Consider the following 42519-nt stretch of genomic DNA (forward strand, 5'->3'; position numbering starts at 1 on the left):
CATCAGCCTCGCCCCGGAGATCATCTCGGAACGCATCGCCGAAGCCGCGCGCATGCTGGAGATCGGCCATCTGCTCGAGCGCAAGCCCGGCCAGCTTTCCGGCGGCCAGCGTCAGCGCGTGGCGATCGGCCGTGCCATCGTCAAGGAGCCGAAGGCATTTCTGTTCGACGAGCCGCTGTCGAATCTCGATGCGGCGCTGCGCGTACGCACCCGCGTCGAGCTGGCGCAGCTGCGCAACCGCGTCAAGTCGACGATGATCTTCGTCACCCATGACCAGATCGAGGCAATGACGCTCGCCGACCGCATTGTCGTTATGAACAACCGCAAGATAGAGCAGATAGGCACGCCGATGGAGATCTACTCCCGGCCGGCTAGCCGCTTCGTCGCCACCTTTGTCGGCTCGCCGACGATGAACTTCTTATCCGTGACGCTGAAGGAGACGAACGGTTTCCTGAGCGCCAACCTGCCCGATGGCACGGAACTTCGGACCGCGATCCGCGCCGCGAGCGTCAAGCCAGGAGACCATACGCTCGGCATCCGCGCCGAGGCAGTGAAGCCCGCCAACGGCGCCGGCCCGACCACATCGGGCACCGTCGACGTGCTGGAGCGCCTCGGCGACCGTACGCTGCTATACGTCAGGCTGAAGGACGGCAGCGTCATCGTCGCAGAGGATGCCGGCAGCAGCCGCGCGGCGATCGGCGACGAGGTGGCGTTGGTCCTCGACGGACAGCGCAGCCATCTCTTCGACGCCGAGGGCCGAGCCTTCAATCCGGAGGAGGCAGAACATGGCTGAGGCGGCGCTCAACGCCCAGCGCGTGACGGCAAAGGCCGCCGAACAGCACAACGTTCAGAACGTCAGTGCCCCGCAATGGCGCAACGCGCTCTTCGTCGCCCCCTATCTCGTCGTTTTTGTCGCGCTTCTCGTGATCCCGCTTTTCTGGGGCATCTGGATCAGCCTGCACAAGGCGGATGCCTTCGGCGTCGGAAAGTTCGTCGGCCTCACCAACTACGTCCGCCTATACAACGACCACATCTTCCTGCAGTCGATCGGCAACACCTTCTATTTCGTCTTTTTGACCGTCCCGGCGCTCGCCGTCATCGGTCTGTTCCTGGCGCTGGCGCTCAACCGGCGGACCCGCACCGCGGCTGTGCTGCGCGCCTTCTATTTTTCCTCATCGGTTTTGTCGGTAACGATCGTTACCCTGATCTGGCGCATCGTCTTCATCGCCAATTTCGGTCTTCTTGCAACGATCTGCGGCTGGTTCGGCGTCACGCCACCTGCCTTCCTCTCCGATGCCAGGCTTGCCATGATCGGAATTGCAATTGCGACCGTATGGTGGTGCATTGGCCTGCCGATGATGCTCTTCCTATCCGCGCTGCAGCAGGTTCCGGGCGAGATCTACGAGGCGGCAGCGCTCGACAATGCCAGCCGCTGGCGCACGCTCAGATACATCACGCTGCCGTCGATCTGGCGCACCTTCGTGCTCGTCGTCATCATCCAGATCGTGCTGCAGTTCCAGTTGTTCGGCCAGGCGCGGCTGATGACCCAGGGCGGGCCAAACAACGTTTCCAAGCCCATCGTGCTCTACATCTACGAGGCCGCCTTCACCAAGTGGGATCTCGGACTTGGTGCCGCGGCCTCGGAAGTTTTGTTCGTGCTGATCCTGATTGCCGCAATGGCGCAATACGCCGCCTCGCGGCGCAAGGGAGACGAGGGATGAGCCGCTCTTTCTCGGGCAATATCGTTGGACGGTCTTTGGGCGACCGCATTATCCTCGGCCTTGTGGTGGCGCTGGCGCTCGTCATGGTGGCGCCGGTCGTTTGGGTGGTGGCGCTTTCGCTGAAGGACAACAAGGAACTGATGGAGGACATGAACTCCGTCTTCCACGCGCCCTTCACCATCAAGAACTACATCGACGTCGTCGGCACGTCTTCGGTGTTCCGCTGGGTGTTGAACAGCACCATCGTTTCCGGCGGACTGACGCTGGCGACGCTGATCCTTTCCTCGCTTGCCGGATATGGCTTTGCCCGGCTGAACTTCCCGTTCCGCAACACGCTCTTCATTATCGTGCTGCTCGGCCTTGCGGTGCCCGAGCAGGCGGTGCTGATCCCCCGCCACCAGATCTTCGGCTGGCTGAAGCTTCACAACACTTATCCCGGACTGATCCTGCCGGGGCTTTCTGCGCCCTTCGGCGTCTTCCTGATGACGCAATATTTCCGTGCCATTCCGAGGGAGCTCGACGAGGCGGCGCTGCTCGACAATGCGAGCCACTTCAAGATCTTCTGGAAGGTGCTCCTGCCGCTCACCGTACCGGCGCAGGCGACGCTCGGCATCTTCACGTTCTTCGGCGCCTGGAACGACTACCTCTGGCCACTGATCTCAGGCACCCGCAAGGAGATGTTCACCCTGACGGTCGGCATTGCCTCGACGCAGATCAACTTCGCGCAGTCTCAAGGCCTCGGCTTTCTGATGTCGCAGGCGGTTTTCGCCAGCGCGCCGATCCTGATCCTTTATCTGTTCTTCCAGAAATACATCGTCACGGCTGTGTCCGGCGCCGCCGTGCGTTGAGGCTCTCACGGGGGCGATCGCGCCGATTAAGTGCAACCGGCTCCCCGGGAGGGGGTCCAGACAAGGGGGTCGCAAAGACCCCAAGAGGAGGAGAAGGCATGACGCATACTTTGAGGAAATACATGCTGGCGGCGGCCTCGGTCATCGCCCTTGCGGGCGCAAGCCCGGCTTTCGCCGCGACCGAACTGTCCGTCCAGCGCTTCTTCGGCGCCTGCGATGCGGATTTCGGCACCAACACCGACGTCTCCAAGGCCGTCGGCGAGTGCGGCATCATCACCTCGATGATCAACAAGTTCAACGCCGACAATCCCGACATCCACGTCAAGGTTACGACCGTCGAATGGCCCGGCTACGACCAGTTGACGGCACAGTTCGCCGCTGGCGATCCGCCCGATATCGTCACCATCCACCAGTCGGTGCTGGCCGACTACCAGTCGAAGGACCTTTTGGTGCCGCTCGACGACGTCTTGAAATCGGCCGGCGTGTCGCCGTCGGACTTCACCGACGCCAGCCTCAACGGCGTCACCAAGGACGGCAAGATCCACGGCCTGCCGATCGACAACTGGACCATGCTGTTCCACATCAACATGGGCCTCTTCCAGAAGGCGGGCCTCGTCAATGCCGACGGCACGCCGAAGCTGCCGACGAGCGTCGACGAGCTGATGGCTCAGGCCAAGCAGTTCAAGGAAAAGACGGGAAAACCCTATTTCGTCCAGAACCTCGCCAACGAGACCGCTCTCTATACGCGCAACCTCTACACCTATCTCTTCCAGCAGGATGCCAGCTTCTTCGCCGATCCGAAGCAGGTGAAGCTGAATACGCCGGAGGCCAAGAAGGTCGTCGAAATGTACAAGGCGATCTTCGACCAGGGCCTGACGACCAAGGACCTCGACTATGCGGCCGGTATCAACGCCTTCCTCGCAGGCGAAGGCGGCGTGCACCTCAACGGAACCTGGGTGATCGGCGACTACACCGCATCATCCGAAAAGGCGGGCACGGCGCTGAACGCCGGCGGCTACGCGGTCTATCCCTATCCGCAGCTCTTCCCGGGCACGAAGGCGCAGTATGCCGACGGCCACAGCTGGGCGGTGTCGAAAAAGGACCGTTCGCCTGAAGAGACCGCTGCAATCGGCAAATTCCTGAAATTCTTCCACGACAACGACTTCGAATGGTCGCGCACCGGCCACCTGCCCGCAGTCAAGGCGGTACTGGAATCGGATAAGTTCAAGGCCCTTCCGCACCGCGACACCATCTCGGCGATCGCCACCCTCGGCAAGCCGCTGCCGTCGGCCGTCCAGCGTCAGTTCGCCATCCAGGACATCATCGGCCAGGAAATGAGCGCCGCGATCACCGGCCAGAAGGACGTCGATAGCGCGCTTAAGGACATGGAATCGCGCATCAACGACCTGCTCGCCAATATCTGAGGCCCACCTCTCCCGGGGCCAAAGCGCGAAGCCCGCCGTGACAATGTCTCTGCGGGCTTCGGCAGTCACGACCCAGTCCCTGCCAGCGACAAACGTCATCGTTTCCGCCCTCGCCTGGCCATTGGGGGATGACGAGGGCGGCCGGGGGGTGCTTGTCAGACGAATTCGCACTCGTCTCTGCCAGGGAGCGAGGGTGTCACTTACTCGGCGCAGAGGCCGCGCCACTCGGCGAGCGCGGCATCACGTTTCGACTTGAAGAGGGTGCGGGCGTAGAGCGAGCGTTCCTGATTGAAATGGTTGAAGACAGCGGCATGATCGGAAGCAAACTTCTGCAACGTTCGCATCCGCCGGAAGCGGAGCATGGCTCGCTCCCGCCTTCGGAAGGGCTGATGGGAATTCTCAATGCGATTGTTTGCCCACCGATCCGACCGCTGCCGATTGATGCCGAGCTCGCGCAACGCGGCGCCGTAGGAGCGCAGTTGTTCGGTCACGATCTCCTTGGCAGGGCCGTGCCGCTTCAATGACTTTCTGCGAAATTTCAACGCCGCCTTTTTGTTCAAGCCTTCGTGATCGACTGCTCTCCTAAGGTAATGACACTCACCGTTGATCTTCACAAAGACCTCGTCGAGATGCCACCGCCAGGGGCTCGTCCGCATTCCTTCCACGCGCCGCTTCCGGATAAGGGCGGGTTTAAGAATGCAGCTCGCCCTTCTTTTTATGACTATCAGGCTCCGCACGGAAACATCCGTTCCAATCCCTTTAGCGCCAGCGAGCCGAAATTGGCGAGATAGTCAGAGTCCTCGGCGCCGTTTTGATCGCTGTGTATCGCAAGGAAAACGACGACAACATTGATCAGGACACCCTCGGGCGGGCACCACGACCCGGTGACAACTCCGAACTTGTTCTGGGTAACCAGACCATGGATGACCGCGACGATTCCGCCGATGACGAGGACGGCCGTCAGAAGTCGTCATCCTTCTTCGCGGCCTAGGCGTGTCAGCAATCGTCCGTGATTCCGTGCAATTCGAAATTGTCCATCGCGGTCGTCGGCATCGCTGAAGAACCGTCGAAAAAAAGCGCCCGATCTCGTCGTCAACGACGATCCCCCAGTTGCTCTGCGGCCGCTGGAAGACGGTAGCGATGAAGTCGCCGCAGCCCAGAAGCACGAAATACCATTGCCCGTTTCCACCCAGTCTTCTCCATCGTGCCCTTTTCGCCTCGACAACGAAGCCCGTTCGCGAGCATCAGGTTCATCCGCAAGAAGATTGCCCCATCCCCATCCGGACCTTGCCTGCGCGCCACTGCGGAGCAAAGCGACGGCATCCGTAGACGGTCAAACTCAAGGCGCTGACGAGGTCGTCGTGCTCGCCTGGCGCCGCCTGGTAAGCGACCGATCCGCTTTGGCGTGCAATGCGTTGCATCCTGGTAAGCTCGTGTCTCAGTTCCTCCCATTCGCCCGTCTGCGCGATGCGCAGGGTTCCAGCATCCAGCTCGACGCCGATCTGCTCGATCAGCTCGCGCTTCGACAACGTGATCTTCGGAATACCCATTTTGCGATTGCCGACCTGCATGAGCAATGGCACGGCCTGCATAGCGTCGCGATATTCGTTATCGCGGCAGCGAGCAGGCGGTTCGGGCATCCTTGCCCAGTTTGGGTGCGAGTAATTGGGCGAACGCGCTGTTGTTGCTCAGATCAAGTGTGATGCGGGCATCTGCCCTGGAAGCGACCTCGGCCGCCTTCTCAGCGATTTCGATAAGGGGCATGCCAAGCGGAAATTGGTGTGCATCGATAATGCCGATGGCGCTCTCGATTTGCGGCCATGCCCCCCGAGCACGAACGCCGAGTGGTCCGAAAACTGCCCAATGTCGAGACCGAGAATGCGCACGGCCGAGTTTCGCCAATCCCAGGAACTGGGTTCGTTCGCATCGTATCTCATTGGGCAGTGCTCCTCTTGAAGGCGTCGGCAAAGATCAGGTCGGTGCCGACGATCGGATCGTCATCGGGGGCAAGCGGCGGCGTCGGACCCTGGACGCCGCCGAATGCGCCATCGAGCTGTGACCAGGTGAACACCGCGGAGTCCGAGCGGTCGAACTCGCAGCTACCGCAGCGGGTGGCGGATTTGACTCCCACGGCGACATTTGCAATAGTTCGCTACATGGTGAAGTATAGGGTATCACACATGGATCGCACGTTCTCCGCGCTTTCCGATCCTACCCGTCGGTCCATCCTGTTGCGGCTGGAGGAAGAGCCAGGGCTGTCGGTGAGTGAACTCGCTCGACCGCTCTCCCTAAAGCTTCCTGGAATGATGAAGCATCTGGATGTTCTGTCAGATGCGGAATTGATTACGCGAACCAAAACCGGTCGCACCGTATCGGTTCATCTTTCGGCGGGGCCTCTGCAGGAGGCGATGGAGTGGCTCAGACGGTATGAGCGTTTCTGGACGGTAAGCCTCGATCGCCTTGTTGCGCTCGTGGAAGAGGATGATGCACAATGAGAAAGAGCCTTCCGAGCGTGACCATCGTGCGCAAAATCAAAGCTTCACCGGCCAAGATTTACGCAGCGATCACACAGCCTAGGCAAATGATGCAGTGGTGGGGCCCCGACGCCGGGCCGACGCTCCGCGCCGAGGCAGACGTACGACCGGGAGGTCGCTTTAGCATCGTATTCCGGCTGCTGAACGGCGAGGAGTACAACCCAACAGGGGTGTATCAGGAAGTTGTTCCTGACAAGAAGATTGTTTTCACTTGGGAATGGCCTGGGATGCCGGAACGAGAGTCCCTGGTCACGTTTCTGCTTGAGCCGTTTGACGGCGGCGGCACCGAACTGACGCTGATCCACCAACACCTCCCCGACAAAGAGGCGTGCAAGAGTCACGAGGCTGGCTGGAGCGGCCTCCTCGATAAGCTGCTAGTTTTCCTGGGAGATGCCAATTGGGCGAATTGATCCTCACCACCTTCGATTGGGTTCCCGAGGTGCCGCGTGGTTATGTCCGCGACATCAGGGTACGTTGGGCACTGGAAGAGGCCGGGTTGCCCTATCGCGTCAAGAACGTCCCGTTCGCGCACCGCAGTACCGAGCATTTTTCGCATCAACCCTTCGGCCAAGTGCCGTGGTTGACCGATGGCGAAATCTCAATCTTCGAAAGCGGCGCGATCCTGCATCATCTGGGCGAGCGCAGCCACGCTCTAATGCCGGCCGATCCGCGTGGTCGTAGCGAGGTATTGGAATGGCTGTTCGCGGCACTGAATACCGTCGAGATGGCGAGCCTGCCCTGGTCCATACTGATGTTTTCGGGCGAGACCGGTAATACGTCGACATGGAAGCTCTTGGACGGGTTCTTGAAGGCGCGGCTCCAGCACATGGAGCCGGTGCTGGCAGGACGTGAATGGCTGGCCGGGACCTTCTCCATAGCCGACATCCTCATGGCGGACGTGCTACGCCTCGTCGATCGGTTCGACGGGCTTGCAACGTTTTCAGCCTGCCGTGACTACGTCGCGCGCGCCACAGCCCGTCCATCTTTTGAGAAGGCATATTCGGACCAGCTGGCACATTTCGAGGCGGCGGACTGAGCTGTGAAATAGCACCAAAGGTTGGCCCCTGCCCGCTTCTACGTAAGGCATTAATCTACATATACGAGTTGGAAATCGAGAGGGGTCACAATCGATCCCGGTCCAGGGGGGCAACCTTCGGTACTGATTCACAGCTATCGCGGCCCAACGAGAAGGATGATGTGGCAACCTGGTCGCGCCACAATCGCCTCGTTCAATGTTTTCGCGAAAGGCGCGCTGTCACGGCAGTCTTGAGGAGAATGACCGCGACGACGATGACGATCAGCACCACTGAGATGGCAGCGATTGCCGGGTCGATATTGTCACGGAGGCCCATCCACATCATCCGCGGCAAGGTCACGGCATTGACGCTGGTGATAAACAGGGTAACGCCGATCTCCTCCCAGGAAAGCACGAAGGAGAGGAACGCCGCGGTCAGGATGCCGAATCGGATGTTCGGGAGGATGATCTTGAAGATGCGCTGCCCGACCGAAGCGCCGAAGCCGCGCGCGGCTAGATCGATCCGGCGATCGACCTGTGACAATGCCACTGTTATCAGCACCACTGCGAACGGAGCGATCATGACCGCATGCGCAACTGCTACGCCGATCCAGGTGTCGTAGGCGACGATACCGTTCACCTTCGAAAGCGTCGTCAAAAAGAAGTAAAGCGTAATCGCGGAGACCACCGGCGGCGCTACCATCGGTAGCAACACGAAGCCGAAAAGCAGGTTGCCGAACCAGGGGCGGAACATCCAGATGCCAAGACTGAATGCCAGCGCTAGCAGCGTGGCGATAATCGAACTCAGGATGCCTATGCGCAGGCTGAGCAAGATGCTTTGCAGCCAGGCGGGATCGTCGAGGAGCGCCTGATAGTGGCGCAGCGACCAGACATTGCTCGGCATCGACAGGAAGCGTGCCGGCGTGAAGGAAACCGGTATGACGGCGATCAGCGGCAGGAGCAGAAACAACGCGACTACGAAGGCAAAAATGACGGCAATGGGGCTCGGTCTTGTCATAGGACGCTTATCCTCCCAGCGCTTTCGGGCGCACGAAGCGCATCATCAGGATCAAGAGCACGCCGACGATCAGCATAAGGATGACGCTGACGGACGCGCCCAGTCCCCAGTCCGGACTTTGGAAGATCCTGAGATAAATGAGTTCGGCAACCATTACGCTGCGGCCGCCGCCGAGGATGGCGGGCGTCACAAAGAAGCCGAGGGAGAAGACAAAGACCATCAATCCGGCGCCCAGAATGCCCGCCTTGGTCATTGGAACGAAGATCGACCAGAATATTCTCGTCCTAGACGCGCCCATTCCCCGCGCCGCGAGGAAGACCCGTTCATCGAGGCTCCTCATAGCTGACGCTATTGGAAAGACGGCAAAGGGAATAACGAAATGCGTCATGCCGAGAATGACGCCGAACTCGTTGCGCACCATGGTGAGTGGCTCCGAAATGAGCCCCATGGACTGGAACCACGTATTGAGCAGCCCACGATTGGAGAGGAGAGCCACCCAGCCGAAGGCGCGGGTCAGCACGGAAATCCAGAACGGAATGAGGATGCATAGCTCAGTTGCCAGGCGCTGAAACGGTGTCCCGCGAACCCAGACATAGGTGATCACGTAGGCCGCCACGACCGCGCACACGGTCACGATTGCGCAGATTCGGAATGTTCTAAGAAACACGGACTGGATCAGGGGATCACTGACTGCTCTGCCATACTGACCGATGCCGGGTTCCGGCAACGTTACGCTCCATTGCATGATGCCGAGAAAAGGAACGAGATAGGCAAGCCCCAGAAAAAGCACGAGCGGGCCAAGCAGAAGTGCCGGCTTGATAACGTCGGATTTTATCATGCGCTCCCTTCGCCTCGAAACGATCGGGACGTTCGGCAAAGAGAATGTCCCTCCGCCGAGCACCCGCCTTGTGTCTCAAGCCTTTGGTTATGCCGAGATAATTTTGGTATACTCGTCGAGCGCAGGGCCGTAGTTCGTCTCGTACCATTCCATATCGAGTGGCACCTGCTTGACCATGTTGGACGGATCGACCGGGCTCAGACGGGCCTGCTCCGGAGATAGAAGGCTGTCGGCGGCCGGATTGGCCGGACCCTGTCCGAGCATTTCGAACATAACGACTTGCTTTTTCGGATCCTGGGCCGAGGCAATGAACTTCATCGCTGCGTCCTTACCCCCGGGGTTGCCCTTGATGACCGCCATGGCGCCGGGCGAGATCAGGCCCTGGTCCCAGACGAATTTGATGGAGCCGCCTGAGTCCTTCTCAATCAGGCCCGCACGCGTCGACCAGATCAGCGCCATCGAGGCCTCACCGTTCAAGAGCACCGACTGGCTTTCCGCGCCACCGCCCCAATAGGAGACGATGTGGTCCTTGAAGGCGGCAATCTTTGCATGGGCGCGCTTGAGGTCGAGAGGATAGAGCTCGGCCGGCTTGACGCCGTCGGCGAGAAGGGCAGCCTCCCACATGCCAGCGCCCCACTTGTAGAGCGAGCGCTTGCCGGGAAATTTCTCGACGTCGAAGAAATCCGCCATGCCGGTCGGCACCCTGTCGCCGAACTTCGAGGCATCATAAGCAATGATATAGGAGAAAAAGTAGGTCGAGGCAGCGTATTCCCAACCGAAGCCGGGACGCATCTTTGACTTGTCGACGATCTTATAGTCGATTGGTTCGATCATGCCCTTCTTGCCAAGCGTCTGCGCTGAGAAGGGGTCTGCGTCGACGATATCCCAGGCAGGTTTGCCGCTTTTGAACTGAGCCGCGATTGCACCCTCGGTCGGACCGGATCCGTCCTGCTTCACGGTGATGCCGGTGTCGGCCTTGAAGGCGGCGCCATAGGCCTTGTCATAGGCGGGCCCAGCGTCGCCGCCCCAGTTGACGAAGACGAGTTCCCCGTTGGCAGCAAGTGCGCGGGATGCACTCAGCGCCACCGGGCTTGCCGAAAGCAACAGGGCGGCCATTTGCGTGAACCGTCTGCGAGACATTCCGATCTGGCCGAGCTTTTCAAATTTATCGTTCATGCTGTTCTCCTCTGTTTTCTTGACGACAGCGGAAACCGATGTCGCTTGTCTAAAGCACTTACAGAAAGAAACCCTGGTTTGCTGGCCAGCCGGCCCACACGGTCCGACCAGGCTGATAGCCTTGTCTGACCTCGCGCGTCGGCATCTGCAAGACCAAACCGACGCCCCCGGGAGTCTTGAGCGCAAAGCGCGTCTCGGGGCCAAGATAAGTTATCTCGTTAATTTCCGCCTGCAAGACGTTCCCATCGGCGGGCGCCTGTTCGAACATGACCATGTGCTCCGGTCGAATAGCGAAGTGCTCACTCACCGCTTGACCGGGAATTGCGATCCGCATCTGGCGTCCTTCGAAAACGCCCTCGGCGCCCTCGGCAGTCGCCTTGACGCCGGAGAGCGACAGAAAGTTCACGTCCCCAAGGAATTCTGCGATGAACCTGTTTGCAGGCCGCTCATAGACTTCCTTCGGTGTGCCTATTTGCTGTAGCTCGCCGCGATTGAAGATCCCGATGCGGGTCGAAAGCGCCAGTGCTTCAGACTGGTCATGGGTGACGAAGACAAAGGTCGTGCCCGTCTCCTGGTGTAAGCGGCGCATCTCGTCCTGCATCGCGCCACGAAGGTTCTTGTCGAGCGCAGAAAAGGGCTCGTCAAGCAAAAGGACTGAGGGTTCGAAGACAAGAGCACGGGCAAGCGCCACGCGTTGCTGCTGGCCGCCTGAAAGTCCGGCGGGCCGCTTCTTCTCATGGCCGCGCAGACCGACCCGGTCGATCATCTCACCGACACGGCGCTTGATGTCGGCACTGGCGCGGCGCTGCACCTGGAGAGGGAAGGCAATGTTTTGCTCGACCGTCATGTGCGGAAACAGCGCATAGCCTTGAAACACCATGCCGAAGCCGCGCTGTTCCGCCGGAACCCGGGTAATATTGGCGCCGTCCTTGCTGAGCGTGCCCGATGACGGGACCTCGAAGCCAGCAAGGATCATGAGGAAGGTGCTCTTGCCCGATCCTGAAGGACCAAGCAGCGTCAGGAACTCGCCCGATCCCACAGTCAGTGAAATATCGCGTAGAGCGTGGAAGTCGGCATAGGCCTTGCCGATACCGACTGCCATGATCTCGGCCGCCTCACTCCTGCTATGCATGGACGCTCCTTTTCAATGGCGAAATCGTATGGAGGTTTACTGGGTAGAACAAACGAAATCTTTTCGCCCCTTAGACAAACTAAATTTGTCGAATCGCTGCCGGTTTGCTTATCAGATGCCCTAAATGGCGAAGGCATCTGCATCATTTTTCAGCATTTCCGAGTGTAGCCATGACGTAAACGCCAGAACCGCCATATTGTCTGCCTTAGCTTCCGAAACGACTAGATAATAGGACCGGCTGGAGTTGATGCTGATGTCAAAGGGTTGCACCAATTTTCCGCTCGTCATGGCGTGCCTGCAGGTGAAGCGGTCCCCAACGGCAACGCCTTGCCCAGATAGGGTTGCGGAAAAGACAAGGTTCATGTCCGAGAAAACTATCCCCGTTGACGCATAGCTTTGATCGACGCCTGCGAGCGCCAGCCAGCTCTCCCAGTCTTCGTAGCCGCTCAGGTGCAGCAGGCAGACCTTTTTGATGTCTTTCGGGTCATTGAGGCCACCGATCTTGTTGAGAAGGGCCGGGCTGCACAACGGCGTGAACTCGACTTCAACGATGAGCTCGACCCGCATCGACGGCCAGTTTCCTGTTCCGAACGCAATAAAAACGTCGACATCAGGATTGCTGATATCGTCAAGCCGCCTCGGTGTAACCAAGGAGATGCGGACATCCGGATAAGTGTCCCGGAAGTGCGAGATGTAGTTGCAGAGCCAGTTCGAGGCGAAGCCCGGTGTACAGCTGATCGTGATCGACCCGCTGACGCCGCGGCTTGCGTGGCGCGAAGCGGAGCCGGCGATGGCGTTCAACGCAGTCCTTATATCAGCGGCATAGCCAAGGCCTTGTTCGGTTAGTTCGACGCGAGTGCCGACCCTGTTGAAGATCTGAAACCCAAGCTCGCGCTCAAGCAGGCGCAACTGGTGGCTAATCGCGCTGCGCGTGAGATTGAGCTCGTCGGCCGCCTTCCATACGGTTCCGTGCCGCGCAAAGCTTTCAAGCGCCCTCAATGCCTGCGTCGACGGAATCCTCTGCATTGCTCCACCTTTCCCGGTCGATTGATAAGCTAGACCGGATTTGGAGCATTGGCGAATTTGATTTGTCAACCGCGAGAAAACATTTCACTTTTTCGCCAATCCGAACCGCAGTTAACTGACGGACGAAGCCCTGCCGAGAAAGCGAGCGAAGATCATCGTGCCCCTGTCGTCCGCAGCCCAAACATCAGCCGTTGAATTCGTCGATTCGATCCATAGTGATCTCTCGCAATGGACGGCGCACATCTTCAGTCTCGGTGAGCCAGCGTGGCGGGAGTATCAGTCTGCGGCATGGTACGTTGCACTGTTGCGAGCAGAGGGCTTTAGCGTGGAGGAAGGTTCCGCAGGGATGCCCACCGCCTTTTGCGCCGAGTGGAGCAACGGGCGAGGCCCAGCCATCGGGATGTATGGCGAGTACGACGCGGTGCCGGGAAACTCTCAAGCGGCGACGACCCGCAAAGAACCCCGCGTCGGCCTCGGCTATGAGGCCGCCGGCCATACCGATCCTCACTCCGCGCTTGGTATAGGATCTCTTGGCGGCCTGCTCGCGACGAAGGCGGCAATGCAGCGGAATGGCATCAAGGGAACTCTGCGCTTCACCGGCGAACCGGCGGAAAAGGTGCGGGGTTCAAAGCCGATCCACGCCGCGAAGGGCTACTACGACGGTCTGGATGGCATGTTTTCGTTCCATCCTTTTTACATGCTGCCGCTCTGTAACACCGTGCGTTGGGATACGCATTGCGGGGCCGCCTATTCGATGATCTATCGCTTCATCTGCGACGAGCCGGAACTGTGGGGCGCCAGCGATGGCGCGCCGATCCCGCAGTCGCATTCGGCGGTGCGGGCGCCCGGCGCCAACGACGCACTGATGACAATGTACATGGCATCGAAGGCGCTACGCGATTCGATGCTGCCACATCAAGGCGGATGGTCGATCAGTGAAGCAATCCTCACCGCCGGGCAGGCGACGGCCGATAACCTCCCGGCCGGGCTTGCTGAGATCCAGTACATGATCCGCGTGCCGTCCATTTCCATGGCCGAGCAAGTGGTGGCGGTGCTCGACCGCAACGCGGCGGCCGCGGCCGCCATCAGCGGCTGCCGATACGAGCGCCACTGGGTGTCGAAATCCCGGCCGGGGCTTGCCAATCATACGATGGCGGATCTCGTGTGGCAGTCCCTGCAGATCGTCGGGGCGCCGAAATGGGACGAGGCAGCCAAGACCGTTGCGCGTGAGATCCAGGCGAACCTGGGCCTGGATGCGATGCAGGATCCATTCATCGACGAATGCGAGCGGCTGATCAACCCTCGCCATGCCGAGGCGATTCTTCGGCACGACCTGCCGCCTTCCCAAGTCAATTCGACGTCGGACGATTATACTGACATGACCTGGCAGGCGCCGACGGCGCGGTTCTATATTGCGCGGCCGGCGCTCAAGGCGCCCATGGGCTATCGCTACCCGTCATGGGTCATGAACGCGCTAGGCGGTATTCCTGAGACAATTGATCCGACGGTGATTTGTGCTGCCAAGATACTGGCGCTCTCGGCGCTCAGGCTGCTGGAGGACGAGACGTTGCGCACCGCCGCCAAACGCGAATTCCTAGATCGCACTGGCGGTCCCGGCGGCTCGGCATGGATCCCGCCGCTTTGCGACTATGCGCCGCCGATCGACTTCCGCTGGCCCGAATATGTAACCACCGCCCGTGGCCGGGACTGGTGGATCCCCAGACCGTCAAACAAGGAGGTATGATATGCAGTTCAACGAGCCTTTCTCGCTCCAACGCCGCAATCTCAAAGGTGGCACCGCCCGTCTTACGGAATGGGGTTTCAACAACGAAACCGACCCGCTCACCGACGTACTGCTTGGTTCGCCGGCCCATCTGAAACATCTGTCGACCAGTTCGCTGTCGCGCAAACATCTGCGTGAAGCGCCCTGCAACATCCAGTCTGCTCAGGCGCAGCACAAGGAACTCGCCTCTGCCTACGAGCATTTTGGCGTGAAGATCCACTGGCATCAGCCAACGCCGGAATTGCCGATGCAGGTCTATTCGCGCGATTCGAGCGTCATGACCCCCTTCGGCGCGATCATTACGGCCATGGCGAACTGGTGGCGACGCGGCGAGAATTATGCGGCGATCCGAACCTATGAAAAGCTCGGCATCCCAATCTACGACATGGTGACGGCCGGCACATTCGAAGGTGGCGATTTCAACGTCATCGAAGACGGTTGCGTGCTGATCGGCTGCGGCGGCGCTCGGACACAGGAAGAAGGCGCCCGTCAGGTCGAAGATTGGTTCAAGAAGGAAGGCTGGGAAACGCGCCTTGCCTTCATCGACGAGTATTACGTCCACATCGACCTGATGGTCGTGCCGATCGCGCCGAAACTCACCGCCGTATGCCTGGCCTGCACCGAGCCGGGCATCGTCGAATGGTTGAAGGGCAAAGGCCACGAAATCATCGACGTGCCCTTCCAGGACACGATCGCGCTTGGCTGCAACTTCATGTCGCTCGGACGCGATAAGGTGATCGCGCCGACGTCAAGCACGACGCTGATTGAACAGCTGCGCGCACGCGGCTTCGAGGTTGCTGCGATCGACATGAGCGAGATTTCCAAGACGGGTGGCGGAATACACTGCATGGCCCAGGCCCTGCGTCGCGAAGCCGCCTGACTATCTAGCGACGGGGGCGAAGGATCCGGCGAGCGAGTTTCCTCAATGAGGCTCGGCAGCGTCCCGCCCGCGATAAACTCCTGCGCGACCTGCCGTTTGAACTCGATACTGTGACTACGATGTCTTGCCATAGGTCCACTTTCGGAAACCCGACAACTCTGGTCAATTCGTCAAGCCTATTTGTCGACCCTCAGGGCGCATTCCACTCAGGGGCGCACTCCAGTCTCCGGTACAAAACGTCACCTATCTCTCAGGTCGGACAGATTCTTTGCCACTGAGCGATTCACCGCGAACGTTACGCAGACGCCGCCGTTTGCGGCCCAACTTCGCTGATATGAACTTGGTGAAGGGCGTATGGGGTTAGCCCCCGGCTACCTGCGACAGTTGCTGGACGAGGACATCGAAAACGACGCGACAGCGTGCGCTGCTGCGAAGATCTTCATGCATAACGACCCAAGTTTCGAGGCCAATGTCGAATTCAACTGTCAGGACGCGGATAAGATCGGGATCGGACGCAGCGATGGCCACCTGACAGATGCCGATGCCGAAACCGGCGCGGATGGCAGAAAGCTGGGCAACATCGCTGTCGACGCGCAGCGCGAACGCCGCTCGGTTTAGCGCCGGATAGTGTTGAGCAATGGCACGAATGGCAGGCGTCTCGACGTCGTAGCCGATGAGATCGTGATGGCTGAGGTGCTCGATCGTCAGCGGAACGCCGCGCCGGGCCAGATAGTCGCGATGGGCATGAAGTCCAACGGGAAAAGCGCCGATGCGCTTGGCCACCAGCGATTGCTGCTCCGGTCGCACCATGCGGATTGCAATATCCGCCTTGCGCTGAAGTAGGTCGTCGATCGCGTTGGACAACGACAGCTCGATGGTCAGGTGCGGAAACTGTTGACGCAAACCGGCTAGGATCCGCGGCAGGTGTTCGACACCAACGACTTCGCTCGCACTGATCCTGACGGTTCCTCGAACCTCGCCTGCACGCCCTTCGGCCGTTCGCAGGAATGCGGCCGATGTCGATGCCAGCAGTTCGGTATAAGGCTTCAACTCCAAGGCCGCATTGGTCGGCGACAGGCCACGCGGCGTTCTGAGAAAAAGTGTCGTTCCGATCGTGTCTTCAAGCGCATCGATATGGCGCGCGATACTGGGTTGCGTCAGGCCGAGCGCACGTGCCGCGCCTGATAGGGAGCCCTCCCGCAGAACGGCATTGAAGGTGCGATACAGGTCCCAGCTTGGCTCAGAGTTCATAGATTTCCGTATATCATATATAAGATTAAAGACAATTTCGTTCAGCCGGAAAATCCCCGACATTGGCTTCACCAAACGAGGGAGACGGACATGGAACGGAAATTGGCATTGGTGCTCGGAGCAACGGGCGGAATCGGCAGCGAGGTCGCAGCGAGGCTTGTTTCGGCAGGCTGGCAGGTGCGTGCTCTCAATCGCGATCCCGACCGCGCCGCAAAAGACCCGCGGTTCGTGTGGATCAAGGGCGATGCCTTGAATGCTGCCGACGTTGCCGCGGCAGCAGACGGCGTATCGCTTATCGTCCACGCGGTGAACCCGCCCGGCTACCGTGACTGGGACAAGCTGGTCCTGCCGATGCTTGACAACACGATTGCAGCGGCACGTGCGAACGGTGCCTGCATCCTTCTGCCGGGCACCATCTACAATTACGGCACCGAGGTTTTTCCGGAGATTTCAGAGGATGCAGCGCAAAACGCCTGCACCCGGAAAGGCAAGATACGGGTCGAGATGGAGCGTCGCCTGCGGGCGGCGGCGGATAGCGGCGAAGCCACGGTGCTAATCGTGCGTGCCGGCGACTTCTTCGGTCCCAAGGCGGCAAACAACTGGCTGAGCCAGGGCCTTCTCAAGCCTGGGCAACGTCCGACAGTGATCAGCTATCCCGGTAAGCCCGGTGTGGGACATCAGTGGGCCTATCTACCCGACGTGGCCGAGACGATGGTCCGCCTGATCGAGCACGGCAATCTCGGTGATTTCGCCACCTTCCACATGGAGGGGCATTGGGATTCCGACGGAACCCGGATGGTGGAGGCTATTCGCCGTGTGCTCGGTGGACCGAAAGTTCCGGTCAAGCGCATTCCGTGGCTGATGATACGGCTTGCCTCGCCTTTCGTGCCGCTGCTGCGGGAACTGGTCGAAATGAAATATCTGTGGGACCGTCCTGTCCGCCTGCGCAGCGACCAGCTGCAAGCAATGATCGGTGCCGAACCCCGTACCTCGCTCGACGAGGCACTGGGCACCACGCTTGCCGCGATGAAGTGCCTGTGACGAGTCGCTATCCGTGACAGCTCATCACCCGCGCCGCCGGCGCGCCTCATTGGGTGGTGTATAGCGCAAAATATGCGGATTGTTTGCCCTGCGAATTGACGGGGCCAGCACGAAGGCGCCAACCATCTCGACAGGCGCGACCAGGCGCTCGTCGTCTCTGGCGGCAACCCAGACAGGATCTGGTTTCTTTGGCCACGACGACGGTGACGTCGACCGCCAGTGTGGCGCCGATGAGGACGAGAACCTCGACTGCGACTGCCAATGTGAGGAGGTCTGGGATGTCGAACTCTACCGTGGGCAGTTGGTCAATCACGCTGGCTTCTTCGTCACCGCCGAGCCTTGCCGGCCCGAGCACCGCGACGAGATCGTCACCTACTAAGGTTTATTTTGGCCTGGCAGGAACTCCTTTCAGCGTCTTCCTCCTTCGCAGCAGGTGCGTCATGAAACTTGCGCACCACCGCGGCCGGGTCATCCGTGAGGAGAACCCAATAGGTGACCGCCGGGAGTGGATCCGCAGCAAGAGACGCAGGGATTGACTCCAGGAGCGCCCGCTCCAGCTTCCTAAGTCTTCACCCAGGGAGACCCGCCATGATCCTGCCTCCGATGCAGCCTGAGCCCTATGAGGACCGTGCAAGCGATTGCGAGATGGCAGTCGAGATGAAGGTGCACGAGCTCGTTGACCAAGTCGTGGCGGTAGGTTGGAATCGCAAAGAGGCAATGGCGGCGATCGCCAACGTCATCCTCAATGAGATGTTCGCCCTGCAAGAAAACGAGCAGACGAACGTCCGGTTGGCGGAGGCGCTCGGCAAGGTCGAGCACTGAAATGGGCTCCTCATTCACAGCCAAATGTGTGAAACAGCATCGAAGGTTGACCCCTGCCGATTCTGCGTAATACATTGATTTACATACACAAAATTGAAATCGGGAGGGGTCACGACCGACGCAGATAATGACCCCGCCCGGATCGCGATTTTGCATGCAAAGTCATGCACTTGCTGCCTTTTATCCGGGGGGGACCTTCGGTGCTGATTCACACCCACGCTGAAAGCTGCCACGTTGTTGTCGCTGTAGGCGCTGACGAGACGCCTCCTTTCCATCGACAGGGAAACGAATTTGCCAGTTCTCTGGAGAAACAGGGACGCACGGTCGTGAGAAGAGCGATCGGGCGGGCCAATCATATGAGCAGCGTCAGGGACCTCGGTATCGCAGGAACCGCCGCAGCGGAGATCCTCTCCGACGTCATAGCACGCAGTCTGTGAAAGGGATTTGAGCCGCGGCCAACAATGACAGAACTTTGGAAGTGCCGCGCCAGACCAGTTCACCGCCCTTGCCGAAACTGCGACCAATCTATTCGGAAACTCACGAAGGACCGGGCTCGATCCGCAAAATCTGATAAGGCGTTGTGGCTGATGCCTCGACGCCGAATGGATCCGCTCGCCGTCGATGTCCACCTAGGGCTGAGATGTCTCAAGCCATGGATCGCAATGTGTCGAGAGCTTGACGGTATTGGTGAGAGACCCCCGAGCTTCAGACCTTCACCATCGCCACGGCCATAGTTAGTCTTTTCGACCGCTTCCGGCGCAACTGCAACCCGAGTTGTCCTGGTAATGTCACCTTTGCAGCGACGGCGACCAGTGGCTCGATGACTATTATGCGGGCGCGCACCGGGCCTGCTAGTCGTGAGCGCCGATCTTCTACGCCGCTAATTGAGATCGTTGTTGTCGCGGTCATCGGCGATCTGAGGGTGCTTCCTCCCCGGAACGAGAAAGCACCGCCATGTCACGGATTTAGCCTCACCCGGCACTCCGGCCACTTGAGACCTCGCCTCTTCTGCTCACCTTGGCCGGAGCTTCAAGAGTCAGCTGCGGGGCTGAAGCAGCGCCAGAACGATAGTCGATCCCGCCAAGACGGCTGTAAATGTCAATGGCGCTGAGGCGCCATAGTGATCGACCATATAGCCGCCGAACAGCGCACCTATGCTGATGGCGACCTGGAAGGAAACGACCATCAGGCTGCCAGCAGCCTCCAAGGCGTCCGCTGCGCCCCGGGACAAGTTGGTAGGCAGTACCACCGGAGCCATCCCAAAAGCGAAACCCCAAAGTGCAACCAGGGCAAACGCGATGCCGCTATATGCACCCCAGAGTACGAGAGCAAGCGCCGAAAACGCCATCAATACGCCGGTGACAGCGAGCGCCATGCGGATATTGGCGTCTGCCAGTCGGCCGCCAGCGACATTGCCGATCACAGCGGCGATGCCAAACCCGAGGAGCGCCAAGGCAATCGGCCCGGTGCCAAGGAGCGTCACTTGTTCGAGGAAGGGTCGCACGTAGACCGAGCCGGCAAAATGTCCCGTCATCAGCAAGAGGATGGCAAGCATTCCCAGTTGAACAGTGCGCCGTTTCGTCAGCCGGAAGACGTCGGAAAGACTGTTGCTTGTGCTTGCGGGTAGCGTCGGCAAGCTGAGTATCTGCAGCAGCATCGCAATAGCTGCGAGCCCTGCAGTCATGGCCATGGCGGCACGCCAGCCGAGCCCATCGCTAATCAAAGCACCCATAGATGGTGCAGCTATGGTGGCAAGAGAGACCCCGAGGGTGACTATAGCCATACCGCGACCTGTCGCATTGGTGCCAACCAATCTCGCCACGACGGCAACTGAAAGCGCCCAGAAACCACTGAGCGCGATGCCCAGCCCGGCTCGGCCCAACAACAATAGCCAAAAATCCGTCGCGAGCGCGGCCACGAGATTGGAGCCGATAGCCAAGGCACTTAGGCCAACCAGGACAGTCTTCCGGTTCAGTTTGCCGATGAGAACATTGCTCAACAAGGCCGTCACCGCGCCAACAGACGCGGTGGCGGTGACAACCTGACCGGCGGTTCCCTCGCTGACGCCAAGGTCACGCGCCATTGGCGTCAACAGACCTGCCGGCAGGAATTCAGCTGACACCAGCGCAAAGCTTGTGGCTGCCATTGAAATAACGGCAAACCAGGTCGTGGGGCTCCATGTACTCGGAACGACAGAATCGAGGCCAATCGCGGGGCAGTCAAGCTGTGATGTTGTGTCTGTCATTGAAGTACCTCCAAGGTTTGGAGGTCTTAATAGCGGAGTCTTCCAGGATGATATGTGTCCTAAAGTCCGAATTCTATGTCCGTTCGTCCGGAAATGGTGCGGCGCACAACGCCAGGTGAAATGCTGGTGATGCGCTTGAAGGCGCGAGCGAAAGAAGCTTCCGATTCATAGCCCAGCTGAGAAGCGACCTCGGCAACCGACATGTTTTGACCAAGCAACTCTCGTGCAAGCTGCATGCGCAGACGGGCGAGATACCGTGCCGCTCCTTCCCCTAAGATGGCGCTGAAGCGTTCCGCGAAGATCGAGCGCGATTGACCTGCCACGCCAGCAAGGGTCTCAAGCGTCCAGTCATGGCCGGGATCTCGGTGCATGGCTGCCAGCGCACGACCGATATGAGGATCACGGATCGCGGCGAGCCAGCCGCTGGTCGAGGCTCCGCTGCAATTGACCCAGCAGCGAATAAGCCGCGCGACCAGAACGTCCGCCATGCGTGACAAGACCGTGGCGCTGCCGATTTGAGGCTGCGACGCCTCTGCCGTCATGGCGGCGAGGAGGGGGCCGACGATCGGATCATTGCCAGCAACATCACAACCCTTGATGATCGGTGGCATCAGAGCGATCAAAGGGTTGAGGGCATTCGCACCCAAAGCCATGGAACCGCAGAACAAGGTGCTCGTCGCTCCTGTTCCTTCCTGCAGCACTTCGCAGACATTGCCCCCCAACCTGTTGACCTGACAGCTCTTAAGCGAGTCCCCGACAACATCGGGCTTACTGGCCAGTCGGTGTTCGACACCTTGTGGCAACAACGCCAGATCGCCGTCCTGCAACTCCTGCCATCCTTGGGCTTCGGTATAGATCCAGCATGGCCCCTCACTGACGAAATGAAAGCGAAGCAGGTGTTGCTGCGGAAAGGCGATGCTCCATGGATGACGTAGCTCGCAGCGGCCGTAGTTGACTCCACTCAGGCGAAAGTCCTGTAGAACTTCGCTTAGTGCGTCCGTCGGAATTTGCGTCGGAGAACGGGATGAACGATCAAGCATTGAGGTAATTTATATGCCGGCCGTCCGGACTGCAAGTGAGGCATCTGCGTCATGGCCGCCTCTGAGGTCATCAATGGGAATGGAAGCAACTGACCCGCTCGTAGTAGAATTCCAATGTCTCAGCCTAGCTGATCTGCGACCCGGCTCACCAATGGAACAAAAAGCCGACCAGAGCTTCATCCAAAACGTCGTCTGGCGAGTGCAGCTCCGCGACGGCTTTGTCCGAATTGAAGTCGATGGGCGTCCCGCTCATAGTTATGGGATGGTGCGCCTCGGCGTTCGGCTATCTTGCGGCGATGCGGCAGGCGGTGTGGTCGCGAGAATATAGCAGCGCCTCGAGGGGTCGAAATCCCTGACCACATAGCCGTCGGCCAGTGCCTGCTGGAAGATCGCCCGGTTTTCAAACCGGACTTCGGTTGCCCGATCACTATCACTCGAAAGCAACCGTTCGAAATCCTCAGGTATCACGATCACCCGAGTAGTGCCGGGGGTATATTCGAGCGGACTACGGTCGCCCTGCATGCGGCGAATAGCAACGGAATCATCAAGGATCCAATCCACTCGCAGACGATCGGAAGGTGCCCCTTTGTTGATGCCCTCCATCTCGCCGTAGAAATCGCAGTAGTAGGTTGAGGCCTGCGCACCCAGAGCCCGGATGTTGAGGGCGGCATTGGCAACTCGCAAGGGATCATAAGTCCAACGGATTCGGCGGATTCCGTTATCCAGGCACCATTGCCTCTGGAATCGCTTGAGCCCCAGTCCAAGACCGAGGCCGCGGGCATCCGGCAGTACGGCGAGGCGATGCGAATATTGCACGTCCTGATGACGGGTCGGAAAACCGAATACAAAGCCCATAAGTCGGCCCTCAACGAATGCCCCGCCGACTAGCCCGCCCTGCCCCTGAATGACCATCAGCAGATCGAAGGGATCTTCCTTGTCGCCTTGGCCCCAGACGGCCCTTTGCAAAGCTTCGGCCGCCTTGAATTCGACAAGGCTTCCGAGAGGGCGATATTCAATTGTCGTCATCCCGAGAAGCTTTCTGTGGACAAGGTGATACTATCGATGAAGGTCCAGTCCGGGGTCACACCTATGCCAGGCCCTTCGGGAACCGGCATGCGGCCGCCGACAGCCTCGAGCTTTTCTTGAATGAGGTCGCGAGCGAAATAGCGGCTGGCGGAGGAAGTGTCGCCCGGTTTCGTGAAATTCGGAAGCGTCGAGAGGTGAATGTTGTGGGCGCGGCCAATGCCGGATTCCAGCATTCCACCACACCAGACCGGCACCTCGAAGGCAGCGCAGAGATCGTGGACGCGCAGGCTTTCGAGATAGCCGCCGAGGCGGCCGACCTTGATATTGATGACACGACCGGCGTCGATCTGCAGCGCCTTGCGGGCATCCTTGACACTGCGAATGCTTTCATCAAGGCAAATCGGCGTCGAAATCCGCTGCTGCAGGGTCGCATGATCCTGAATGTCGTTCCAGGCCAGCGGCTGTTCGATATAATCGAGACCGTAGCCGTCAAGTTTTTGCAGCATGCCGGTATCGGCGAGCGTATAGGCACTATTGGCATCGACGCTCAGCGCAACATCGGGAAATTCGCCTCTGACGGCCGCGACCAATGCTACGTCATGGCCCGGCTTGATCTTCAGCTTGATGCGCTTGTAGCCCTGCTCGACATGGGAGGCGACCCGGCCGAGGGTTTCGGCAACGGGGCCGATTCCGAGAGAAACGCCGACATCGATGGCATCGCCGGATCCGCCGAGAAGGGTCTTTATCGGCCGTCCGAGCGACTTCGCCCAGAGGTCCCAGAACGCCATCTCCACCATCGCCTTGGTCATCTGGTGGCCGCGCCACGGTGCTAACAACGGCTCCAGCGCTTGCGGGTTTTCAAATGCCGCGCCGGTCACCTGCGGCAGCAGCGCATCTCGCAGGAGCGCCATCGCGCCGGGGATCTGCTCATCGAGATAGTCGGGCAGCGGATCCATCACACCTTCTGAATAACCCTCAAGCCCTCCCGATCGCAGGATCAGCAGCGGGATGATCTTTTCGTGCATCGTTCCCGTGGAGATTGTGAAGGGCGTCAGCAATTCGAGCCGTACGAGGCGAAGTTCGGCACTGTCGATCTTGAGCGCGTGTTGGGCCACTGATGGCATTCGGTTCTCCCGGAATGGCTGCCTTTTGCCGTATCTGATGTCCGCCGGAAAGCAAATGCAACCCCTGGCCAGAAAGAAATGAAACTTTTTTTTCATTATTGATTATATGAAATATATGTGTCAGATGTGTTTGGTGACCCCCTGCAAGGGGCGCAGCTCAGGGAGGGGCGGCGTGGAAAAACCCGGGATTTCAGAAAGCGAATTGCACCGCAAGGTTTCTGCAAGCCTGGAGGGCGCAACCCGCACCGAAAACGCCATCGCTAACTATCTCCTAAACAATATCAATAGCTTGCCGTTTGAGACCGCGTCGTCCATCGCCCAAAAAATTGGCGTCAGCGAGGCCAGCATTGGCCGCTATTGCAAATCGATTGGCCTTGCCCACTTCCGCGAACTGAAGAGCCTGTTGCAGTCTGATCTTGGCGACCGCGCCTGGCTGATCGGTGACCGGCTTCGCGACTTCCACCAGCGATCCTCCATGGGCAAGGCGGAACTTGCAAAGGCTCTGGAGCTCGAGATCGCAGCTCTTGTGGCTGTCTACGAGCTCGCCGCCACCGAAGAATTCGAGCGTGCAGTCGCGCGGATTGCCCATTGCAAAAATGTTTATGTCGCGGGCTTCCAAACCGAGCGTCATCACGCCTACGATCTCGCGCATAACTTGCAGTATCTGCGCGATGGCGTGCATATGGCTGATCTTGCAGGCGGACACTTCGCCGAAATCCTGCTGTCTGACCCAGCCAGCACCTGCCTTGTCTTGATTGATGGACGCCGCTATTCGCGGCTTACATGGCGGCTCGCGGTCGAGGCAAGCGAAATGGGCATACCCGTGACGTTGATCACCGATCCCTATTGCGACTGGGGTCGAGGCCTCGTGAACGAGATGCTCACCGTCCAGACCAACCTCAACCAGTTCTGGGACACGACCCCAGCCATGGCGAGCCTGATTTCCCTGATGGTCAACGGCGTTTTCCAGGCGCTTGGCGCCGAGGTCGAGGACCGCATGATGAAAGTATCGTCGCTCTATCACCGCATGATCGGTCATGCCGGTGACCGGAGCGGGCCTGAAAACTGACTAAGAACACCTATAGGAGGAACAGCAATGACACTGAATTTCCGTACCGCCCTGCTGGCTGCCGGGGTTTGCCTGTGTACCATGGCGCCTTTCGCCGCCGGTTTTGGGACCGAAGCCGAAGCGCAGGAGGCAACTTTCGTCATCAAAGCGGCGGACGTCGGCGCTCCCACGTACAACCCGCCTAAGGCATCGAACCTCAACGGCGCAACATCGCTGATCTATGACCGCCTGGTCGAGCGTGACAACCAGTCGAAATACCATCCGCACCTGGCGGAAAGCTGGGAAGAAGCCGCTGATGGCAAATCCTGGGTGTTCCACCTGAGGAAGGACGTCAAGTTCCACAATGGCGAGCCCTTCAACGCCGAAGCCGTAAAGGCCTGGCTGGCGCTCTTTGCCGGCACCGACAACGCCTATTTGACCGAGGCGATCGACAAGGTCGACGTGGTGGACGAGAACACTGTCAAGTTTGAAATGAAGCATCCGGATCCGAACATTCTCTACAACCTGTCGAGCCTGTTCATGGGCGTCGTTGAGGCGAAGGCCTACGCGGCTCTCGGCGACAAATTCGGCGTCACCGAAGCCATCGGCACCGGCCCCTACAAGCTTGAAAGTTTCACCGTCGGCCAGGAAACCGTTCTCGTTCGCAACGACGATTACAAGTGGGGTTCCGAACTCTCGAAGAATACAGGCCCGGGCAAGATCGCGCGGATCACCTTCCGCGAAATCGCGGAGGATTCCACGGCATTCCTCGAATTGAAAACCGGCGGCGTCGATATGCTGCTCAGCGTTCCCACCGATTATCTCGGCGAACTCGCCAAGGAGAAGAATGTCGGCGTTCTGACCCTGCCGGGCCAGGAAGTGCTCTACATGCCGATGAACGTCAAGGCCGAGCCCTTCAATGATATCAAGGTCCGCGAAGGCGCTGCGAAGGCGATCAACCAGAAGGAAATCCTGGCATCGATCTATAGCGGCGTGGGCGCGGCGGCCGATACGTTCCTGATCTCCTCGCTGGCGGAATCGAAGGTCGCTGACCAGTACAAGATCAGCTACAATCCGGATCGCGCCAAGGCGGCTCTCGATGAAGCCGGCTGGAAGATGGGCCCCGATGGCATTCGCATCAAGGACGGCAAGCCCCTCAAGGTCACTCTATGGACCCAGAGCGACACCGGCTTCCGCCGCCTGACCGAGGTCGTGCAGGCACAACTCAAGGCGGTCGGAATGGACGCCGAAATTACCACGTTCGATAGCTCAGCGATCCGTGACCAGTACAAGAGCGGCAAGCAGCAGATCGCTGTTCGCGGCTATCTCTGGGACAATGCCGATATCATCGACTGGTTCTTCGGCGGCGATCGCCTTGGTTACCCGAATGTCTCGATGTTCAATGACCCGAAGGCTGAGGAATTGCGCAAGAAGGCAATATCCGGCTCCGCAAACATGGAAGAACGCGTGAAGAACTTCACGGCCTACCATGAATACGTCCTGTCACAGTTCCCGATGGCACCAATCTACCAGCCGGTGCAGACCGTGGGATACAACAAGGACCGCCTGAAGGTTCCAGAAACCATCAATTCGCCGCAGTATCAGGCAGCGGCGATCATGGACACCGAGGTCATCAACTAGGCTTCGGCAGGCTAAGGAAAAGGGCGCCATGCTCGGTTACGTCATCAAACGGCTGGCTATGCTGGTGCCCGTGTTTCTCGCGGTGTCGGTCGTGGTCTTCCTGGTAATCCATCTGATCCCAGGGGACCCGATCGACAATCTCGTCAAGGTGGGGTCTAGCCCCGCCCAGAAAGAGGTCATAGCTGAACGCTATGGCCTCGATAAGCCGCTCGTCGAGCAGTACGCGCTGTGGCTCGGTCGTCTCCTTACCGGAGATCTCGGCGACGCCATCGTTGCCCGGCGGCCGGTTTCCGATCTCGTGGGGCAGGCCCTGCCCTACTCCTTGCAACTTGGCGCGCTGGCCCTGGCATTCTCCACCGTCGTTGGCGTTTCGCTTGGGTTCATCGCCGCCAGCAAGCGTGACACCGTGGTCGATCAGGCAATCATGGGCGGCGTGCTACTCGGCTCGACGCTTCCGAGCTTCTGGCTCGGGTTGTTGCTGATCCTCGCCTTCTCGGTGCAGCTTGGCTGGTTCCCAGTTTCGGGTGCCCGCGGCTGGAGTTCACTGGTCCTCCCGGTGCTGACCGTCGGTCTCGGCGGAACGGCGCTTGTCGCCCGCGTCACCCGGGTCGCGATGCTGGACGTGATGCAGAAGGATTTTATCACCTTACTGCATGCCAAGGGTCTTCACCCGTGGCGCATCCAGATCCGCCACGTGCTTCGTCACGCGCTGATGCCCGTGATCACTATTCTGGCGCTTCGCATCGGCTGGATCCTCGGCGGCGCCGTCACGGTCGAGGTGGTCTTTGCGAGACCCGGCCTCGGCACATTGCTGATCAAATCGATCAATCAACATGATTATCCAGTCGTTCAGGCGTGCCTGTTGATGCTGGCCATGGCCGTCATGCTCGGGACGCTGATTGGCGATCTGCTGCAGGCAATGATGGATCCTCGCGTAAGAGCTGCACTCAGATGACCCTTTTGACACAAACGCAGGCCGCCCCGCGGCAACAGGGCGCAATCGAACGCGCTCTCAGGTCGCCGAAGGGCGCGCTCTCAGGAGGCTGGCTGCTGCTGGTCATCTGCGGGGCGGTGCTTGCGCCATGGCTCACCGGCTACCACTACGATATCCAGAACCTCACCGATGCGTTCCGGGCGCCGGACGCTTCGCACCTTCTCGGCACCGATGAATTCGGCCGCGATCTCCTGACCCGTATCCTCTACGGAGCCCGCACTTCGCTGACGGTCTCGGCAATCGCCATCGGCATTTCAGTGATCACCGGCATGGTTCTCGGCGCGACGGCAGGATATTTCGGCGGCTGGCTGGATCGCGCCGTCTCCGTCGTCGTCGATCTCACCTGGTCGTTTCCCGAGATCCTCGTAGCCCTGTTCCTGGTCGCAATCATTGGACCGGGGGTAACCGGCACGATGGCAGCTATCGGCGTCGCCTATCTCGCCCAGTTCACCCGGCTTACCCGGGCACAGATCATGGCCATCCGCAACGAAACCTATATCGAGGCAGCCCGCAGCCTGGGAGCGCGCGACAGCCACATCGTCTTGCGCCATCTCCTGCCGAATTCGCTGGCGCCGGTTCTCGTTTCCGGCATGCTCGCCACGGGAGACGGCATCATTCTCGAAGCGACGCTCGGCTTCTTCGGACTCGGTGCCCAGCCGCCAACTCCGAGTTGGGGTGCGATGATGTCCTCCGGTACCGCCCAGCTTTTCCGCGCGCCATGGATCATCCTCTTCCCGGGCCTTGCCGTTGCCAGCACCGTTATCGCGGTGAACCTTTTCGGCGATGCGTTGGTTCGCGCGCTCGATATCCGAAGCCGGATGCGGGAAGTGTGACGATGCTGCTTGAAGTAGAGAACCTTTCCATTCGCATTGCGGCAGTCACGCCGGTCGCCGATCTGAGCTTTTCGGTTGATCGCGGTGAAATCCTTGGCCTTGTTGGTGAAAGCGGTTCCGGGAAGTCGCTGACGGCTCTTGCCGTCACGGGCCTTCTCGGCCGGATCGGCGGGACGGTGTCAAGCGGCGCGATCCGCTTCGATGGCCGCGATCTTGCCCGCATGCCTGAGCCGTCGCTTCGGGCGCTGCGCGGCAAACGGATCGCGTTCATCACCCAGAATCCGATGACTGCCCTCGATCCCATCGACACGATCGGCAACCAGATCGACATCGTGGCGAAGCTGCACCTGAAGCTTTCGGCAGCGGATGCACGGCGGCGCACCATCGACATACTGTCGCAACTGCGTATTCCGGAAGCCGCAGCGCTTTGCGATGCCTATCCGCACCAGCTCTCGGGAGGCATGAAGCAGCGGATCGTCATTGCCATGGCGCTTTCCGGCGAGCCCGATCTGATCGTCGCCGACGAGCCGACCACGGCGCTCGACGTCACAGTGCAGGCGCAGATCGTCGCGATCCTTTCGCGGCTTGTGAAAGAACGCAACGTCGCGCTGATGCTGATTACCCATGACATGGGCGTGGTGGCGCAGGTCTGCGATCGGGTTGCGGTGCTATATGCCGGGCGGCAGGCCGAAACCCGCGCCGTCGGTCCGCTTTTTGCCCATCCGGCCCATCCCTATACGGCGGCGCTGATTGACTGCATTCCGCGAGCGGGCATGGCACGTGGCAGCCTGACCGGCATACCCGGAACGGTCCCGGGCGTTGCCCAGTATCCTGTCGGGTGCCGTTACCATCCCCGCTGCGCACGGGCGGGCGAAGGCTGCGCTACCATCGTTCCCGTCCAGTCTCCGCTTGCTGGAGGGGGAACGGTCGCCTGCCACTATCCGCTGGAGGAACCGGCCCATGGATGAAATCCTGCTCTCGACGCAAGGGCTTTCCAAAAGTTTCGAGCTGGGCGGCGGGCTGTTTTCCAAACCGAGCCGGATGATGGCCGTTCGCGAGGTCGATCTCAGTGTCAGGCGCGGCTCGGTTACCGGCATTGTTGGTGAAAGCGGCTGCGGTAAATCCACGCTTGCGCGCTTGCTGCTGCGCCTGATCGAACCGACCGGTGGCATGGTGCGGTTCGACGGCACCGCGCTTCCCAAACTCTCGCGCCGCGAAATGCGACTGATGCGTCGGCGGATGGCGATGGTTTTCCAGGATCCATATTCTTCCCTCGATCCGCGTTTCACCATCGCCGAATGCCTGCGCGAGCCCTTTGCAGTACAAGGTCTGGCGGTGCCGGAAGGACGTATCGAAGCCCTGCTGCAGCAGGTCGGCCTGCCCTTGCAGATGATGAACGCCTATCCGCACCATCTATCGGGCGGACAGCGCCAGCGGGTTGGAATTGCCCGGGCACTAGCGCTCAGCCCGCAGATGATCATTCTCGACGAGCCGACCGCCTCGCTAGACGTCTCAATCCAGGCGCAAATCATCTCTTTGCTGGAAGCCCTAAAGGCCGAGCTTGGGCTAACCTACATTTTCATTTCGCATGACCTCGGGCTGGTCCGCTATTTCTGCGACCGTATCGTCGTGATGTATCTCGGCTCGATCGTAGAAGAACTGCCTGATCCAACCAGCGAGCCGCGGCATCCCTATACTCGCGCCCTGCTGGACAGCAATTTCGTGCCCGATCCCGAGCGTCGCAAGGAGGTTGTGCCGCTGGTTGGCGAAATTGCCTCGCCCTTCAACTTGCCGAAGGGCTGCGCATTCGCTCTGCGCTGTCCCCGTTCATCCGAACGTTGCGGCGGAGAAATCCCTTCTTTGGAGACCGGGCCGGATGGGCACCGTGTCGCCTGTTTTCATCCCCTTTGATCCCTGAGGTCACCATGAGCCATCACGTTCTCACCGCCGAATTCATCCACGAAAGCAACACTTTCAAGATGGGTCTCACCCAGCTTCGTGCCTTCGAAGTGGATCTCCTCAAGGAAGGCGATGTTGCCATTGCCGAGCGAGGCGACGCCCCCACCGAACTCGCCGGCTTTCTCGACGGCGCACGTGAAGCGGGCTGGAAGGTCAGCCACGTGATCTCCGCGCATGCCGAACCCGGCTCCAAGGTTTCCCGCGAGGCTTTCGACTATGTGGCGGACCGCATCTGCGCTGCCGTCGAAGCCAAGAAAGAAACGCTCGACGGCATCCTGCTCGGCCTGCACGGCGCGATGGTCACCGAATTCTGTGAGGATGGCGAAGGCGAACTGCTGAAACGTATCCGCGCAATTGTCGGCGACAAGATGCCTATCGCGATAACGCTCGATCTACACGCCAACGCAACTCCCGACATGGTTCGCGACGCGGACATCATCGTTTCCTACAAGACTTATCCGCATGTTGATATGCGCCTCGCCGGCCAACAAGCGGCAAGGCAGTTGGAAAACGCGATGGCCGGAAACACCCGGCCGGCGACGCTTCGCGCCCATCGCCCCATGCTGGATGAAGTCAACGGCGGACGCTCCGATTCCGGGCCGATCGTGCCACTCTACGAGGCGGCGCGGAAATATGAAACGGAGCCGGGCATTCTGGCCGTATCGATAAATTCCGGTTTTGGCGAGGCGGACATTCGTGACGTTGGGCCAACGGTTCTCGTTACCTACGATTCCAACCTGCCCGGCGCGGCCGTACGCGCAAGGGACATTGCGGAAGGGATCGCCGACGTCATCTGGGACGTCCGGAGAGAGACCGAAAACGTCTATCTGGACGTCACGGACGCGGTAAAAATCGCCCAGGACTTCGATACGTCAAATGGCCCACTCATCATTGCCGACTACGCAGACAATCCGGGTTCGGGAGCCTATGGCGACGCGACCAACTTGCTCAAGGCGATGATCGACGGAGCTTTGCAGAATGCCACGTTCGGTCCCGTCATCGATCCGGACGCGGCTCTCGCGCTCTCCGCCCATCCGGTCGGGTCCGTCGTTACAGCGCCGATCGGCGGCAAGAACGACCCGGCGCTCGGCGGTGGTCCACTCGTGCTGACCGGAGAGATCCGGTTGATCTCGGACGGAAACCTTATCGGCGACGGACCGATGATCGGAGGCCTGCATTTCTCCTTCGGCACATCTGTAGTTTTTCGCGTCGCCCACATCGACATTCTCATCACGACCGAGCGGGGCCAGATGCTGGACCTGCAGCAGTTCAAGGCATTCGGCATCATTCCAGAAGAGAAATCCGTCGTGGCGTTGAAGTCGATGCAGCATTTCCGCGCTGCCTTCGAGCCGATCGCGGGTCGAGTTATCGTCTGCGATTCTGGTGCGCTGTCGACACCGCAGGCGCACAAACGTCCCTACAAGAATGCCCCCCGCCCAATCTTCCCGCTTGATCCTGATCTGGCGATCTGAACGGGGCATTCGCTCAGGAGCAATGAACGTCTAACTGCGTGACCAAGACGATCACCACGGAGAATGACTACGGTGACCGCACCACCCAGCGAATCCGAACGTGCGACTAGCTGGATAGGGCCTCGCGATTAGCGGGAGAGACGCCACTTCATTTCGCTGGCCAAGATCGAGCCTCTCGGTCGATCCGGTCGGCGATGAGATAATAAGCATCGGCAGCGGCACGCGCCTTGGTACGTGCTACCTTGCTCCTCTTACAGTCCGTGCCGCGGGGCTAGCACCGGCAAGCGGGGGCGTTCTGGCCTCGGCCTAGACGCCGCAGCGCAAGCACATCAATCGGCGCCAATGGCGACATGGAACGGCCGAAAAATTATATCTGTTCAGGCAAAACGAGAAGTAGCTTTGTCGCTGCTGGTATTAAAGGTAGCAAGGACAACCCTTCCCGGATATCAAGGAAACATTCGACGCTGTTGCCCAAGGAGCGGTTGACGTGCAGAAGGGGGAAAGGCGAAATACATCGTGTTTCTGCAGCTGGACACATCTTCATTCGAAAGTTCGTTGCGAGAATTCGCAGGGGCGTTGCGCAGCGTCGGAGTTGGACATCCAAAGGGCACACAGCGCTTTTGCAGTCCTTGGCTGGGCCGCTGCTCGACGTTCACTTTGGATAATGCTCGAGATCATCGCGATCCTACTGCCGATCACAAGCGTGAAGGCGCAGGATGCTGAACCGAGATTGTACACAAATGCACCGGTTGGACTGAATTTTCTGATATTGGGCCACCTATACTCGGAAGGCAAAATTGCATTTGATCCATCATCGTCGATCACGGATGCGCATTTTCACAGCAACACTGAAGCTTTGGCTTATGTTCGAACGCTAGATATAGGGGGCAAATCAGCCAAGTTCGATGTGATACTGCCCTATTCATCTTTTTTCGCGAACGGTCTCGTGGGCGGCCAGCCCAAAGAGCGCGAGATGTCAGGACTGGGTGATCCACGATTTCGACTTTCGATAAATCTGTTGGGCGCCCCCGCCCTTTCGGCACAGGAGTTTGCGAACTACCAGCAGGATTTCATTGTCGGAGCGAGCCTGCAGGTATCGGCCCCGCTGGGACAATATGACGACACAAAGCTGTTAAATCTCGGCAACAACCGCTGGTCGTTCAGGCCGGAATTGGGTATTTCGAAGGCGTCGGGACCTTGGTTGGTGGAAGTTGCTCCAAGTGTTACATTTTTCACCGACAATACTGATTTCTTTGGTGATCGCACATTGTCACAGGCACCGATCTACGCTGTGCGCGGCGACATCGTTTACAATTTTGAATCCGGCGTTTGGGTTTCGCTGGATGGCACCTTCTTTACAGGGGCGCGCACCACGGTAAACGGCATTAGGGGAGATAACGAGCAATCGAACACGCGGGCCGGCTTAACGTTTGCACTACCTTTGGATCGCCAAAACTCTGTGAAATTCAACGCAAGTACAGGAATCTCAACCCGCACCGGAAGCGAGTTCAGCGTCTTCGCTGTTGCATGGCAACTACGCTGGTGACGTTGCCGCAGCGGTTTTGAGAGCTTGGTGGCGTTCGAGCGAATTCGACCGAGCCGACACGCCCGTATGTCGCCGGCAATTTCATCAGTAACCGCATTTGGCCCTCCACCGGTGAGGACATCGGTTCGCACCGGGCGCATTTTGTCGGCCTATCAGTGTGTCTGGGCCGGCCACGTGGTGATGAGATCGCCGTGAAGGGTCTGAACGGTCGTTGGCTGGCGACACACTAGCAAATAGAGCGCAACGATATGCGTGATCATCAGCAGTGGCACGTAGATGATCACAATCGCGTAGGCCGCGCCTAGCTGCCCCGCCAACACAGGTAGGCCGGACTGGTTGCCGTGATAGTAGTCGATGACGAGGTCACCGGCTCCCACGAGGTTGAATGCAACGACGAACAGCCAAAACAGTGGACGGATGCGAAACGAACTTAGGGCCAACATGGCCAGCACCCCGGTGGCGATGTCACCATAGGCGGCCCCGATGGCAAAGTCGCCCGGCAGATTTGGACCGACGACACCGGGAAGAATGAACACGAGTCCGAAGAAGCGGAAGCTATGGAGCGTTGCGATGACCCGCTGTGCCTCGGCGCGGTCTATCGACTTAAGCCAGGGCAGGACGTAGGCGCCAACGCAAAGCAGCCAAGGGACATAGCCCAGGACCAGGTGAAGCTGAAAGATAGATGCTGCGGACATTTTCGCCTCGTGTCTTAGCTACTGGTTTCCAGACCAGATATACGTCCGCTTACGGTGGGCAACTATTCGAGATAATATGGATGGGGCATGAAGCACAACTTCACAGTTAGGCAAGGTGCGCTCGACGGGGTGGAGGCATTCCTGAGCGTCGCCCAGCACCGGAGCTTTCGCAAGGCGGCGGCCGAACTCGGCGTGACCCCATCGGCCATTAGCCAGTCTGTGCGCACGCTCGAGGCGCGCATCGGCGCAGTTCTGTTCATACGAACAACGCGCAGTGTCGGGCTGACGGAAGCCGGGGAGAGATTCCTCTCGCGCGCAAAGCCAGCCTTCGAAGAACTCGTCGCCGCTGGCGCGGTCGCGCGCGACCTTGGACAACGACCGACTGGAAGGCTGCGCCTCTCGGTGCCACGCGCCGTTGTCCCGATCGTCCTCGAGCCGCTTATTGCTTCCTTTTCCCAAGTCTATCCCGAGGTCGAAGTAGAGATCGCCGCCAGCGAGAAACTGGTCGATCTCGCGGCCGAAGGGTTCGATGCAGGCATAAGAATGGGTCAATTCATCGCCGCCGACATGATGGCGGTTCGGCTGACGCCGCCGTTTCGGTTCGCGATCGTGGGGAGCCGGGCCTACTTTGCGGACCGGGAGATGCCGCGGATCCCGGATGACCTGCGCCAACACGCGTGCCTCAGAATGCGCCGGTCCAACGGCGCGCTCGCGCTGTGGACCTTCAACGACAACGGCCAGGTCATCGAAGTCGCCGTCGCCGGGCCGCTCATAGCTCACGACTTCCCGACCATGCTCGGCGCAGCCGTCGAGGGCATGGGGTTGGCTCAGGTGCCGAAGCCGATCGCTGTTGACCAGATCAGAGCTGGAAAGCTCATAGAGGTGCTTCAATCATTCGCGCCGACAGGCCCAGGCGTATTTCTTTATTATCCCAGCCACCATCAAATGACCCCGAAACTGCGAGCTTTCATCAATCACGTCAAGAACCGTTCGTCTGCGGCCGGCAAAGCTCGGAGCAACCGGTAAGCAAGCCTGTCCGCGGTGAACTGGGTGACGTTATCCTCGATCAGAAAGGTGGCTCGACAAGCGTACCCTTGCCGACCGCGCCAGCGTCTATCGTCAGCGGCCTTCGAGTATGTTGTAGGCAGAAACTTCGGACGGCGAGGTGGGATTGTGTTTTGCCGCCGCAGCCGCGTCTCTGTAAAAGAGCGCGGCCATCACGCCTTCATCGCTTGCAGCGCGTCGCGCCTTTCCATGGTAGTTGCAATATTCGTCGCCACTTTCGGCAAGCCGAACTCTGCTAGTCGGCGAGGGATTTCTTCAATTGCTCGGTCGCGATGTCAATCACCTGTTCCTCGACAAGGCCAGGTTCGGGGAAGCTATCGCGGCGGACGTCCAAGCCGCGCGCACAGCACTGGGGGGCGATCAGCGAACCGGCCAAGATGAGCAAGCCGAGTTCAAATCATTCCAACCTGTCCCTTTTCAGGGTATACCTGTCTTGGCGCGCCAGGTTGTCGTCGAGCTTCGGACGTTGTGCAACCAAGGCGGCCGACGTTTCAACGCAACGCAATCGGGACCTCAAAGAGCAGATATGCATCCAATCTCATCGAGCTCTCACCCGTAGCCATTAGACCACGCTCGCAAGCTATCGCAGTAGGAGGCTTGCTCTGCATCCGGTCAGTTGCCCATAGATGCCAAGACGGGTGAAATTGTTTCGGATGATGGTCGAACAAATCCGGCAGCGCCTTTCAAATATCAGCGCCATCGCAACTAAAGCAGGCACCGAACTCAGCCGAACAGTGAAGACGATCGTACTCGTCCGTGACCTGCCCTTCCAAAGGCTGCGCAGTTTGAAGTCGAAGCCGTTAGAGCATTGAAGGATGCATGAAATGGCGGATAACATCGTAACATGCCCGGAACTAGGACCGCTGCCAGTCGTGGACCGTGAATGGGCTCATGACGCTATTAAGTTGCTTGAAGGTGATGGCCGACGGTCGGCGGATACTCACCTTGTGAAGCCTACGTTTTCGGGTCTCCAGGGCATTTCCGTGTATCTTAAGGACGAAAGCACCCATCCGACGGGAAGCCTTAAACACCGCCTTGCACGCTCGCTCTTCCTTTATGGGATTTGCAACGGAAGAATCTCACAGGGCACAAACCTGGTCGAAGCTTCCTCCGGTTCGACAGCAGTGTCGGAAGCTTATTTTGCTCAAATTCTTGGGTTGCCTTTCATCGCCGTGATGCCTCGGAGCACAAGCGCCGCGAAGATATCAGCGATAGAGCGCTTTGGAGGCCGATGCCATTTCGTTGAACGGGCCGCAGACGTATACGATGTCGCCGCTGCGGTAGCTGCTGAAACCGGCGGGCACTATCTTGATCAGTTCACCAATGCTGAACGTGCCACTGACTGGCGAGGCAATAACAACATCGCGGAAAGCATCTTCAATCAGATGCAGGGGGAGAGTCATCCTGTACCGGATTGGGTTGTCATGAGCGCGGGTACAGGGGGCACGTCGGCCACAATCGGACGTTACATCCGATACAAGAGTCTGAGGACCCAACTTTGTGTCGTCGATGTTGAACATTCTGCCTTTTATGAATCGTACAAAACCGGCAACGTTGATGTGACGCGGCCGCAGGGGTCCCGCATCGAGGGGATCGGACGTCCCCGTGTCGAGCCGTCATTCATCCCATCAGTCATCGATCACATGATCCGGATACCCGACGCAGCATCGCTTGCGGCCATGCACGTGCTGTCCGATCGCCTTTTCAGGAAGGTCGGCGGCTCGACAGGAACAAACTTTTTTGGCCTCTGCTTTATTGCGGCGAATATGCTCCGGGACAAAAGGCAGGGGTCGCTTGTCAGCCTGATCTGCGACAGTGGTGATCGATACTCTGCGACCTACTTCAATCGAGCATGGCTCAAGGAGCACGGTCTCAATATCGATCCATACCGTGAAATGCTGGAGCGCTTTCTGGACACCGGCGACTATCGGTGCGTTAACCAATAGATACTCAGAGAGTCTCACAATGAGGCGGCGTTGCAGGCTGGCGTGCCAGGGTCCGCGACACAACTGTCGGGGAGCACCGAGGAAAAGTAATGGGGGCCCGGATCGCGTCGAGTGCCCATCGATGGTCGCCGAAAGCTTCGAAGGCTGCGTGCTCATGAGCATATCGCCTGCTTCGGCGCCGACCGCAAATGTATTCGCCGGCGTCACCCGAAACCGAGCAAGGTCGGGATGGTCTCGGGCAAAGGTGCCAGCCACGAGCCAAGCCTATGGGCTTCGTCGGGCATTGCATGCTGATCGAGTAGTCGCGAGCGGTGAGACCACCGAGTATTCGTGCCATTGTCCGGCGCCCGCGAGCGCGAGTGCCGCCGCCACATTGGCGTTCTTCAGGAAGGTGAGTTCCGCGCGGCTAGTCTAGTTTGCTATTTGACGACTGCGCGGTGTCTAGCAGATCAAGCAACGGCACGTCGGCGACGGACATGGCCCACTAACGAGAACGCCAGATGCAAAGGTTCAAGAGCGATGGATCAGCCCAAAGGTTTCTCCACCCACCGCGCCTTTCGCGCATCGGAGATGAACACTTGGCGCGAGGCGGCAACCGCCGCCGCTTGGAAGCACCTGAGATGAGGGGGCCTTGCTGACCTATTCAACAATGGACAAAGCCCGACAGACGTATTCACTCATCAGTCTTCAAGGCGCCCAGCAACAAACCCGGCTTGCAAGGAAATCTCTCGATCAGTGCGTTCAGAATGACGAGGGGGTAGAGGCCGGACGGGTGTGCGGCTTCATCCGGGCGCTTTTCGAGATACTTCTCGGCGATTTCCCTAATCTTCTCCGGCGGCAGCTCCAGCCTAACCGGGACGCAGAACACCTTCGACTGCAAGCGCCGGCCGGTGAATTTCAGGACGAGGGATCGTCGTTTTTGACGCGGCAGATGAGGATGAGGCCAAGGCGCGGCTGGAAGACACGGCGTTCAGGCGAGACTTGGTCATCTTTCAGAATCAAGGTTGTTCCCTCTGGGATGGCATCTCGGAGATCCGTTTGCGCGGCGCGCTGCCAAAGGAAGCCGAAAGCTGCCAAGCCAGCCATACGATTTCGGGCAGGTCGCGGGGCCCTGGTGATCAAGACCGTGGGCTCTTGTTCCTTGTGCCCGTCGTCGATCCTTCGATAGCTGCCGACGACGATAACGATGATGATAGCGATGACTACGACCACGGCGACTGAAATCACCGTTTGAGGCAGAAGGAATCGTTCACAGGGGACTGTCAACTTATCGGCCTCGAGCCAGAGTACTACGTGCGGACTGTGAACAGGCGACCTGAAGATGGGCAATCTCAGTCCGCATCCGCATCTGCTTCGCGGTGCTTCTCAGCTCGCGATAACGGCGGGACGGAATGTCGTGGCGGGGAATGTGGAAGAGGTTGGCGATCGGATCATTGGTGGAAAGCAGCGCTGAAGCTGGTCTGGCGACTTGAAGCGCTTCATAATCCTCTCCCGTCGGCGGATCGGCTGATGTGAGTTCTCAGCTCGATTGTTCAGTCCCTTGAGGGAGCGGTGTTTGACGTCAGGCATGATACTGCGCTTTGCCGCACCATAGGACCGCAGCTTGTCCGTGATCATCACGCGTGGTGCGCGGCCTTGCCCTCTCAGGAGCTTTCGCATCAGACGCTTTGCGGCACGTGGCATTGCACCGGTGTTGCGCGAGGACATCGAGCACGAACCCGTCCTGATCCACGGCCCGCCAAGGCCACTGCTTCTTCCCTTCGCATCGTTGATGGCAAGTTCGTCCTGATCCTTGTAGGGCGGAAGTTCGGTCATGAATGGCATTCAACCAGCTAGGCCTGTTGCATCTAGCAATCTTGATTGCGTTCCCTCCCGGGAGAACCGTCTGGCAGCCGGAAAGGCGCTGCGCGAGAAGCTGCCGCGAAATCGCCTTGCTGATTGCCGTCCGAAACGGGCGCGCTATCCTTGCTGTCACCGCAGCGGCGACGCTACCGATCAAAGAAATCTCTTCGACCCAACGGGTCTCGCTGATCGCCTTCAACCGTAGAGGGGTTTGTGTTACGACAGGGCTCGCGGGTTGATGCGCGCGCATCCGGGGGATGGGACATTTCAAATACGCTTGCTCGAAATCTAAGAGCCTTGTCCGGCTCGATGATCAAGCAGTCGATCAAAAGGCGCATCGTCGCGATTGCCGCCGGGCTGATCGTGCTGATGATGGCGACTACCGTACTGTCAATGGTGATGGTCGGGCGGGTGGGTCATCTGCTCGACGAGCTGACGACAAGATACAATCCGGCCAACGCCCACCTGACGCGCATCGATATCCTGTCGTTGGAGCGCGCGCTGGCGCTCCGGCGGATGGTAATTGCCAAGATGCAGGAACCGCCTGATGAGGCCGGATACGTGGCGCGCAAGCAACTGTACGAAGCCAAGAGCGCCGAAGTCGATCGCGAAGCTCGTGCGGCGCGCGAACTGATCAACGAAATTATAGCGGATACGAGTACGCCGTCGAACAATGTTGCGCTGGCTCGTATCGAGAGCCGGCTCGGCAGCCTGATGACCGACGGCCGCCGCCTGCTTATGCAGGAGAATAGAGAGTTGTTTACGTCGCTCGATGCGCGGGACTTCGCCGAAGTCGGACCTCTCCTGTCACGTGTCGATACGCTACGTGACGAACTCTCCCAAAAGATCGAAGCCCTGCGCCAGGAGATGGTTAAAGAAAGTGATGATGCCATCGCAACGATCAAGGCCGAGCAGTCCCAGGCGGTGCTGATCTCTGGTATCGCTACGTTGCTCGCTGCGGTCGTCGGATTGATCTTCGCCAATCTCGTAAGCGGCGGCATCATTCGCTCTGTCCGGAGGTTGTTGGAAGGTACGCGCGCCGTCGAGGCCGGCCATCTCGATCAACCCATCGATGTGACGACACGGGACGAAATCGGAGAGCTTGCGGCTGCCTTCAACCGGATGGTCGTGCAGTTGCGTGACAACCGGCGCGTCAGAGAAACATTCGGCAAGTATATCGATCCGCGTGTCGTCGAAGGTCTTATCGATCAGCCGAACTTGACCGCAGCCGAAGGCCAGCGCCGACTGATGACGGTGCTGTTCTGCGATTTGAAGGGATTTACGACCCTGAGCGAAGGCCTTGTGCCGCAGGGTCTGGTCAAGATCATGAACCGCTACTTTTCGCTCATGTCCGAGCCGGTGCGAACCAACAGCGGCATCATCGACAAGTATATCGGCGATTGCATTATGGCTTATTGGGGGCCTCCCTTCGTCGGTCAGGCCGATCATGCGCGCCTTGCAAGTCTCGCCACCCTGGAGATGATCGAACAGATCGAAAGGTTGCGTCGGGAAATTCCGGATCTGCTGGGTGTGCGTGGCACGCCGATGGAGAGATGTGATCTTAGGATTGGCGTTGCGACAGGAGAAGCGCTGGTCGGCAGCATCGGCTCCGACATTATGATGAGTTATACCGTAATGGGCGATGTCGTAAATCTTGCCTCGCGCCTGGAAGGCGCCAACAAAATTTACGGCACCCGCAACCTAGTTTCCGCAAATACAATCGCCGCGGCTGCCGGCGCTGTGGAGTTTCGGGAAGTCGATAGGATCGTCGTCGAAGGCCAGACGCGCCCGGAGGTCATTTTCGAAATCCTTGGACGTTCGGGCGAAGTGACACCTGAACGATTGACATCACGGGACCGATACCAGCAAGGGCTTGCGGCTTACCGTGAACGTCGATGGGATGACGCGTTTAGCGCCCTCACATCGACTCTCGAGGCAACACCTGGCGACGGACCGTCGATGTGTCTGCTGGCCCGGATCGAGAGCATCAAGACGAACCCGTTGCCCGAAAACTGGGACGGGTCGTGGCATGTCCCAAAATAGGTTCGGACGCGCCCGGCATTCCAAGTGTCATGCTTGGCACGACAACTGGAAAGGAACCGAACTAAATTTCCTAGACTGATCAGCGTCGGCTATACCTCCAAAGTCAATGCCTACGACGATCACCCACCAACTTACCGGTCCGGCTTGTCAAATTACCGATCGCTATCTCAAGAACGGCACAAGCGCGGGCGTGGATGCCCGGTATTCTCCACAGGCCGTACCGAAGGTCTCGGCCATCCAGCGCTCCTCGATCTGCACGCGCCGAAGGAAGGAAAACAACACCGGGCCGACGGCCAGGAGAGCCGCAATGCCGCCGCGCGCAATAGCCGAACCGATGATCGCCAAGATCAGCCCGCTGTAGACCGGGTGGCGAACCAGATGATAGGGGCCGGTGCCGATGAGTTCATGTCGCTCCTTGACCGTGATAACGCCGCTCGAATTGCGGCCAAGGTGTAGCGAGCCCAGATCGAAAATCCGAGCCCGACGACAACCGCCATTGCACCGATCGCATAGATCATCAGGCTTTCCGGAAGAAGACGCATCGCTAGGAATCGCGGCCACAGGCCGGGCCCAGCCATCAGCGCTGCGGTAAGCCACAGGGGCACGGTATACGAGAGACGGGAAAACGGCTCCTCCTGACGCGCCGTCTTTTTGACCCCACGCGCTGCCACAAACCAGATCGCCGCCCTGATGAGCCAGCAAAGCGGAATAAACAGTGTCAGTAAAGATTGCTTTCAACCTCCCTAAGGACAACGCCCGATCCCCCACCCATATAAGTCTGCTCGCCGAAGTGCCAAAAGACATTCCGCCGACTCGTCCTCACAGAGATATTCGACGGTGCGGAGGGAACGCTGTAATGCAAGGTCCGGTAGCGGCGGCGTGGCGCATGTCGAAGTACCGGGGAACACTCGCCGGAAAACCATCTGGCACACGTCGGGACTTGCGGCGCAGCAACGTGCCCCTATCTCGAAGATGACCGCTTACTTGGGGATGCGTGCAAGTTTGGAGACCTCGGAACTTATCGCCACTCCACCAATCATGCGACTCGCAGTGATAGGTGTGGTCGTCAGCGTGAATGTCCCGAAAATAGTTCCGTTGGCGGAGCCAGGAAAGGATCGCGATGCTAGGCAATCTCCTATCCCCTGGTTACCGTCCCATCCTGTCGCTTCTTCGCGGCACCGGTTACCTGCTTGCCGCAACTGGCTTGCATAGCTTGTTGTTGCCGCTACGCGGACAGGCGGAGGGCTTTTCCACGGCGTCTCTCGGACTGCTCGGAACGGCGTGGGCGGCCGGCTTCGTCATCGGCTGCATCTTGGCACCGCGACTTGTTCGCCGGATCGGACACGTCCGCGCGTTCGGCACCTTTGCGGCGTCTAGCGCAATCATCGCATTGCTGACGGGCCTGATGATTGACCAGTATGTTTGGATCGTCCTGCGGGGCTTCACAGGCTTCGTGATGGCCGGCGCTTATATGGTCATTGAGAGCTGGTT

The 42519-nt window shown here is 59.3% G+C and carries 43 protein-coding genes and 3 pseudogenes (1 of these 46 cut by a window edge); 26 read left to right on the forward strand and 20 right to left on the reverse strand.

Annotated features, from left to right (window positions below):
- The 4 genes from AB4048_RS14095 to AB4048_RS14110 form a co-directional block, all read left to right on the forward strand.
- Positions 1-793, forward strand: partial view of an ABC transporter ATP-binding protein gene (locus AB4048_RS14095; protein ID WP_442202590.1) — the 3' portion only. It extends 308 nt beyond the left edge of the window; 793 of the gene's 1101 nt are visible here — the last part of the coding sequence; its start codon lies beyond the left edge, outside the window; its stop codon occupies positions 791-793.
- On the forward strand, positions 786-1721 hold the full coding sequence (locus AB4048_RS14100; RefSeq protein ID WP_442202591.1) for a carbohydrate ABC transporter permease: 936 nt from the start codon (positions 786-788) through the stop codon (positions 1719-1721). The genes AB4048_RS14095 and AB4048_RS14100 overlap by 8 nt, the downstream gene beginning before the upstream one ends.
- Complete coding sequence (locus AB4048_RS14105; protein ID WP_442202592.1) at positions 1718-2569, forward strand: carbohydrate ABC transporter permease; 852 nt, start codon at positions 1718-1720, stop codon at positions 2567-2569. The genes AB4048_RS14100 and AB4048_RS14105 overlap by 4 nt, the downstream gene beginning before the upstream one ends.
- A 98-nt stretch (positions 2570-2667) precedes the next feature.
- Positions 2668-3993: an extracellular solute-binding protein gene (locus AB4048_RS14110; protein WP_442202593.1), complete on the forward strand. Its 1326-nt coding sequence runs from the start codon at positions 2668-2670 to the stop codon at positions 3991-3993.
- Positions 3994-4193: 200 nt separating this feature from the next.
- Here AB4048_RS14110 and AB4048_RS14115 read toward each other — a convergent pair whose 3' ends face one another.
- Positions 4194-4649: an IS6 family transposase gene (locus AB4048_RS14115; RefSeq protein ID WP_442202631.1), complete on the reverse strand. Its 456-nt coding sequence runs from the start codon at positions 4647-4649 to the stop codon at positions 4194-4196.
- 155 nt (positions 4650-4804) lie between these two features.
- Here AB4048_RS14115 and AB4048_RS14120 point away from each other — a divergent pair, with 155 nt between their 5' ends.
- A complete protein-coding gene (locus AB4048_RS14120; RefSeq protein ID WP_442202594.1) occupies positions 4805-4984 on the forward strand; it encodes a hypothetical protein in 180 nt (59 codons plus the stop codon).
- Positions 4985-5243: 259 nt separating this feature from the next.
- On the opposite strand, the gene AB4048_RS14125 is transcribed toward AB4048_RS14120, so the two are convergent.
- Both AB4048_RS14125 and AB4048_RS14130 read right to left on the reverse strand, forming a co-directional pair.
- Complete coding sequence (locus AB4048_RS14125; protein WP_442202595.1) at positions 5244-5633, reverse strand: hypothetical protein; 390 nt, start codon at positions 5631-5633, stop codon at positions 5244-5246.
- Positions 5634-5926: 293 nt separating this feature from the next.
- Complete coding sequence (locus AB4048_RS14130) at positions 5927-6124, reverse strand: hypothetical protein (RefSeq protein WP_442202596.1); 198 nt, start codon at positions 6122-6124, stop codon at positions 5927-5929.
- Positions 6125-6173: 49 nt separating this feature from the next.
- Here AB4048_RS14130 and AB4048_RS14135 point away from each other — a divergent pair, with 49 nt between their 5' ends.
- Genes AB4048_RS14135 through AB4048_RS14145 form a run of 3 tightly spaced genes read left to right on the forward strand, consistent with a single transcriptional unit; the run spans position 6174 to position 7563 of the window.
- Positions 6174-6488, forward strand: a complete 315-nt coding sequence (locus AB4048_RS14135; protein WP_442202597.1) for an ArsR/SmtB family transcription factor — start codon at positions 6174-6176, stop codon at positions 6486-6488.
- Positions 6485-6937, forward strand: a complete 453-nt coding sequence (locus tag AB4048_RS14140) for an SRPBCC family protein (RefSeq protein WP_442202598.1) — start codon at positions 6485-6487, stop codon at positions 6935-6937. Before AB4048_RS14135 ends, AB4048_RS14140 begins: the two co-directional genes overlap by 4 nt.
- Entirely contained in the window at positions 6925-7563 is a 639-nt protein-coding gene (locus AB4048_RS14145) for a glutathione S-transferase family protein (protein ID WP_442202599.1), read from the forward strand. The genes AB4048_RS14140 and AB4048_RS14145 overlap by 13 nt, the downstream gene beginning before the upstream one ends.
- 193 nt (positions 7564-7756) lie before the next feature.
- Here the strand turns inward: AB4048_RS14145 and AB4048_RS14150 are convergent, their stop codons facing one another.
- The 5 genes from AB4048_RS14150 to AB4048_RS14170 all read right to left on the reverse strand — a co-directional run bounded on the left by AB4048_RS14150 (position 7757) and on the right by AB4048_RS14170 (position 12732).
- Complete coding sequence (locus tag AB4048_RS14150; RefSeq protein WP_442202600.1) at positions 7757-8560, reverse strand: ABC transporter permease; 804 nt, start codon at positions 8558-8560, stop codon at positions 7757-7759.
- 7 nt (positions 8561-8567) lie between these two features.
- Positions 8568-9398 carry an ABC transporter permease gene (locus AB4048_RS14155; protein ID WP_442202601.1) on the reverse strand — a complete coding sequence of 277 codons (831 nt, stop codon included), beginning with the start codon at positions 9396-9398 and terminating at the stop codon, positions 8568-8570.
- Positions 9399-9485: 87 nt separating this feature from the next.
- Positions 9486-10574, reverse strand: a complete 1089-nt coding sequence (locus tag AB4048_RS14160) for an ABC transporter substrate-binding protein (RefSeq protein ID WP_442202602.1) — start codon at positions 10572-10574, stop codon at positions 9486-9488.
- A gap of 58 nt (positions 10575-10632) precedes the next feature.
- Positions 10633-11706: an ABC transporter ATP-binding protein gene (locus tag AB4048_RS14165; RefSeq protein WP_442202603.1), complete on the reverse strand. Its 1074-nt coding sequence runs from the start codon at positions 11704-11706 to the stop codon at positions 10633-10635.
- A gap of 120 nt (positions 11707-11826) precedes the next feature.
- On the reverse strand, positions 11827-12732 hold the full coding sequence (locus AB4048_RS14170) for a LysR substrate-binding domain-containing protein (RefSeq protein WP_442202604.1): 906 nt from the start codon (positions 12730-12732) through the stop codon (positions 11827-11829).
- 346 nt (positions 12733-13078) lie between these two features.
- Between AB4048_RS14170 and AB4048_RS14175 the strand changes: the two genes are divergently transcribed.
- Together AB4048_RS14175 and AB4048_RS14180 are read left to right on the forward strand one after the other, a co-directional pair.
- Positions 13079-14476: an amidohydrolase gene (locus tag AB4048_RS14175; protein ID WP_442202605.1), complete on the forward strand. Its 1398-nt coding sequence runs from the start codon at positions 13079-13081 to the stop codon at positions 14474-14476.
- A gap of 1 nt (position 14477) precedes the next feature.
- Positions 14478-15395 (forward strand): dimethylarginine dimethylaminohydrolase family protein, encoded by a 918-nt coding sequence (locus AB4048_RS14180; protein ID WP_442202606.1) that lies wholly within the window; start codon positions 14478-14480, stop codon positions 15393-15395.
- Between the two features lie 360 nt (positions 15396-15755).
- Here AB4048_RS14180 and AB4048_RS14185 read toward each other — a convergent pair whose 3' ends face one another.
- Positions 15756-16646, reverse strand: coding sequence for a LysR family transcriptional regulator (locus AB4048_RS14185; RefSeq protein ID WP_442202607.1), 891 nt, complete (start codon positions 16644-16646; stop codon positions 15756-15758).
- A gap of 90 nt (positions 16647-16736) precedes the next feature.
- On the opposite strand from AB4048_RS14185, the gene AB4048_RS14190 reads away from it, so the two are divergent.
- The 3 genes from AB4048_RS14190 (at position 16737) to AB4048_RS14200 (ending at position 18509) form a co-directional block, all read left to right on the forward strand.
- Positions 16737-17687 carry an NAD(P)H-binding protein gene (locus AB4048_RS14190; RefSeq protein WP_442202608.1) on the forward strand — a complete coding sequence of 317 codons (951 nt, stop codon included), beginning with the start codon at positions 16737-16739 and terminating at the stop codon, positions 17685-17687.
- Between the two features lie 79 nt (positions 17688-17766).
- On the forward strand, positions 17767-18066 hold the full coding sequence (locus AB4048_RS14195) for a hypothetical protein (RefSeq protein WP_442202609.1): 300 nt from the start codon (positions 17767-17769) through the stop codon (positions 18064-18066).
- Between the two features lie 209 nt (positions 18067-18275).
- A complete protein-coding gene (locus AB4048_RS14200; RefSeq protein WP_442202610.1) occupies positions 18276-18509 on the forward strand; it encodes a hypothetical protein in 234 nt (77 codons plus the stop codon).
- Positions 18510-19545: 1036 nt separating this feature from the next.
- Here the strand turns inward: AB4048_RS14200 and AB4048_RS14205 are convergent.
- From AB4048_RS14205 to menC, 4 genes are all read right to left on the reverse strand, one after another.
- The gene (locus AB4048_RS14205) at positions 19546-20754 is read right to left on the reverse strand and encodes an MFS transporter (RefSeq protein WP_442202611.1); all 1209 of its coding nucleotides are present in this window, start codon (positions 20752-20754) and stop codon (positions 19546-19548) included.
- 59 nt (positions 20755-20813) lie between these two features.
- Entirely contained in the window at positions 20814-21794 is a 981-nt protein-coding gene (locus AB4048_RS14210; protein ID WP_442202612.1) for a cupin domain-containing protein, read from the reverse strand.
- Positions 21795-22049: 255 nt separating this feature from the next.
- A complete protein-coding gene (locus tag AB4048_RS14215) occupies positions 22050-22820 on the reverse strand; it encodes a GNAT family N-acetyltransferase (protein ID WP_442202613.1) in 771 nt (256 codons plus the stop codon).
- Positions 22817-23944, reverse strand: a complete 1128-nt coding sequence (gene menC, locus AB4048_RS14220; protein ID WP_442202614.1) for an o-succinylbenzoate synthase — start codon at positions 23942-23944, stop codon at positions 22817-22819. Before menC ends, AB4048_RS14215 begins: the two co-directional genes overlap by 4 nt.
- A 124-nt stretch (positions 23945-24068) precedes the next feature.
- Between menC and AB4048_RS14225 the strand changes: the two are divergent.
- Positions 24069-24302, forward strand: a pseudogene (locus AB4048_RS14225) (hypothetical protein); the annotation flags it as partial.
- Here the strand turns inward: AB4048_RS14225 and AB4048_RS14230 are convergent.
- Positions 24216-24626, reverse strand: a complete 411-nt coding sequence (locus tag AB4048_RS14230; RefSeq protein ID WP_442202632.1) for a hypothetical protein — start codon at positions 24624-24626, stop codon at positions 24216-24218. The pseudogene AB4048_RS14225 and the gene AB4048_RS14230 overlap by 87 nt on opposite strands.
- On the opposite strand from AB4048_RS14230, the gene AB4048_RS14235 reads away from it, so the two are divergent.
- The 8 genes from AB4048_RS14235 (at position 24627) to AB4048_RS14270 (ending at position 33437) form a co-directional block, all read left to right on the forward strand.
- A complete protein-coding gene (locus tag AB4048_RS14235) occupies positions 24627-25013 on the forward strand; it encodes a hypothetical protein (protein ID WP_442202633.1) in 387 nt (128 codons plus the stop codon). It begins immediately after the preceding gene.
- Between the two features lie 27 nt (positions 25014-25040).
- Positions 25041-26633 carry an ABC transporter substrate-binding protein gene (locus AB4048_RS14240; RefSeq protein WP_442202615.1) on the forward strand — a complete coding sequence of 531 codons (1593 nt, stop codon included), beginning with the start codon at positions 25041-25043 and terminating at the stop codon, positions 26631-26633.
- Positions 26634-26661: 28 nt separating this feature from the next.
- Positions 26662-27588 (forward strand): ABC transporter permease, encoded by a 927-nt coding sequence (locus AB4048_RS14245; RefSeq protein ID WP_442202616.1) that lies wholly within the window; start codon positions 26662-26664, stop codon positions 27586-27588.
- On the forward strand, positions 27585-28460 hold the full coding sequence (locus AB4048_RS14250; protein ID WP_442202617.1) for an ABC transporter permease: 876 nt from the start codon (positions 27585-27587) through the stop codon (positions 28458-28460). The genes AB4048_RS14245 and AB4048_RS14250 overlap by 4 nt, the downstream gene beginning before the upstream one ends.
- A gap of 2 nt (positions 28461-28462) precedes the next feature.
- Positions 28463-29428: an ABC transporter ATP-binding protein gene (locus tag AB4048_RS14255; protein WP_442202618.1), complete on the forward strand. Its 966-nt coding sequence runs from the start codon at positions 28463-28465 to the stop codon at positions 29426-29428.
- Positions 29421-30371 (forward strand): ABC transporter ATP-binding protein, encoded by a 951-nt coding sequence (locus tag AB4048_RS14260; RefSeq protein ID WP_442202619.1) that lies wholly within the window; start codon positions 29421-29423, stop codon positions 30369-30371. Before AB4048_RS14255 ends, AB4048_RS14260 begins: the two co-directional genes overlap by 8 nt.
- A gap of 14 nt (positions 30372-30385) precedes the next feature.
- Entirely contained in the window at positions 30386-31891 is a 1506-nt protein-coding gene (locus AB4048_RS14265; protein WP_442202620.1) for a M81 family metallopeptidase, read from the forward strand.
- Positions 31892-32555: 664 nt separating this feature from the next.
- Complete coding sequence (locus tag AB4048_RS14270; RefSeq protein ID WP_442202621.1) at positions 32556-33437, forward strand: transporter; 882 nt, start codon at positions 32556-32558, stop codon at positions 33435-33437.
- 152 nt (positions 33438-33589) lie between these two features.
- On the opposite strand, the gene AB4048_RS14275 is transcribed toward AB4048_RS14270, so the two are convergent.
- Positions 33590-34132 (reverse strand): hypothetical protein, encoded by a 543-nt coding sequence (locus tag AB4048_RS14275; protein WP_442202622.1) that lies wholly within the window; start codon positions 34130-34132, stop codon positions 33590-33592.
- An 87-nt stretch (positions 34133-34219) separates the two neighbouring features.
- Between AB4048_RS14275 and AB4048_RS14280 the strand changes: the two genes are divergently transcribed.
- Complete coding sequence (locus AB4048_RS14280; protein WP_442202623.1) at positions 34220-35158, forward strand: LysR family transcriptional regulator; 939 nt, start codon at positions 34220-34222, stop codon at positions 35156-35158.
- 274 nt (positions 35159-35432) lie between these two features.
- Here AB4048_RS14280 and AB4048_RS14285 read toward each other — a convergent pair whose 3' ends face one another.
- On the reverse strand, positions 35433-35582 hold the full coding sequence (locus AB4048_RS14285) for a hypothetical protein (RefSeq protein WP_442202624.1): 150 nt from the start codon (positions 35580-35582) through the stop codon (positions 35433-35435).
- A gap of 439 nt (positions 35583-36021) precedes the next feature.
- Between AB4048_RS14285 and AB4048_RS14290 the strand changes: the two genes are divergently transcribed.
- A complete protein-coding gene (locus tag AB4048_RS14290) occupies positions 36022-37143 on the forward strand; it encodes a PLP-dependent cysteine synthase family protein (protein ID WP_442202625.1) in 1122 nt (373 codons plus the stop codon).
- 673 nt (positions 37144-37816) lie between these two features.
- Here the strand turns inward: AB4048_RS14290 and AB4048_RS14295 are convergent.
- The 3 genes and pseudogenes from AB4048_RS14295 to AB4048_RS14305 all read right to left on the reverse strand — a co-directional run.
- Positions 37817-38023 (reverse strand): hypothetical protein, encoded by a 207-nt coding sequence (locus tag AB4048_RS14295; RefSeq protein ID WP_442202626.1) that lies wholly within the window; start codon positions 38021-38023, stop codon positions 37817-37819.
- Between the two features lie 17 nt (positions 38024-38040).
- Positions 38041-38355: a hypothetical protein gene (locus AB4048_RS14300; RefSeq protein WP_442202627.1), complete on the reverse strand. Its 315-nt coding sequence runs from the start codon at positions 38353-38355 to the stop codon at positions 38041-38043.
- Positions 38356-38410: 55 nt separating this feature from the next.
- Positions 38411-38902 (reverse strand): annotated as a pseudogene (locus tag AB4048_RS14305) (IS6 family transposase); the annotation flags it as partial.
- 392 nt (positions 38903-39294) lie between these two features.
- Between AB4048_RS14305 and AB4048_RS14310 the strand changes: the two are divergent.
- Complete coding sequence (locus AB4048_RS14310) at positions 39295-41028, forward strand: adenylate/guanylate cyclase domain-containing protein (protein ID WP_442202628.1); 1734 nt, start codon at positions 39295-39297, stop codon at positions 41026-41028.
- A gap of 162 nt (positions 41029-41190) precedes the next feature.
- Here the strand turns inward: AB4048_RS14310 and AB4048_RS14315 are convergent, their stop codons facing one another.
- Entirely contained in the window at positions 41191-41766 is a 576-nt protein-coding gene (locus tag AB4048_RS14315) for a methyltransferase family protein (RefSeq protein ID WP_442202629.1), read from the reverse strand.
- A gap of 382 nt (positions 41767-42148) precedes the next feature.
- On the opposite strand from AB4048_RS14315, the pseudogene AB4048_RS14320 reads away from it, so the two are divergent.
- Positions 42149-42519, forward strand: a pseudogene (locus tag AB4048_RS14320) (MFS transporter); the annotation flags it as partial.

This window comes from Rhizobium sp. RAF56 (assembly GCF_052113965.1).
Taxonomy (GTDB): Bacteria; Pseudomonadota; Alphaproteobacteria; order Rhizobiales; family Rhizobiaceae; genus Rhizobium.

Coding starts and splice junctions, on each gene's coding strand:
- AB4048_RS14100 (WP_442202591.1), top strand. CDS start 786: ATGGCTGAGGCGGCGCTCAACGCCCAGCGCGTGACGGCAAAGGCCGCC.
- AB4048_RS14105 (WP_442202592.1), top strand. CDS start 1,718: ATGAGCCGCTCTTTCTCGGGCAATATCGTTGGACGGTCTTTGGGCGAC.
- AB4048_RS14110 (WP_442202593.1), top strand. CDS start 2,668: ATGACGCATACTTTGAGGAAATACATGCTGGCGGCGGCCTCGGTCATC.
- AB4048_RS14115 (WP_442202631.1), bottom strand. CDS start 4,649: ATGCGGACGAGCCCCTGGCGGTGGCATCTCGACGAGGTCTTTGTGAAG.
- AB4048_RS14125 (WP_442202595.1), bottom strand. CDS start 5,633: ATGCCCGAACCGCCTGCTCGCTGCCGCGATAACGAATATCGCGACGCT.
- AB4048_RS14135 (WP_442202597.1), top strand. CDS start 6,174: ATGGATCGCACGTTCTCCGCGCTTTCCGATCCTACCCGTCGGTCCATC.
- AB4048_RS14140 (WP_442202598.1), top strand. CDS start 6,485: ATGAGAAAGAGCCTTCCGAGCGTGACCATCGTGCGCAAAATCAAAGCT.
- AB4048_RS14150 (WP_442202600.1), bottom strand. CDS start 8,560: ATGACAAGACCGAGCCCCATTGCCGTCATTTTTGCCTTCGTAGTCGCG.
- AB4048_RS14155 (WP_442202601.1), bottom strand. CDS start 9,398: ATGATAAAATCCGACGTTATCAAGCCGGCACTTCTGCTTGGCCCGCTC.
- AB4048_RS14160 (WP_442202602.1), bottom strand. CDS start 10,574: ATGAACGATAAATTTGAAAAGCTCGGCCAGATCGGAATGTCTCGCAGA.
- AB4048_RS14165 (WP_442202603.1), bottom strand. CDS start 11,706: ATGCATAGCAGGAGTGAGGCGGCCGAGATCATGGCAGTCGGTATCGGC.
- AB4048_RS14170 (WP_442202604.1), bottom strand. CDS start 12,732: ATGCAGAGGATTCCGTCGACGCAGGCATTGAGGGCGCTTGAAAGCTTT.
- AB4048_RS14175 (WP_442202605.1), top strand. CDS start 13,079: ATGCCCACCGCCTTTTGCGCCGAGTGGAGCAACGGGCGAGGCCCAGCC.
- AB4048_RS14180 (WP_442202606.1), top strand. CDS start 14,478: ATGCAGTTCAACGAGCCTTTCTCGCTCCAACGCCGCAATCTCAAAGGT.
- AB4048_RS14185 (WP_442202607.1), bottom strand. CDS start 16,646: ATGAACTCTGAGCCAAGCTGGGACCTGTATCGCACCTTCAATGCCGTT.
- AB4048_RS14190 (WP_442202608.1), top strand. CDS start 16,737: ATGGAACGGAAATTGGCATTGGTGCTCGGAGCAACGGGCGGAATCGGC.
- AB4048_RS14200 (WP_442202610.1), top strand. CDS start 18,276: ATGATCCTGCCTCCGATGCAGCCTGAGCCCTATGAGGACCGTGCAAGC.
- AB4048_RS14205 (WP_442202611.1), bottom strand. CDS start 20,754: ATGACAGACACAACATCACAGCTTGACTGCCCCGCGATTGGCCTCGAT.
- AB4048_RS14210 (WP_442202612.1), bottom strand. CDS start 21,794: ATGCTTGATCGTTCATCCCGTTCTCCGACGCAAATTCCGACGGACGCA.
- AB4048_RS14215 (WP_442202613.1), bottom strand. CDS start 22,820: ATGACGACAATTGAATATCGCCCTCTCGGAAGCCTTGTCGAATTCAAG.
- menC (WP_442202614.1), bottom strand. CDS start 23,944: ATGCCATCAGTGGCCCAACACGCGCTCAAGATCGACAGTGCCGAACTT.
- AB4048_RS14230 (WP_442202632.1), bottom strand. CDS start 24,626: ATGCACGCCATCGCGCAGATACTGCAAGTTATGCGCGAGATCGTAGGC.
- AB4048_RS14235 (WP_442202633.1), top strand. CDS start 24,627: ATGGCTGATCTTGCAGGCGGACACTTCGCCGAAATCCTGCTGTCTGAC.
- AB4048_RS14240 (WP_442202615.1), top strand. CDS start 25,041: ATGACACTGAATTTCCGTACCGCCCTGCTGGCTGCCGGGGTTTGCCTG.
- AB4048_RS14245 (WP_442202616.1), top strand. CDS start 26,662: ATGCTCGGTTACGTCATCAAACGGCTGGCTATGCTGGTGCCCGTGTTT.
- AB4048_RS14250 (WP_442202617.1), top strand. CDS start 27,585: ATGACCCTTTTGACACAAACGCAGGCCGCCCCGCGGCAACAGGGCGCA.
- AB4048_RS14255 (WP_442202618.1), top strand. CDS start 28,463: ATGCTGCTTGAAGTAGAGAACCTTTCCATTCGCATTGCGGCAGTCACG.
- AB4048_RS14260 (WP_442202619.1), top strand. CDS start 29,421: ATGGATGAAATCCTGCTCTCGACGCAAGGGCTTTCCAAAAGTTTCGAG.
- AB4048_RS14265 (WP_442202620.1), top strand. CDS start 30,386: ATGAGCCATCACGTTCTCACCGCCGAATTCATCCACGAAAGCAACACT.
- AB4048_RS14270 (WP_442202621.1), top strand. CDS start 32,556: ATGCTCGAGATCATCGCGATCCTACTGCCGATCACAAGCGTGAAGGCG.
- AB4048_RS14275 (WP_442202622.1), bottom strand. CDS start 34,132: ATGTCCGCAGCATCTATCTTTCAGCTTCACCTGGTCCTGGGCTATGTC.
- AB4048_RS14280 (WP_442202623.1), top strand. CDS start 34,220: ATGAAGCACAACTTCACAGTTAGGCAAGGTGCGCTCGACGGGGTGGAG.
- AB4048_RS14290 (WP_442202625.1), top strand. CDS start 36,022: ATGGCGGATAACATCGTAACATGCCCGGAACTAGGACCGCTGCCAGTC.
- AB4048_RS14310 (WP_442202628.1), top strand. CDS start 39,295: ATGATCAAGCAGTCGATCAAAAGGCGCATCGTCGCGATTGCCGCCGGG.